Annotated in this window: 57 protein-coding genes and 1 riboswitch (1 of these 58 cut by a window edge); of the genes, 26 read left to right on the forward strand and 31 right to left on the reverse strand. The window is 72.2% G+C overall.

What is annotated here, in order from left to right:
* The coding region (locus BMW78_RS03625; protein WP_177180257.1) for a dihydrofolate reductase family protein at positions 1-243 on the forward strand (243 nt) is incomplete at its 5' end.
* Positions 244-409: 166 nt separating this feature from the next.
* Here BMW78_RS03625 and BMW78_RS03630 read toward each other — a convergent pair.
* From BMW78_RS03630 to glnA, 3 genes are all read right to left on the reverse strand, one after another.
* On the reverse strand, positions 410-1,018 hold the full coding sequence (locus BMW78_RS03630; RefSeq protein ID WP_091756581.1) for a dienelactone hydrolase family protein: 609 nt from the start codon (positions 1,016-1,018) through the stop codon (positions 410-412).
* A gap of 310 nt (positions 1,019-1,328) precedes the next feature.
* Positions 1,329-1,658 carry a hypothetical protein gene (locus BMW78_RS03635; RefSeq protein WP_218144214.1) on the reverse strand — a complete coding sequence of 110 codons (330 nt, stop codon included), beginning with the start codon at positions 1,656-1,658 and terminating at the stop codon, positions 1,329-1,331.
* Between the two features lie 523 nt (positions 1,659-2,181).
* A complete protein-coding gene (gene glnA, locus BMW78_RS03640) occupies positions 2,182-3,606 on the reverse strand; it encodes a type I glutamate--ammonia ligase (protein ID WP_091756585.1) in 1,425 nt (474 codons plus the stop codon).
* A gap of 223 nt (positions 3,607-3,829) precedes the next feature.
* Here glnA and BMW78_RS03645 point away from each other — a divergent pair, with 223 nt between their 5' ends.
* Positions 3,830-4,303, forward strand: a complete 474-nt coding sequence (locus BMW78_RS03645; RefSeq protein WP_091756587.1) for an RDD family protein — start codon at positions 3,830-3,832, stop codon at positions 4,301-4,303.
* Between the two features lie 46 nt (positions 4,304-4,349).
* On the opposite strand, the gene BMW78_RS03650 is transcribed toward BMW78_RS03645, so the two are convergent.
* Together BMW78_RS03650 and BMW78_RS03655 are read right to left on the reverse strand one after the other, a co-directional pair.
* Entirely contained in the window at positions 4,350-4,949 is a 600-nt protein-coding gene (locus tag BMW78_RS03650) for a PadR family transcriptional regulator (protein ID WP_091756589.1), read from the reverse strand.
* Positions 4,950-4,951: 2 nt separating this feature from the next.
* Positions 4,952-5,788, reverse strand: coding sequence for a DUF4097 family beta strand repeat-containing protein (locus BMW78_RS03655; protein ID WP_177180258.1), 837 nt, complete (start codon positions 5,786-5,788; stop codon positions 4,952-4,954).
* 190 nt (positions 5,789-5,978) lie between these two features.
* On the opposite strand from BMW78_RS03655, the gene BMW78_RS03660 reads away from it, so the two are divergent.
* The gene (locus BMW78_RS03660; RefSeq protein WP_091756592.1) at positions 5,979-6,839 is read left to right on the forward strand and encodes an ATP-grasp domain-containing protein; all 861 of its coding nucleotides are present in this window, start codon (positions 5,979-5,981) and stop codon (positions 6,837-6,839) included.
* Positions 6,840-6,845: 6 nt separating this feature from the next.
* Here the strand turns inward: BMW78_RS03660 and BMW78_RS03665 are convergent, their stop codons facing one another.
* Together BMW78_RS03665 and lipA are read right to left on the reverse strand one after the other, a co-directional pair.
* On the reverse strand, positions 6,846-7,580 hold the full coding sequence (locus tag BMW78_RS03665) for a DUF4191 domain-containing protein (RefSeq protein ID WP_091756594.1): 735 nt from the start codon (positions 7,578-7,580) through the stop codon (positions 6,846-6,848).
* Between the two features lie 20 nt (positions 7,581-7,600).
* Complete coding sequence (gene lipA, locus BMW78_RS03670) at positions 7,601-8,611, reverse strand: lipoyl synthase (RefSeq protein ID WP_091756596.1); 1,011 nt, start codon at positions 8,609-8,611, stop codon at positions 7,601-7,603.
* 200 nt (positions 8,612-8,811) lie between these two features.
* Here lipA and BMW78_RS03675 point away from each other — a divergent pair, with 200 nt between their 5' ends.
* Entirely contained in the window at positions 8,812-9,144 is a 333-nt protein-coding gene (locus BMW78_RS03675; RefSeq protein ID WP_091756597.1) for a tetratricopeptide repeat protein, read from the forward strand.
* A 33-nt stretch (positions 9,145-9,177) separates the two neighbouring features.
* Here BMW78_RS03675 and BMW78_RS03680 read toward each other — a convergent pair whose 3' ends face one another.
* On the reverse strand, positions 9,178-9,801 hold the full coding sequence (locus BMW78_RS03680) for a DUF6198 family protein (RefSeq protein ID WP_091756599.1): 624 nt from the start codon (positions 9,799-9,801) through the stop codon (positions 9,178-9,180).
* Positions 9,802-9,838: 37 nt separating this feature from the next.
* Positions 9,839-10,474, reverse strand: a complete 636-nt coding sequence (gene lipB, locus BMW78_RS03685; protein ID WP_091756601.1) for a lipoyl(octanoyl) transferase LipB — start codon at positions 10,472-10,474, stop codon at positions 9,839-9,841.
* A 149-nt stretch (positions 10,475-10,623) separates the two neighbouring features.
* On the opposite strand from lipB, the gene BMW78_RS03690 reads away from it, so the two are divergent.
* Both BMW78_RS03690 and BMW78_RS03695 read left to right on the forward strand, forming a co-directional pair.
* A complete protein-coding gene (locus tag BMW78_RS03690) occupies positions 10,624-12,822 on the forward strand; it encodes an MMPL family transporter (protein ID WP_091756603.1) in 2,199 nt (732 codons plus the stop codon).
* The gene (locus tag BMW78_RS03695) at positions 12,819-13,856 is read left to right on the forward strand and encodes a Gfo/Idh/MocA family protein (protein ID WP_091756605.1); all 1,038 of its coding nucleotides are present in this window, start codon (positions 12,819-12,821) and stop codon (positions 13,854-13,856) included. Before BMW78_RS03690 ends, BMW78_RS03695 begins: the two co-directional genes overlap by 4 nt.
* A gap of 67 nt (positions 13,857-13,923) precedes the next feature.
* Here the strand turns inward: BMW78_RS03695 and BMW78_RS03700 are convergent, their stop codons facing one another.
* Positions 13,924-14,649: a Type 1 glutamine amidotransferase-like domain-containing protein gene (locus tag BMW78_RS03700; RefSeq protein ID WP_091756606.1), complete on the reverse strand. Its 726-nt coding sequence runs from the start codon at positions 14,647-14,649 to the stop codon at positions 13,924-13,926.
* Positions 14,650-14,751: 102 nt separating this feature from the next.
* Between BMW78_RS03700 and BMW78_RS03705 the strand changes: the two genes are divergently transcribed.
* A complete protein-coding gene (locus BMW78_RS03705) occupies positions 14,752-16,350 on the forward strand; it encodes a serine/threonine-protein kinase (RefSeq protein ID WP_091756608.1) in 1,599 nt (532 codons plus the stop codon).
* Between the two features lie 9 nt (positions 16,351-16,359).
* Here BMW78_RS03705 and BMW78_RS03710 read toward each other — a convergent pair whose 3' ends face one another.
* The 3 genes from BMW78_RS03710 to lpdA form a co-directional block, all read right to left on the reverse strand.
* Complete coding sequence (locus tag BMW78_RS03710; RefSeq protein WP_091756610.1) at positions 16,360-17,262, reverse strand: TIGR01777 family oxidoreductase; 903 nt, start codon at positions 17,260-17,262, stop codon at positions 16,360-16,362.
* Positions 17,263-17,274: 12 nt separating this feature from the next.
* Positions 17,275-19,170 carry a 2-oxoglutarate dehydrogenase, E2 component, dihydrolipoamide succinyltransferase gene (gene sucB, locus BMW78_RS03715; RefSeq protein ID WP_091756612.1) on the reverse strand — a complete coding sequence of 632 codons (1,896 nt, stop codon included), beginning with the start codon at positions 19,168-19,170 and terminating at the stop codon, positions 17,275-17,277.
* A 96-nt stretch (positions 19,171-19,266) separates the two neighbouring features.
* A complete protein-coding gene (gene lpdA / locus BMW78_RS03720) occupies positions 19,267-20,646 on the reverse strand; it encodes a dihydrolipoyl dehydrogenase (RefSeq protein ID WP_091756615.1) in 1,380 nt (459 codons plus the stop codon).
* A gap of 319 nt (positions 20,647-20,965) precedes the next feature.
* Between lpdA and BMW78_RS03725 the strand changes: the two genes are divergently transcribed.
* Positions 20,966-21,241, forward strand: a complete 276-nt coding sequence (locus BMW78_RS03725) for a hypothetical protein (protein ID WP_342707698.1) — start codon at positions 20,966-20,968, stop codon at positions 21,239-21,241.
* A 131-nt stretch (positions 21,242-21,372) separates the two neighbouring features.
* On the forward strand, positions 21,373-21,582 hold the full coding sequence (locus tag BMW78_RS03730) for a DUF5302 domain-containing protein (RefSeq protein WP_091757350.1): 210 nt from the start codon (positions 21,373-21,375) through the stop codon (positions 21,580-21,582).
* 89 nt (positions 21,583-21,671) lie between these two features.
* Here BMW78_RS03730 and BMW78_RS03735 read toward each other — a convergent pair whose 3' ends face one another.
* Positions 21,672-23,201: a leucyl aminopeptidase gene (locus BMW78_RS03735; RefSeq protein ID WP_091756619.1), complete on the reverse strand. Its 1,530-nt coding sequence runs from the start codon at positions 23,199-23,201 to the stop codon at positions 21,672-21,674.
* Positions 23,202-23,309: 108 nt separating this feature from the next.
* Here BMW78_RS03735 and gcvT point away from each other — a divergent pair, with 108 nt between their 5' ends.
* Positions 23,310-24,419 (forward strand): glycine cleavage system aminomethyltransferase GcvT, encoded by a 1,110-nt coding sequence (gene gcvT, locus BMW78_RS03740; protein WP_091756621.1) that lies wholly within the window; start codon positions 23,310-23,312, stop codon positions 24,417-24,419.
* Between the two features lie 101 nt (positions 24,420-24,520).
* Positions 24,521-25,375, forward strand: coding sequence for an LLM class flavin-dependent oxidoreductase (locus tag BMW78_RS03745; RefSeq protein WP_091756623.1), 855 nt, complete (start codon positions 24,521-24,523; stop codon positions 25,373-25,375).
* Here BMW78_RS03745 and BMW78_RS03750 read toward each other — a convergent pair.
* From BMW78_RS03750 to BMW78_RS03775, 6 genes are read right to left on the reverse strand one after another with little or no spacing between them, the layout of a single operon-like run.
* Positions 25,372-26,187: an adenosylcobinamide-GDP ribazoletransferase gene (locus tag BMW78_RS03750; protein WP_218144215.1), complete on the reverse strand. Its 816-nt coding sequence runs from the start codon at positions 26,185-26,187 to the stop codon at positions 25,372-25,374. The genes BMW78_RS03745 and BMW78_RS03750 overlap by 4 nt on opposite strands.
* A gap of 49 nt (positions 26,188-26,236) precedes the next feature.
* The gene (locus tag BMW78_RS03755) at positions 26,237-26,788 is read right to left on the reverse strand and encodes a bifunctional adenosylcobinamide kinase/adenosylcobinamide-phosphate guanylyltransferase (protein ID WP_091756625.1); all 552 of its coding nucleotides are present in this window, start codon (positions 26,786-26,788) and stop codon (positions 26,237-26,239) included.
* The gene (locus BMW78_RS03760; RefSeq protein WP_245735643.1) at positions 26,785-27,582 is read right to left on the reverse strand and encodes an ECF transporter S component; all 798 of its coding nucleotides are present in this window, start codon (positions 27,580-27,582) and stop codon (positions 26,785-26,787) included. The genes BMW78_RS03755 and BMW78_RS03760 overlap by 4 nt, the downstream gene beginning before the upstream one ends.
* An 8-nt stretch (positions 27,583-27,590) precedes the next feature.
* The gene (locus BMW78_RS03765) at positions 27,591-29,312 is read right to left on the reverse strand and encodes an ABC transporter ATP-binding protein (protein WP_091756627.1); all 1,722 of its coding nucleotides are present in this window, start codon (positions 29,310-29,312) and stop codon (positions 27,591-27,593) included.
* Positions 29,309-30,424, reverse strand: coding sequence for an energy-coupling factor transporter transmembrane component T (locus tag BMW78_RS03770; protein WP_091756629.1), 1,116 nt, complete (start codon positions 30,422-30,424; stop codon positions 29,309-29,311). The genes BMW78_RS03765 and BMW78_RS03770 overlap by 4 nt, the downstream gene beginning before the upstream one ends.
* A 17-nt stretch (positions 30,425-30,441) precedes the next feature.
* Positions 30,442-31,167, reverse strand: a complete 726-nt coding sequence (locus BMW78_RS03775; RefSeq protein ID WP_091756631.1) for an SCO2322 family protein — start codon at positions 31,165-31,167, stop codon at positions 30,442-30,444.
* A 108-nt stretch (positions 31,168-31,275) separates the two neighbouring features.
* Positions 31,276-31,352: riboswitch (cobalamin riboswitch) on the reverse strand.
* Between the two features lie 171 nt (positions 31,353-31,523).
* Here BMW78_RS03775 and cobT point away from each other — a divergent pair.
* Together cobT and BMW78_RS03785 are read left to right on the forward strand one after the other, a co-directional pair.
* Complete coding sequence (cobT, locus tag BMW78_RS03780; RefSeq protein ID WP_091756633.1) at positions 31,524-32,573, forward strand: nicotinate-nucleotide--dimethylbenzimidazole phosphoribosyltransferase; 1,050 nt, start codon at positions 31,524-31,526, stop codon at positions 32,571-32,573.
* 103 nt (positions 32,574-32,676) lie between these two features.
* Positions 32,677-32,892, forward strand: coding sequence for a hypothetical protein (locus BMW78_RS03785; RefSeq protein ID WP_091756635.1), 216 nt, complete (start codon positions 32,677-32,679; stop codon positions 32,890-32,892).
* 40 nt (positions 32,893-32,932) lie between these two features.
* On the opposite strand, the gene BMW78_RS03790 is transcribed toward BMW78_RS03785, so the two are convergent.
* Entirely contained in the window at positions 32,933-33,514 is a 582-nt protein-coding gene (locus BMW78_RS03790) for a DUF3043 domain-containing protein (RefSeq protein ID WP_091756636.1), read from the reverse strand.
* 92 nt (positions 33,515-33,606) lie between these two features.
* On the opposite strand from BMW78_RS03790, the gene BMW78_RS03795 reads away from it, so the two are divergent.
* The 3 genes from BMW78_RS03795 (at position 33,607) to BMW78_RS03805 (ending at position 37,447) form a co-directional block, all read left to right on the forward strand.
* Entirely contained in the window at positions 33,607-34,971 is a 1,365-nt protein-coding gene (locus BMW78_RS03795) for a dipeptidase (protein ID WP_245735644.1), read from the forward strand.
* Positions 34,972-35,045: 74 nt separating this feature from the next.
* Positions 35,046-36,146 carry a glutathione S-transferase family protein gene (locus BMW78_RS03800; RefSeq protein WP_091756640.1) on the forward strand — a complete coding sequence of 367 codons (1,101 nt, stop codon included), beginning with the start codon at positions 35,046-35,048 and terminating at the stop codon, positions 36,144-36,146.
* A 14-nt stretch (positions 36,147-36,160) separates the two neighbouring features.
* On the forward strand, positions 36,161-37,447 hold the full coding sequence (locus tag BMW78_RS03805) for a saccharopine dehydrogenase family protein (RefSeq protein ID WP_091757356.1): 1,287 nt from the start codon (positions 36,161-36,163) through the stop codon (positions 37,445-37,447).
* Here the strand turns inward: BMW78_RS03805 and nadA are convergent.
* Together nadA and BMW78_RS03815 are read right to left on the reverse strand one after the other, a co-directional pair.
* Positions 37,444-38,661, reverse strand: a complete 1,218-nt coding sequence (nadA, locus tag BMW78_RS03810; protein ID WP_091756641.1) for a quinolinate synthase NadA — start codon at positions 38,659-38,661, stop codon at positions 37,444-37,446. The two genes, BMW78_RS03805 and nadA, sit on opposite strands and share 4 nt — an antisense overlap.
* Before the next feature lie 112 nt (positions 38,662-38,773).
* Positions 38,774-38,995, reverse strand: coding sequence for a hypothetical protein (locus BMW78_RS03815; protein ID WP_091756642.1), 222 nt, complete (start codon positions 38,993-38,995; stop codon positions 38,774-38,776).
* 282 nt (positions 38,996-39,277) lie between these two features.
* Here BMW78_RS03815 and BMW78_RS03820 point away from each other — a divergent pair, with 282 nt between their 5' ends.
* The 3 genes from BMW78_RS03820 to BMW78_RS03830 all read left to right on the forward strand — a co-directional run bounded on the left by BMW78_RS03820 (position 39,278) and on the right by BMW78_RS03830 (position 42,553).
* Positions 39,278-40,840 (forward strand): DEAD/DEAH box helicase, encoded by a 1,563-nt coding sequence (locus tag BMW78_RS03820; RefSeq protein WP_218144243.1) that lies wholly within the window; start codon positions 39,278-39,280, stop codon positions 40,838-40,840.
* A gap of 65 nt (positions 40,841-40,905) precedes the next feature.
* Entirely contained in the window at positions 40,906-42,075 is a 1,170-nt protein-coding gene (locus tag BMW78_RS03825) for a glycerate kinase family protein (protein ID WP_091756646.1), read from the forward strand.
* A 97-nt stretch (positions 42,076-42,172) separates the two neighbouring features.
* A complete protein-coding gene (locus BMW78_RS03830; RefSeq protein WP_091756648.1) occupies positions 42,173-42,553 on the forward strand; it encodes a HesB/IscA family protein in 381 nt (126 codons plus the stop codon).
* Between the two features lie 103 nt (positions 42,554-42,656).
* Here BMW78_RS03830 and BMW78_RS03835 read toward each other — a convergent pair whose 3' ends face one another.
* Entirely contained in the window at positions 42,657-42,872 is a 216-nt protein-coding gene (locus BMW78_RS03835) for a hypothetical protein (protein WP_091756650.1), read from the reverse strand.
* 136 nt (positions 42,873-43,008) lie between these two features.
* Here BMW78_RS03835 and BMW78_RS03840 point away from each other — a divergent pair, with 136 nt between their 5' ends.
* Positions 43,009-43,995 (forward strand): carbohydrate kinase family protein, encoded by a 987-nt coding sequence (locus BMW78_RS03840; RefSeq protein WP_091756652.1) that lies wholly within the window; start codon positions 43,009-43,011, stop codon positions 43,993-43,995.
* Between the two features lie 10 nt (positions 43,996-44,005).
* Entirely contained in the window at positions 44,006-44,701 is a 696-nt protein-coding gene (gene aat, locus BMW78_RS03845; protein ID WP_425439039.1) for a leucyl/phenylalanyl-tRNA--protein transferase, read from the forward strand.
* A 6-nt stretch (positions 44,702-44,707) separates the two neighbouring features.
* Here aat and BMW78_RS03850 read toward each other — a convergent pair whose 3' ends face one another.
* Both BMW78_RS03850 and BMW78_RS03855 read right to left on the reverse strand, forming a co-directional pair.
* Positions 44,708-44,992, reverse strand: a complete 285-nt coding sequence (locus BMW78_RS03850; protein WP_091756655.1) for a sulfurtransferase TusA family protein — start codon at positions 44,990-44,992, stop codon at positions 44,708-44,710.
* Positions 44,989-46,164, reverse strand: a complete 1,176-nt coding sequence (locus tag BMW78_RS03855; RefSeq protein ID WP_245735645.1) for a cysteine desulfurase family protein — start codon at positions 46,162-46,164, stop codon at positions 44,989-44,991. Before BMW78_RS03855 ends, BMW78_RS03850 begins: the two co-directional genes overlap by 4 nt.
* A 114-nt stretch (positions 46,165-46,278) precedes the next feature.
* Between BMW78_RS03855 and ctaC the strand changes: the two genes are divergently transcribed.
* From ctaC to BMW78_RS03875, 4 genes are all read left to right on the forward strand, one after another.
* The gene (ctaC, locus tag BMW78_RS03860; protein ID WP_245735646.1) at positions 46,279-47,148 is read left to right on the forward strand and encodes an aa3-type cytochrome oxidase subunit II; all 870 of its coding nucleotides are present in this window, start codon (positions 46,279-46,281) and stop codon (positions 47,146-47,148) included.
* Complete coding sequence (gene ctaD, locus BMW78_RS03865) at positions 47,145-48,920, forward strand: aa3-type cytochrome oxidase subunit I (RefSeq protein ID WP_091756659.1); 1,776 nt, start codon at positions 47,145-47,147, stop codon at positions 48,918-48,920. The genes ctaC and ctaD overlap by 4 nt, the downstream gene beginning before the upstream one ends.
* A 3-nt stretch (positions 48,921-48,923) precedes the next feature.
* Positions 48,924-49,325, forward strand: a complete 402-nt coding sequence (locus tag BMW78_RS03870) for a cytochrome c oxidase subunit 4 (RefSeq protein ID WP_091756661.1) — start codon at positions 48,924-48,926, stop codon at positions 49,323-49,325.
* A gap of 338 nt (positions 49,326-49,663) precedes the next feature.
* Positions 49,664-50,848: a L,D-transpeptidase gene (locus BMW78_RS03875; RefSeq protein ID WP_091756663.1), complete on the forward strand. Its 1,185-nt coding sequence runs from the start codon at positions 49,664-49,666 to the stop codon at positions 50,846-50,848.
* 30 nt (positions 50,849-50,878) lie between these two features.
* Here BMW78_RS03875 and BMW78_RS03880 read toward each other — a convergent pair whose 3' ends face one another.
* Complete coding sequence (locus BMW78_RS03880) at positions 50,879-51,223, reverse strand: metallopeptidase family protein (protein ID WP_177180259.1); 345 nt, start codon at positions 51,221-51,223, stop codon at positions 50,879-50,881.
* 34 nt (positions 51,224-51,257) lie between these two features.
* Between BMW78_RS03880 and BMW78_RS03885 the strand changes: the two genes are divergently transcribed.
* Positions 51,258-51,554 (forward strand): DUF167 domain-containing protein, encoded by a 297-nt coding sequence (locus BMW78_RS03885; protein ID WP_091756667.1) that lies wholly within the window; start codon positions 51,258-51,260, stop codon positions 51,552-51,554.
* 56 nt (positions 51,555-51,610) lie between these two features.
* On the opposite strand, the gene qcrB is transcribed toward BMW78_RS03885, so the two are convergent.
* From qcrB to ctaE, 4 genes are all read right to left on the reverse strand, one after another.
* Positions 51,611-53,392: a cytochrome bc1 complex cytochrome b subunit gene (qcrB, locus tag BMW78_RS03890; protein WP_091756669.1), complete on the reverse strand. Its 1,782-nt coding sequence runs from the start codon at positions 53,390-53,392 to the stop codon at positions 51,611-51,613.
* Positions 53,389-54,477 carry a cytochrome bc1 complex Rieske iron-sulfur subunit gene (qcrA, locus tag BMW78_RS03895; protein WP_091756671.1) on the reverse strand — a complete coding sequence of 363 codons (1,089 nt, stop codon included), beginning with the start codon at positions 54,475-54,477 and terminating at the stop codon, positions 53,389-53,391. Before qcrA ends, qcrB begins: the two co-directional genes overlap by 4 nt.
* Before the next feature lie 47 nt (positions 54,478-54,524).
* On the reverse strand, positions 54,525-55,310 hold the full coding sequence (qcrC, locus tag BMW78_RS03900; protein WP_091756673.1) for a cytochrome bc1 complex diheme cytochrome c subunit: 786 nt from the start codon (positions 55,308-55,310) through the stop codon (positions 54,525-54,527).
* A gap of 64 nt (positions 55,311-55,374) precedes the next feature.
* Positions 55,375-55,519: the 3' end of an aa3-type cytochrome oxidase subunit III gene (gene ctaE, locus BMW78_RS03905; RefSeq protein WP_091756675.1), read on the reverse strand. The gene runs 530 nt beyond the window's last position; only the last 145 of its 675 coding nucleotides appear in the window; its start codon lies off the right edge, out of view; the stop codon is at positions 55,375-55,377.

Consider the following 55,519-nt stretch of genomic DNA (forward strand, 5'->3'; position numbering starts at 1 on the left):
GTCGTGGCCCAGGTGAGGGCGCAGACGGGGGGCGACGTGGGCGTACACGGCAGCATCACCCTTGCCCAGTCCTTGCTGGCTCAGGGTCTGGTCGACGAGTTGTGTCTCGCCGTGGGTCGTGTCGTCGATCCGGTCGGCCCACGCCTGTTCGCGCAGGTGAATGATCTCCGTGAGCTGACTCTCGTCACCGCCACGCCGACTGCCAGCGGGAGCGTCTGGCTGAGGTACCGCATCAACGGGTGATGAACAGGAATGCACGTAGCGGCCCGTTTGAGCAACGCCTGGCGGCCCAGGTACGGGGCCCTTCACTGTTCGGCCCAGACCGGGACGCTCCGGCTCTCCCTGAGTTGTCGTACGGACGTCGAATGCTCGGCCCGACCGCGCGGATCCGCGAAGGACGCTGCGATGCTCAGGTCGACACACTGACGTGGGCCGCTCGGGGGATGTTCCGGAGGAAGTCGTGCACGTGGGCCCACAGCGCTTCCGTGGCGCGCGGGTCGAACTCGTCTGGCCGGGAGGCGTCGGTGAACAGGTGCCCGGACGCGACGTACTCGTGGAACTCGGCGTCCGCTCCGGATGCGCGCACCGCCGCGAGGAACTGGTCCACCCAGTCCTGGTTGCGGTTCGGGTCCGAGACGGCGTAGTGCAGCTGCACCGGCACCGTCGCCGGCCAGGCGTCGGCGCCGAGGAACCGCAGCGGCAGCGCACCGGAGAACAGCACCGCAGCCGCCACCTGGCGGTGCAGGGCGACGTGCTCGGCCATGCCGGCGCCGTTGGAGAAGCCGGCCACCACGAAGCCGTCCGGCAGGTCGGCCGTGGCGTCGAGAGCGGCCTGCATCAGCGCGGGGAAGCCCACCTCCTCCTGATAGGCGACCGCGGTGGCGTAGTCGTCGAACGACCGCCCGTCGTACTGGTCGATCACGAGCACTTCGTGCCCGCGTGCGCGCAGCCGCGCGGCGGCGTCATGCACGCCTGGTCGTACGCCGAGCACCGAGTGGAACAGCGCTATCGAGGCCATGTCTCTCCTCCTGACGACGGGACCGCTCCTGCGATCGGCCTACCAGTCGCAGCGGAAGGACGACCAGGGGCCTATGGCCCGACCGGCCCAGGGAGTGACAACTACACGTCCGCACATCGGCATGACAGGACGACTTCACGGTCCGGATTGGGCTAGCCCCGTCAAGCGAGGCGGCGTGTCTTCGTCGTGCCCTAACCCTGCCCAACGGAGAGCCAAAGAGGTGCCTTGGCGGTCACTTAGGGTGAGTGCATTTGAGCTCGCGCTGCGTAGGTGAGCCCAATTCCCAAGCTGGCACGGCAGCGTGGGCGGGTCAAGGGTTGTCGGGCGTGCGCGCTTCGGACGCGTGAATGAGTGCGCGCTTCCCCAGTGGTTGTCTCAGGTCGACGTACCCGTTGGCCTTGCGCATCACGGACTCGCAGTCACTGGCCCGCTTGACCACCCTGGTGGTTGCGGTGACGGTGACGGTATCGCTCGTCTCTTCGACCAAGATTCCGGCGCTCTCCGAGCACGGATCTCCGATCGAGTAGTTGATGAAGAGGCGCTGGCCATCGGCTGACATGCCGATGAGTGTCCATTCCGCGCTTCGCGTGCTCGCCGCCATCGCCGCTGCAATCGGCGCGGGCGGGATGGATCCGGTCACGGGGGTCGTGGCCGTCATCGGGTCTGGCGCGCCCGGTGGGATGGATGAGCAGGCGGACATAAGCACGGTCGCGGCGACGCCGCTAGTCACTAGAGCACCCTGTGGCGGCAATCGGAGGCGCGACTTCCTTCGCGGGTGCGGATCCACGTCCGTAGGCGCCGCATGGGAGACATGCCGTGATGGTGGCAGTCATTCCATGGCGGCGTGCAATGTCCCAGCAAGTCCCCAGATCGGGACGTCTGGTCGTGCGGCCGCCCGCGAGCAGCAAAGGTGAGTCACGTAGGACGGTCACCAACCGGAACACCGCGAGAGGTTCGTGGAGGCGGCGGCACGGTTTGGTCAGCATCCCAGGTCGGCCATACCTCGAGACAGGGACCGCACTGCTGTTACACATCCATGACACATGCCAACGCGAAACGGCGGCTGACGCTGCGAGAAGTCCAACGACGTTTTCGCAGGTCAGCCGCCGTTCAAGCGACAGTCAGCAGGTCCGACAGTCAGCAGGTCAGAGACCCGTGCTCGCTCAGATGTCGAAGTACATCTCGAACTCGTGCGGGTGCGGGCGGAAGCGGATCGGGTCGACCTCGTTCTTGCGCTTCCACTCGATCCAGGCCTCGATGAGGTCCTCGGTGAACACGTCACCCTGGAGCAGGAACTCGTGGTCGGCCTCGAGGGCGTCGAGCACCTCGGGAAGCGACCCGGGCACCTGCTGGATCGCGGCGTGCTCCTCGGGCGGCAGCTCGTAGAGGTCCTTGTCCACGGGCTCCGGGGGCTCGATGCGGTTCTTGATTCCGTCGAGGCCGGCCATGAGCTGGGCGGCGAAGCACAGGTACGGGTTGGACGACGGGTCCGGCACGCGGAACTCGATGCGCTTGGCCTTGGGGGAGCTGCCCGTGATCGGGATGCGCACGCAGGCGGAGCGGTTGCGGGCCGAGTAGACCAGGTTGACCGGGGCCTCGTAGCCGGGCACCAGGCGGTGGTAGCTGTTGACCGTCGGGTTGGTGAACGCGAGCAGCGCCGGCGCGTGCTTGAGCAGTCCACCGATGTACCAGCGGGCGAGGTCGGACAGGCCGCCATAGCCGCGCTCGTCGTAGAACAGCGGCTCGCCGTCCTTCCAGAGCGACTGGTGCGTGTGCATGCCCGAGCCGTTGTCACCGAAGATCGGCTTCGGCATGAAGGTCGCCGTCTTGCCGTAGTCCCACGCGGTGTTCTTGATGACGTACTTGAACTTCATGATGTCGTCGCCGGACTGCTGCAGGGTGTTGAACCTGTAGTTGATCTCCTGCTGGCCCGCGGTGCCCACCTCGTGGTGCGAGCGCTCGACCTCGAGGCCGACCTCGGCGAGGTTGAGGCACATCTTGTCGCGGATGTCGGCGAAGTGGTCGACCGGCGGCACCGGGAAGTAGCCGCCCTTGAACCGGGTCTTGTAACCGCGGTTGCCACCCTCCTCCTCGCGACCGCTGTTCCACGCGGCCTCGATGGAGTCGATGTAGTAGTAGCTGGCGTTGGCCTTGGTCTCGAAGCGCACGTCGTCGAAGACGTAGAACTCGGCCTCGGCGCCGAAGTAGGCCGTGTCGGCGATGCCCGTCGACTTCAGGTAGGCCTCGGCCTTGGACGCGATGTTGCGCGGGTCGCGGCTGTAGGCGTCGCCGGTGAAGGGGTCGACGATGGAGAAGTTCATGACGAGCGTCTTCTCCTTGCGGAACGGGTCGACGAACCCGGTGCGCACGTCGGGGACGAGCTTCATGTCCGACTCGTGGATCGCCTGGAAGCCACGGATCGAGGAGCCGTCGAACATCTGGCCGTTGGTGAAGAAGTCCTTGTCGACACTGTGGGCGGGCACGTTGAAGTGCTGCATCACGCCCGGCAGGTCGCAGAACCGGATATCGACGAACTTGACGTCCTCGTCCTTGATGAACGCGAGAACCTCGTCAGCGTTGCTGAACATCTAGCCTCCTGTGAAGGGGCGGCGGGAAGCCACCCGGTGCGTCGCGACCCACCGTAACGGCCGCGGGTTTCCCACCCATGACCCAAATGTTTCGCCGGTGTTACGGGAAGACCGTCCCACATTCTGGAACGTGGCGCCCACGAGGCGGAACGTCGCGCGGGAAGCGCGCTCACGCGGCATACCGGCGACTCGGCCGTGACCAGGCACGAACTAGGCTTTCACCGTGGTGGATCGCAAGGACGTCGGCTCGTGGCTCCAGGGCCCCGGCTCGCGCGCGCCCGAGGCAGCGGAGTACGCCGGGGAGCGCCTCGGCCTGCCGCGAGAGGGGTCCGGCTCGATCGGTCGGGTCGGGCGGCGCCTGCTCGGCGTCCTCGTCGACTGGACGCTGTGCACCTTCATCGCCTTCGGCCTCTTCCACGTGCCGCTGCCGTTCACGGCCACGGCCGGCTCGGGTGCCTGGATCACCCTGGTCATCTTCGGCGTCGAGAACCTGCTGCTGGTGGGCACGCTCGGCTACACCATCGGCCACCGGGTCGTGGGCCTGCGGGTCCGCAGCATCAACGGCCGGCCGCCGAGCCCGGTGCAGACGGTCGTGCGCACCGTGCTCCTCTGCCTGTTCCTGCCGGCGATGTTCTGGGACCGCGACGGCCGCGGCCTGCACGACAAGGCCGCCGGCACCGTGATCGTCCGACTCTGACGGACCACGCCCCGGTATGCCGCGTGGCCGGCACGGCGATGCGCCGTCAGTGACGGCGCACCACCTCCTGGATGCGGCGTGACGCGTCGGCGAGGATGTCGACGACCTCCCGGCCCTGCTCGGAGGTGAGGCCGTACTGCCGCCACGCGCGGCGGGCCTCCTCACGGAGCTCGGCCACCGCCGACTCCACCTCCTGGCGCACCGACGGCGCGGAGTTGTGCCACCCGTCGGAGCCACCGCCGGCGGGCGTCGCCGTGCTCCGGGCCCGACGGGCAGCCTCCTTCAGCTCCGTGCGCAGGTCGCTGCTCTGGCTGCTGACCCGCGAGCGGACCTCCTCGGCCAGGGCGCGCACCGAGTGGTCGAGGTCGGTCTCGAGCGCGGCGAGCTCCTCGGCGCGAGCGGCCACCTCGGCGCGACCTGCGTCGGTGATGCGGTAGACCGCCTTGCGGCCCTCCTCGGAACGCTCGACCAGCCCCTCCTCCTCGAGCTTGGCCAGCCGCGGGTAGACCGTGCCGGCGCTCGGCGTGTAGAGGCCGTTGAACCGCTGCTCGAGGTCCTGGATCACCTCGTAGCCGTGCCGCGGACCCTCGTTGAGCAGGGCCAGCAGGTAGAGGCGCAGCTGGCCGTGGGCGAAGACGGGGCTCATGGTCAGACCGCCTGCTCGTCGGCACCTGTGGAGCGCAGCAGCACGACGTTGCCGGAGACGGCGTTCGCCTTCAGCCGCAGGGCGCCGTCACCCTCCTTCAGCTGCCCACCGGCCGAGTGGGGCCCGCGGCGGAGCTGGCGGCCGTCGACGACCACCTGGCCGCTGGCCGAGCTGACCCGCACGTCGTAGCCGGCCAGCGGCGAGCGGACCGTGACGTCACCGGAGACCGACGACGAGGAGATGCTCGCGGCGCCGTTGAGCATGTCGAGCGCGATGTCGCCGCTGACGGTGTGGATCGTGACGTCGGGCAGGGTGCTCTGCTGCGCCGTGACCGACCCGGAGACCGAGTTGACCGAGAGGGGTCCGTCGAGCCGGCTGCACTCGACGGCGCCGCTCACGGTGTTGACCGAGGTCCGGCCGGAGACGTCGTCGAGGGTGAGCGACCCGGAGACGGTGTTGGTCTTGACCTCGGCGCGGACCCCGGCGACCAGGGCCTCGGCGCTGACCGTGCTGACGCTGGCCGTGGCGTCCTGCGGGATCGAGATGCTGACGACGACCCGGTTGCGGTCGATGCCGTCCACGACGGTCCGGCGGACCCGGTCGAGGATGCCGTTGTCGGTGTCGGGGCCGTGGCTGATCTTCAGGGTCGAGCCGTCCCAGCGCACCAGCACCGGATCGCCCTCCACCTCCGACACCTCGACCCGCGCGGTGGGGGAGTCGTCGTGGGTGACGACGTCGACCCGACCCCCGATGATGCCCACCTTGAGGTTGCGGACCTGCTCGCCGTCCTCGCCGATGTCGAGGACCCGGGGACCCTCAACCCGCCACTTCTCCGTCATGACCCGCTCCTGTTCCTGGTCTCTATCTCTTTGGTCCCGAGCTCGCCTCGGAAGAGTCGCGTTATATCGCGTTGGGAACACGTTATATCGCGAGTGTCGCGTCCGCAAGGGGTTGGCGGGCGAACCCGCCGGGCCCCGCAACGGCCGCCCCACGGGTCGGCGTTCGGGGGGTGGCTGGGAGACTGCCGGCATGTCGGCCCCCGCTCCGAAGATCGTCGTCGTCAACTCGCTCGCGTTCGCCGAGCACGACCCCGAGGCCCCGCTCGTGGTCCAGGCACTGGGTGACTCAGGCGTGCGCGCCGAGCTGCAGCACTGGGACGCCGACGTGTCGTGGGGCGGCTACGACCTCGTGGTGGTGCGTTCGCCCTGGGACTACTTCACCCGGCTCGACGAGTTCCTCACCTGGGTGGAGAAAGTCGCTGCGCAGACGCGGATCGTCAACCCCGCCAGTGTGATCCGGTGGAACTCGCACAAGGGCTACCTCGCCGAGATGGCGACGCAGGGCGTGCCGGTGCTGCCGACGCTCATGCTGGAACGTGGTTCCTCCGGTGCCGCCGAGCGGCTGGCCGCCTGCGGGTGGTCCGACGTGGTCGCCAAGCCCGCGGTCGACGGCGGGGCCCGCGAGACGCTGCGCACCGACCCCTGCTCGGCCGAGGCCGCTGCCCACGTCGAGCGCCTCGTGGCCGCTGGTGACGTCGTCGTGCAGCCCTTCGCCCCGCAGATCGAGGCGGGGGAGACCTCGCTGCTCTTCTTCGGCGGCGAGCTGTCCCACGCCGTGCGCAAGGTTCCGGCCGCCGGCGACTACCGCGTCCAGGCCCACCACGGCGGCACGGAGCACCCGCACGAGCCGACACCGGCCGAGCTGGAGACCGCGCGGCGTGCGATGGCGTGCGCCCCGGACCGGCTGACCTACGCCCGGGTCGACCTCGTCGACGTCGAGGGCGTGCCGACGCTGATGGAGCTCGAGGTCATCGAGCCCGACCTGTTCCTGCGCCTCGACGAGGAGGCGCTCGGGCGGTTCACGGTCGCGGTGCTGGCGGAGCTGCCCTGACCCGCGTCAGCGGCCGCGCATGGCCTTGCGGTCGACGCGGGCGCGCATCGGGTCCATGCCGGCGGGCACCGGCGGCCGCATGCCGCCGAGGGACTTCAGCCGCTTGTTGACGACCGAGGCCTCCTCCTTGGTGAGGACCGGCTTCATGCGGGTGAGCTTGTTCGAGAGCTTGCGCACCGGGACCTGGCCCTCGCCGGAGCCCACCTGCAGGAGGTGCAGCGGCACGCCGGGGGCGACGCGAGCGGTCTTCCTGCGCTCGGACTCGAGCAGCTTGGTCACCCGCCCCTGCGGGCCCTCGCCGACGAGGACGATGCCGGGGCGGCCGACCGCGCGGAAGACGAACGCCGCGCCGGCCATGTCCTCAGGCCGCGTGCCGCGGGCGCCCTCGAGGGCGACCGGCTGCTGCTCGTAGAACCAGCCGCGGCGCAGGGCCCCGAGCGCGGCCCCGGCGGCGCCGGGCTGGCCCTCGATGGCGCTGTAGGCGGCCCGCTCGGCCCGGCGGCTCATCGTGATGGTCGCGGCGAGCACCGCCAGCGGGATGCCGAGGATGAGGGCGTAGACCCAGTGGCCGACGAGGACGCCGATGCCGACGACGACCACGAGGACCGCGACGGCGGCGAGCAGCATCCACCAGCCGATGAGCCGGTCGACCTGGTGAGCCGCCGTGTACACCTGGCGGATCTGTCCGACGCGCCCCTGCTTCTTGGGCTCGGTCGACTGCTGCTTCTCCTTGCGCGCCATGCTGCTCAGGATACGGGGCGTCAGGCCCGCGCCACCAACGAGGCCGCCTCTTGGCGAGCGGGGCCGTCGGCCTTGGTCGCCAGGTGCTGCAGGTGGTCCGGGATCGCGCGGCCCCACTTGGCCATCGCCTGGGCGTAGAGGCGGCCGGCGCGGTAGGACGAACGGACCAGCGGACCGGCCATGACGCCCTTGAAGCCGATCTCCTCGGCCAGGTCGCTCCAGTGCACGAACTCCTCGGGCTTGACCCACCGGTCGATCGGGTGGTGCAGCTTCGAGGGGCGCAGGTACTGCGTGATCGTGAGGATGTCGCAGCCGGCGTCGTGCAGGTCGCGCATCGCCTGCTCGATCTCGTGGTCCTCCTCGCCCATGCCCAGGATGAGGTTCGACTTGGTGACCAGCTCGGCCTCGCGGGCCATCGAGAGCACCTTCAGCGACTTCTCGTACGTGAAGGCGGGCCGGATCTGCTTGAAGATGCGCGGCACGGTCTCGAGGTTGTGGGCGAACACCTCAGGCCGTGCGTCGAACACCTGCCCCACGAGCTCGGGCTTGGCGCCGAAGTCGGGCGGCAGGATCTCCACGCCGGTGGTCGGGTTCTGCCGGTGGATCTCGCGGATCGTCTCGGCGTAGAGCCAGGCGGCGCCGTCGGGCTGGTCGTCGCGGGCGACGCCGGTCACCGTCGCGTAGCGCAGGTCCATCTGGGCGATCGACTCGGCGACGCGGCGGGGCTCGTCGCGGTCGAGCGGCTGCGGCCGGCCGGTGGCGATGTCGCAGAAGTCGCAGCGGCGGGTGCAGACGTCACCACCGATGAGGAAGGTCGCCTCGCGGTCCTCCCAGCACTCGAAGATGTTGGGGCACCCGGCCTCCTGGCACACGGTGTGCAGGCCCTCACGCTTCACCATCGAGTGCAGCGAGGTGTACTCCGGCCCCATCTTGGCGGTGGTGCGGATCCACGACGGCTTCTTCTCGATCGGCGTCTCCGCGTTGCGCGCCTCGACACGCAGCAGACGGCGGCCCTCGGGTGCGACGGTCACGAAGACTCCCTTGCGAGCTCGGGTGGTGCCCCACGACCGGTATGCCGCGGCGGCACGAGAGTGCCCGGAGGTCACCGGGCGTCCACTCAAGGGTACGCCCGCGGCCAGTGCGGTATTCCCTGCGGTCCCGCCTGCGGCATACCGCCGCGGTGCTGGGGAGAGGGGTGGAACACGGCCGTGCCTCGTGGTGTTGTGGGGGCATGACCGACTCGCTCCGCCTGCAGTTCGGGATGGCCGAGCTGAACTTCGAGCAGCGGAACTACCGCCAGGCCGTGGCGATCCTCGAGGGCATCATCGAGGAGGCGCCGGGCAACGCGGAGGTGCGCACGCTGCTCGCGCGCTCGTACTTCCACGCCGCCATGCTGCGCAGCGCCGAGGAGCAGGCCCGCCTGCTGATCGAGCGCTCGCCCGTCGACGCCTACGCGCACATCATCCTCGGGCGCGCCCTGCAGCGGCAGAGCCGGCACGAAGAGGCGCGCGTCTACCTCCGGGTGGCGGCCGCGCTCACCGGCAACGACGACCTGCTGCCCTGACGGCTGCCTGACCGAGCCTCGGCAGGCGTCCCGTCAGCAGGGCTCGGCGGCGGGCTGGGCCACCGCGGGTGGGCTCGCCGACGTGGCCCGGGGTGCTCGGAACAGGGTGCGGCGGGCCAGGTCGACGGCCGGGCCCACCAGCAGCGCGGTCACGATCGTGCCGGGCCCGACGGCCGCGCCGAGCGCCCAGCCGGCCAGCGCGCCACCGACCTGCAGCACCGTGTAGCTCCACCGGAACGCCACCGGGGGGTCGAAGGCGAGCGCGGCCGCCTCGGCCGGCCCGGCGCCGGTCTCGGTGGCGAGGTAGCCGGCCACGCCGAGCGTGAGCAGCACGAAGGCGGCGGCCAGCTCGGCGAACCGCAGCCCGAGGGCGTCGGGCCGCGGCACCAGCGGCAGCAGCCAGCCGACGACCACGCCGACGACGACCGGCTGGACCAGGGTGCCGAGGCCGGGGCGCGTCCCGCGCGTCCAGGCCAGGGCGATGAGGGCGACCGCGATGGCGACGTTGACCACGGCGAAGGGGAGGCCGGTCGCGATGGTGAGACCGGAGACCAGGGAGCTGTAGCCGTCGGAGCCGAGGGCCGCTCCCAGCAGCAGGGCGACACCGGCCCCCAGGACGGCACAGGCGATCACGAGCTGCAGGACGCGACGGGTCACGCGACGTCCAACCCTGCCGTGGCCGGTGTTCTTCCCGTCAGGCGACGGTGAGCACCTCGGCGAGGTGCTTCTCGGCGTAGGGGAGCACGTCCTGCACCGTCACGCTGCGCCCGGCCTCTCGGCTGATGGAGCTGACCCCGGCGTCCTCGATGCCGCAGGCGATGATGTTGTCGGCCCACGAGAGGTCGGCGTCGCAGTTGAGCGCGAAGCCGTGCATCGTCACCTGGCGGCTGACGCGAACGCCGATGGCGCCGAGCTTGCGGTCCGGGCCGCGCTCGTCGGCGAGCACCCAGACGCCCGACCGGCCATCGACCCGGGTGGTCTCGACGTCGAACTCGCGACAGACCCGGATCATGACCTCCTCGAGCCGCCGCACGTGGGCCACGACGTCGATGGGCACACCCTGCAGCCGCACGATCGGGTAGCCGACGAGCTGGCCGGGGCCGTGCCAGGTGATCAGGCCGCCGCGGTCGACGTCGACCACCGGGGTGCCGTCGAAGGGCCGCTGGTGCGGCTCGGTGCGCTTGCCCGCGGTGTAGACCGCCTGGTGCTCGAGGAGCAGCACGGTGTCCTCGGCGCCCTCGACGACCGCCGCGTGGACCTCGCGCTGCCGGTCCCAGGCGGCCATGTAGTCGACGAAGTCGGGGGCGAAGCCGAGGTGCTCAAAGCGCATGCCGTCAGGGTACGCCCAGCCCCGGCCCCCCTCCGGGCCGGCCAATCCGCACCGGCGCGGTCGTCGAATGCCGTTCGACACCGCCCCTCTAGGGTGGTGCCCACGCGGCTGCAGACAACCGGCCGCGGACGATCGAGCTGGGGAGCCTGATGAGAACGCGGTGGTTCGTCCGTATCGGTGCACTGGTGCTGGTGCTGGTCTGGCTGGGCGTCGGTGGGGTCGGCGGCCCGCTCGTCGGCAAGCTCTCCGAGGTGCAGAAGAACGACAACGCGTCGTTCCTCCCGGAAACGGCCGAGTCCACTGAGGTGATGGACCAGGTCGCGCGGTTCAGTGAGAGCCGGTCGATCCCGTTCATCGTCGTCATGGACGCCGGCACGAAGGTGACCCCGGAGCAGCAGCGCGCCGCCGCGGCATACGTCCAGGGTCTTCCGCAGCTGAAGCTGCCCGCGCTCGGTGAGGGGAAGACGCTCGGTGACTACCTCACCGAGACGCCGAAGGTGGCCATCCCGAGCCAGGACGGGCAGGCACTGCTGCTCGTGGTGCCGCTCGACGAGCAGAAGGCCGCCGCGCCGGTCGGGGACACCACCGCCCTCTTCGAGGCCGCCGACCAGCTGCGCGCGGAGGCGAAGACGTCGCTGGCGCCAGCAGGGCTCAAGACCTACGTCACCGGCCCGGGAGGCATCACCGCCGACCTGGTCACCGCCTTCGGCGGGATCGACGGCATCCTCCTGCTCGTCGCGCTCGGCGTCGTCTTCGTCATCCTGCTGGTCGTCTACCGCAGCCCCATCCTGCCCATCGCGGTGCTCATCACGGCCATCTTCGGCCTGGCCCTCGCCGTGCTCGTGGTCTACCCGCTGGCCGACAACGGGGTCATCGGCCTGTCGGGGCAGTCGCAGGGCATCCTGTTCATCCTGGTCGTCGGCGCCGCGACCGACTACTCACTGCTGCTCGTCTCTCGGTACAAGGAGGAGCTGCACGACCAGGAGAGCACCTGGGAGGCCATGAAGCGGGCCTGGCGCGGCTCCGTGGAGCCCATCGTGGCGAGTGCCGCCACCGTGGTGCTCGGCCTGCTGTGCCTGCTGCTCTCCGACCTCGCCTCCACGTCCGGCCTCGGCCCCGTCGGCGCGCTCGGCATCGCCGGCGCCCTGGTGTCGGCGCTCACCTTCCTCCCCGCCGTCCTCCTGCTCTTCGGCCGCCGGATCTTCTGGCCGGCGGTGCCGCGCGTCGACCACGTGCACTCCGCGGCCAAGATCGGCACGCGCGGCCTGTGGGGCCGCGTCGCCGGCCTCGTGGGCACCCACCCCCGCCGCACGTGGGTGATCACCCTGGTCGCGCTCCTCGCTGCCGCAGCCTTCGTGCCGACGTTCAAGGCGCAGGGCATCAGCCAGGCCGACACCTTCCTCAACGAGGTCGAGTCCGTCACCGGGCAGGAGGTGCTCGCCAAGCACTTCCCGGCCGGCGCCGGCAGCCCCGTGCAGGTGGTCGTCCCCGAGGCCAAGGCCCAGCAGGTCGTCGACCTGCTCGCCAAGGAGAAGGGCGTCAACGATCCGTATGCCGGCGCGGCACCGGGCGCGCCGCCCAAGGTCGTGGACGGCAAGGTCCTCGTGCAGGCCACGCTCACCGCGGCGGCCGACAGCCCCCAGGCCGACGACGTCGTGCGCCGGCTCCGGACCGACCTCGACCAGGTCGGCACCGACGTGCTGGTCGGTGGGCAGACCGCGATGAACCTCGACGTCCGCGACGCCAGCGACCGCGACGTGCGCGTCATCATCCCGACGATCCTGCTGGTCGTCTTCCTCGTGCTCACCGTGCTGCTCAGGTCGCTGGTCGCACCACTGCTCCTGGTGGCCGCCAACGTCGTCTCCTTCGCCGCGACGCTGGGCATCTCGGCGCTGGTCTTCAACCACGTCTTCGGGTTCCCCGGCGCCGACCCCTCCACGCCGCTCTACGGCTTCGTGTTCCTGGTCGCCCTGGGCATCGACTACTCGATCTTCCTCATGACCCGGGTGAGGGAGGAGTCGGGGCGCGTCGGCACGCGGCGCGGCATCCTCGTCGGCCTGGCCGTCACAGGCGGCGTCATCACCAGCGCGGGCATCGTGCTGGCCGCGACCTTCTCCGCGCTCGCGATCCTGCCGCTGCTGTTCCTCGCGCAGATCGCGTTCATCGTCGCCTTCGGTGTGCTGCTCGACACCCTGGTCGTGCGGTCGCTGCTGGTGCCGGCGCTGGCCTACGACATCGGCCCGCGCATCTGGTGGCCGAGCCGGCTGGCCCGCGAGGAGCTCGCGGCCGGGGCCCCGGGGCCACCCCCGGCGCCGGAGGCAGCGGCCGCCTCTAGGGTCGACGCATGACGACACGGGTTGGACTGGCGGGCTACGGCATGGCAGGGCGCACGATCCACGCGCCCCTGCTCAAGGAGGCCGGCCTCGAGGTCGTCGCGGTGTCGACGTCCAACCCGGAGCGGCAGGCGGCCGTCGAGCAGGATCACCCGGGCGCCACGGTGGTCTCCGACCTCGACGGCCTGCTCGCGGTGGAGGGACTCGACCTCGTCGTGCTGGCCACGCCGAGCGGCGACCACGCGGCTCACGCGCTGACGGTCATCGAGGCCGGGCTGCCCGTCGTCGTCGACAAGCCGCTGGCGGTCGACTCCGACTCTGCGCTCGAGGTCGTCGACGCCGCCGAGCAGGCGGGGGTGCCGCTCACGGTGTTCCAGAACCGTCGCTACGACGCCGAGCACGCCACGCTCGCCGAGGTGGTGCGGTCGGGGACGATCGGTGAGGTCTACCGCGCCGAGCTGCGCTGGGAGCGCTGGCGTCCCGTGCCGAAGGAACGCTGGCGCGAGCAGGCCGACCCGGCCGAGGGCGGCGGCATCCTGCTCGACCTGCACTCCCACCTCGTCGACGCCGCCGTGCAGCTCTTCGGCGAGGTCGAGACTGTCTACGCCGAGGTGCACGCCCGCACCACCCACGCGGAGGACGACGCCTTCCTCGCGTGCCGGCACACCTCGGGGGTGGTCAGCCACCTCGGGGCGACCTCGGTCTCCGCGGCTCCCGGGCCGCGCGTCCGGGTGCTCGGCAGCCGAGGAGCGTTCCTGCTCAACCAGTTCGAGGCCGAGCCCAACATCTTCTCCGACCTGCGCGACGACGACGGCTGCGCCGGCTGGGTCTACCGCGGCGACGAGCGCCAGCCGGTGGTCCGCCAGCAGTCGCACCAGGCGGACTTCTACCGGGCGGTGGCACAGGCGCTCACGAGCGAGGACCCGGTCGGCAACATGCCGGTCGACCCCCGCGACGCGGTGCACACCGCCGCCGTCATCGACGCCGCCCGGGTCAGCGCCGAGGGTCGCCGGGTGGTCGACGTCATCACGCCGGGGGAGCGGATCTAGCAGCGCCGCCCGCGGGGTTGGTGCGTCGGAGTCGGCATGCCAGAGCGGGCGGGTGACCGTTGGCGCGTCAGATCCGGCGGGGCTCGAGCCGCTCCTCGACGGCGGTGTCGCCGTCGCGGGTGACGACGTAGGCGCCCTTGCCGTCCTGCTCGGTGACCGCCTCCACCAGCTCGGTGCCGTGGTAGACGAGGCCGACCCCGTCATCGGTGCAGTGGGTCGTGGGCAGCGTGCCGTCGGCGACCAGCCGGTGCACCAGCGGGCGACGACGCTCCTCGCTGTCGTAGTGCACGCCGTTGCCGTAGGGCAGCAGCGCCAGCCCGTTGGTGACCGCGCGCAGCTCGGGCCCGAAGGAGTCGGTCGTGCCACCCAGGAACCAGCAGATGGAGCCGGCCGACACCCCGGCCAGCACCACTCCGGCCTCCCACACCCGCCGGAACACCGGCCGCAGGTCGTGCACGTCCCAGACCGCGAGCAGGTTCGCCACCGAGCCGCCGTTGACCCAGACGACGTCCTGGTCGAGCAGATGGCCCTCGATGTCGTCCAGGTTCGGCATCGGGAACAGGTTGAGGTTGGTCAGCGACCAACCGGCGTGGCGCGCCGCCTCCTGCATGTGGTCGTTGAAGTACCGCTGGTCGCCCGAGGCCGTGCCGAGGTGGGTCACGCGCGGGGTCGACCGACCCGTGCCGGAGAGCTCCACCGCGTGGTGCAGGAGGGCGTTGAACTCGAGCTGGATGCGCTCGCCGTAGCGGTAGCCACCGGACGTCGCGAGGATGGTCGGCTGTGATGCGGGCATGCGCCCGAGCGTAGGACCCGAGGTGGGAGCCCCGGACCGGGCCACCGGCGCCCCTGTGGAGAACTCGGCGGCGCAGGCCGCGGTTCTCGGCAGGGTTGGCCCATGGAGGCCACACCCATGACGAACCGGGTGCCCGCGGTGCCCGGCTACGACCTGCACGAACGGCTGGGCGCCGGGGCCAGCAGCGTCGTGTGGCGCGCGACGCGTCGCACCGACGGGGCCGAGGTCGCGGTGAAGCTGGTGACCACCTGGGGCGAGGGCGACTGCGCGGTGCGCGAGGTCGAGGTGCTGCGCAGCCTCCCAGCTGAGGGCCTGGTGCGGGTGCACGAGGCCTTCTCGCTGCCCGACGACCCCAGCCGGGTGGCCGTGGTGCTCGACCTCGTGTCAGGCGGCTCGCTCGGGGCCCTGCTCGCGGCGCGCGGGCACCTGACCGCAGGGGAGGCGGTGACGCTCGTGACGCCGGTCGCCCGGACCCTGGGGACGCTGCACGCCGCCGGTGTGGTGCACGCCGACGTCTCACCGGGCAACGTCCTCCTCGAGCGCAGTGGCAGGCCCCTGCTCGCCGACCTCGGCGTGGCGCGGCTCGTGGGGGAGGCGCCCGGCGAGGTGGTCGGCACGCCGGGCTTCACCGCTCCCGAGGTCGAGGCGGGGGAGCAACCCACCTCGGCCTCCGACGTGTATGCCGTGGGCGCCGTGGCGTGGGCGTGCGTCACCGGGGGGCCGCCGGCGCCCCTCGGGATCCGGCGACCTCTGGCGGAGCTCGTGCCGGCGCTGCCGTCGGCCTGGGCCGAGGTCGTGACGCAGTGCCTGTCGTCGCAGCCGTCCGAGCGCCCCTCCGCCGCGGAGGTGGCCCTGCGGCTGTTCGACGCGGCACCGTGCGAACCACTGCGGCTGGTGGTCGGCGACGACGAGGTCTCGCTGATCACCCACCGGCTGAGGTCCGCTGCCCCGACCGTGCACGAGGTCGCCGGCGAACCCGTGCGGTCACCGGAGCGGTGGGTCGCTCGGCTCCGCTGGCGCAGCCGGCCGGCCGGTCGCCGTGGGCAGCCGTCTCGGGTGCGGCTGGCGCCCCTGGGGGCAGCCGGCGGCCTCCTCCTGGTGGCGGCCCTCGTGCTCGCCGGCCGGGCTGCGGGATGGCGCGAACGGGCGCAGGCGGCCGAGCCGGTGAGCCGCCCCGCCGCGACCCGGTCGGTGCCGCCCACGCCGCCCGCCGCCATGTCGCCCACCGCGACGGTGGCGCCCGCCACGCCGCCCACCGCCGCACAGGACCGGCAGTCGCCACGCAGCCGTCCGGCAGACCTGGTCCAGGCCCTCGCCGATGTGCGGTCCGAGGTGCTCGTCTCGGGGGACGACCGCGGCCTGGCCCGGCTCGACGTGCCGGACTCGGCGGCCTGGCGCGCCGACGCGGCCCTGCTGCGCGAGCTCCGGTCTCGCGGGGAACGCTACGAGGACCTGCGCTTCCGCGTCAGGTCCGCCGACCTGCTCTCGTCGGCCGGTGAGCGGGCGGCCCTGCGGTGCCGGGTCGACACCTCCGCGCACGACGTGGTGGGCAGGGACGGTGCCACGAGAGCCACGAGAGCCGCGAGAGCCGCGAGAGCCACGAGAGCCACGAGCAGGCCGGCGGAGCGGGGGGCGCCGCTGGTCCTGAACCTGCGCTGGTCCGACGGCCGGTGGCGCATCGAAAGCATCGCGACGGCCTGAGCCGGGCGGTCACGCGTGGGCGAGCAGCCAGGAGATGGCCTTCGGCAGGGTGTCCTGCTCGTACTCGAAGCCACACTCGAGCAGCCGGGTGGGCACGACCCGCTGGCTGCCGAGGATGTCGTTGGCGAACTCGCCGAGGTAGAGCCGCAGTCCCATGCCGGGGGCCGGCAGCAGGGAGGGACGGTGCAGCTGCCGGGCGAGCTCGGCGGCGATGTCCTTCTGGCGAGCGGGTGCCGGGCCCACCACGTTGACCGGTCCCGAGACCTCGGGCCGGTCGACCAGGAAGGCCAGCGCCCGCACGGTGTCGTGCAGGGTGATCCACGGCCAGAACTGGCGCCCCGAGCCGAGGGGGCCGGCGAGGCCGAGCTGGGCCAGCCGCAGGAGCGGCCCCATGGCGCCGGCGCCCGGCGCCAGCACGATGCCGGTGCGCGGGTGCACCACCGACAGGCCCGCCGCCCGGGCCGGCTCCGCCGCGGCCTCCCAGGCCCGGACCACCTCGGCCAGGAAGCCGTGGCCGCTCTGCGAGTCCTCGGTGAGCACCTCGTCGCCGCGGTCGCTGCCGTAGATGCCGACCGCCGACTGGCTCACCAGCCGGATCGGGTGGTCGGCCTCGGCGAGGGCCGTGGCCAGGGTGTGGGTGCCGTCGACGCGCGAGGCGAAGATCTCCTGCTTCCGGCTGGGCGTCCAGCGCTCCTCGCCGACGTTGGCGCCCGCCAGGTGCACCACCGCGTCCACGCCCGAGAGGGCCGCCGCCTCCAGCTGCCGGTTGCTCGGGTCCCAGGAGATCTCGGCGGAGGTACGGGCCGGGCGGCGCACGACGTGCACCACCTCGTCGCCGCGGGCGCTCAGGAACGCCGACAGCGCGCTGCCGATCATTCCGGAGGCCCCGGTGATGGCAACGCGCTGCGGCATGGCGGCTCCTGACTAGAGGCCGAGTGAGGCCTCGAAGGCCCCCTCTTCCAGGCGGTGCTTCATGGTGCTGAGGAAGCGGGCCGCGTCGGCACCGTCGACGATGCGGTGGTCGTAGGACAGTGCCAGGTAGGCCATCGAGCGGATCGCGATCGTCTCGCCACCATCGACGTCGGTCACCACGACCGGTCGCTTGACGACCGCGCCGGTGCCGAGGATGCCGACCTGCGGCTGGTTGATGATCGGGGTGTCGAACAGGGCGCCACGGCTGCCGGTGTTGGTCAGCGTGAACGTCCCGCCCGCGAGCTCGTCAGGCGTGATCTTGTTGTTGCGCGTCCGGTCCGCCAGGTCGGCGATGCCGCGGGCGAGACCTGCGATGTTGAGGTCGCCGGCGTTCTTGATCACCGGCACGAGCAGGCCGCGCTCGGTGTCGACGGCGACACCGAGGTTCTCCTGGCCGTGGTAGGTGATCTCGTCGCCCTCGACGCTGGCGTTGACCATCGGGTACGCCTTGAGCGCCTCGACAGCGGCCAGGGCGAAGAACGGCAGGAAGCTGAGCTTGACGCCCTCACGGCGCTCGAACTCACCCTTGGCCCGGGCCCGCAGCCGCGCGATCTTGGTGACGTCGACCTCGACCACGGTGGTGAGCTGCGCCGACACCTGCAGCGACTCGACCATGCGCTGGGCGATCACCTTGCGCAGGCGCGACATCTTCTCGGTGGTGCCGCGCTTCGGCGAGGCGGCCGGCACGGTGGCCGGTGCCCCAGCGGGAGCCGCGGCCGGGGCCGGTGCGGCGGCAGCCGGCTGGGCTGCAGGCTGCGCAGCCTCCTGCGCCGCCTTGGCGGCGTCGAGGACGTCCTGCTTGCGGATGCGTCCGCCGACACCGGTGCCCTTGAGGGAGGAGAGGTCGACGTTGTTCTCGGCTGCGAGCTTGCGGACCAGCGGGGTCACATAGGCCGAGGCGTCCTCGCCACCCTGGGCCGGGGCCGGGGCCTGCGCGGGAGCAGGAGCCTGCGCGGGAGCAGGAGCCTGCGCGGGAGCAGGAGCCTGCGCGGGAGCAGGAGCCTGCGCGGGAGCAGGAGCCTGCGCAGGAGCCGGAGCTGCCTGCGGGGCCTGCGGTGCGGGGGCCTCCGCCTGGCGGGCCGCCTGCTGCTGGGCCGCCTCCTCCTGCGGTGCCGGCTGCTCGGCCTGGGGCTCGGTGCGGGTCTCCTCCTGCGGTGCGGCGGCCGCACCCGCGGCGGACCCGCCGATGACGGCGAGGTCGGCGCCGACCGGCACGGTGTCGTCCTCGGCCACGAGGATCCTGGTCAGGGTGCCCGCGACCGGCGAGGGGATCTCGGTGTCGACCTTGTCGGTGGAGACCTCGAGCAGCGGCTCGTCGACGGCGACCTCGTCGCCCTCGGCCTTGAGCCAGCGGGTCACGGTGCCCTCGGTGACGGACTCGCCGAGCGCCGGCATCTTCACGGTCTCGCCCTGGCCGCCACCCTGCTGGCCGCCCTGGTCGCCGGACGGCTGCTGCGGCTGCTCCTGCTGTGCCTGCGCGTGCTCCGGCTCGGAGGTGGCGGGCTGCTCGGGCTGCTCGGTCGAGGGCGCCTCGGCGGCCGGGGCCTCCTGGGCCTGCGGCTCGGCGGCCGGCTCCTGCTCGCCTCCGCCCTGCTCGCCCGACGGCGCGGAGCCGTCACCGATGACCGCGAGGTCGGCGCCGACGGGAACCGTGTCGTCCTCGGCCACGAGGATCTCCTGGAGGACGCCGGCCACCGGCGAGGGGATCTCGGTGTCGACCTTGTCGGTCGAGACCTCGAGCAGCGGCTCGTCGACTGCCACGGTGTCGCCGACGTTCTTCAGCCAGCGCGTCACGGTGCCTTCGGTGACCGACTCACCCAGGGCCGGCATGGTCACGCGTTCAGACATGGGCTCAAATCTCCTTGTAGTTCTTCGCTGGCTGCGGTTCTTCGACAGTCTTCGGGGTCAGTGATGTCAGGTCGGAGGTCGTCAGGTGGGGGGACGTCACGCGTGCACGTGGAGCGGCTTGCCGGCCAGGGCCATGTGCGCCTCTCCCAGCGCCTCGTTCTGGGTCGGGTGGGCGTGCACCAGGCTCGCGACGTCGGAGGGAAGGGCCTCCCAGTTGTAGATCAGCTGGGCCTCGCCGACCTGCTCGCCCATCCGCGCGCCGATCATGTGGACGCCGACGACCGGGCCGTCCTTCTCGCGGACGAGCTTGACGAAGCCCTGCGTCTGCAGGATCTGCGACTTGCCGTTGCCGCCGAGGCCGTACTCGAACACCTCGACGTCGCCGTACTTCTCGCGGGCCTGGGTCTCGGTGAGCCCGACCGACGCGATCTCCGGGTCGCAGTAGGTGACGCGCGGGATGCCGAGGTCGTCGACCGGCGCGGGCGCGAGCCCGGCGATCTCCTCGGCGACGAAGATGCCCTGGGCGAAGCCGCGGTGGGCGAGCTGGAGGCCGGGCACGATGTCGCCGACCGCGAACACCCCGGGCACGCCGGTGCGGCAGCGATCGTCGGTGACGACGTAGCCGCGGTCGAGCCGGACGCCGGCCTCCTCGTACCCGAGCCCGTCGGTGACCGGTCCGCGGCCGACGGCGACGAGCAGGAGGTCGGTCTCGATCGTCTCGCCGCCCTCGAGCGACACGGTGACCGTGTCGCCGTTCTGGGTGGCGCCCTCGAAGCGCACGCCCGTCCGGAAGGCGATCTTGCGCTTGCGGAAGCTGCGCTCGAGCTGCTTGGACACCGACTCGTCCTCGGCCGCCACGAGGCGGGGGAGCGCCTCGACGATGGTGACTTCGGAGCCGAAGCTCTTGAAGACGGAGGCGAACTCGACGCCGATGACGCCGCCGCCGAGGACGACGACGCGTGGCGGGACGAAGTCGAGCTCGAGCGCCTGCTCGCTCGTCATGATGCGGCCGGAGACCTCCAGGCCGGGGAGCGACTTGGCGTAGGAGCCGGTGGCCAGCACGACGTTGCGCCCGGTGAGCCGGCGGCCGCCGACCTCGACGGTGTCGGGCGCCACGAGGCGGCCCTCGCCCTCGACGTACTCGATGGACTTGCCCTTCACGAGGCTCTGCAGGCCCTTGTGCAGCCGGCTGACGACGCCGTCCTTGTAACGGTGCACACCGCTCATGTCGACGGACTCGAAGGTCGACTTCACGCCGAACTTCTCGCCCTCACGGGCGCTGTCGGCGACCTCGGCGGCGTGCAGCAGCGCCTTGGTGGGAATGCAGCCCTGGTGGAGGCAGGTGCCGCCGAGCTTCGACTTCTCGACGAGGGCGACGCTGAGGCCGAGCTCTGCTCCGCGGAGCGCGCATGCGTAGCCGCCGCTGCCGCCTCCGAGGATCACGATGTCGAAGGTCTTCTCGGCGTCAGCCGACATACGTCTCGCTCCTAGCGTCTTTCGCGTGAACGGGCCGCCGGCCGCCCACCCGGCAGGTCGTGCCGCGGCGCAAACCGACTTGGGTGCATCTTGTCACTCTTTGCTCTCGCAGGCGCAAGCAGGTCCCACCTCGGACGCGCCGCCCGTCGCGTGCTCGGCTGCGCCAGGTCGCGTGCTCGTACGAGGCGGGACACGACAGGTGGCGACACCGCGCGAAACACAGTCTCGCCACAGGGCCCCCACCTAAGGTGGTGACATGGCGTGGTGGAGACGCGGCCGCGGGAGGCGGCTGGGCAGGGGGCCCTCGGACGGACCGAACATGTCCGTCGACCGCGACGCGGTGCGCAGTCACCTGGCGCAGTTCGTCGCGAGCCGCAGGGGGGTGGAGGCCTACGTCGAGCCGCCCACCAACGTCACGGCCACCACCGTCATCCTCATCGCGCACGACGGCGAGTGGACCCGGCGTGCGGCCGGGAGCCGGCAGGCCGCCTTCGACCTCGCGCGCAGCCTCGGCGTGCCGGTCTACGACGTGAACCAGACCGGCTACCCCAACCGGATGCGCGAGTGGAACTCGCGCCAGCGCCGCAAGGCCTGAGCTGCCAGCACCCCACGGGGTGAGCCGCCGGCGCCGCGAGGCACGACGCGGCATACAGTCAAAAGGTGTGGCCGCAAGGCTGCTCGCGGTGCAAGGCTGGCCGCACCACCACCGAACGAACGGGAGTGACCATGGCGAACACGTCGAAGGGGTCCGACAAGGGCTCCGGCCGCGCGGGCGCGGACGAGGACCTCAAGAAGAAGTTCCGTGAGGCGCTCGAGCGCAAGCACGCGCACGGCGGGCGTGACGTCTCCGACGGCCACGACCGCTCGAAGGTCGGCCACGAGCAGGGCGCGGCGACGAACGCCACGCAGCAGATGTTCCGCCGCAAGAGCGGCTAGAGGCAGGCGCGCCGCGGGGCCCCGTTCGACTCGAACGGGGCCCCGCGTGCGTCTCGGCGGCGTCGACCCGGGATGGTCGTCGCGAGCGGTCAGCCGGCGTAGCCCTCGGCCAGCGACAGCAGCGTCGCCACGCCGAAACCGGTGCCGCCCTTGGGGGTGTGCCCCCACGCGCCGCCCTCGTTGAACGACGGTCCCGCGATGTCGATGTGCGCCCACGGCAGGCCCTCGCCGACGAACTGCTTGAGGAACAGGCCCGCGGTCAGCATGCCGCCCCAGCGCTCGCCCTTGTGGGCGAGGTCGGCGACGGTCGAGTCGAGCTGCGGGCGCAGGTCGTCGGGCAGCGGCATGGGCCAGGCGGCCTCGCCGGCGCGCTGCGCGGCGTCACGCACGGTGTCGCGGAAGGCGTCGTCGTTGGCCATGATGCCGGCGACACGCGCGCCGAGGGCGACCATCTGCGCGCCCGTGAGGGTGGCGATGTCGACGATGGCGTCCGGCGTGGACTCGCCCGCGAGGCAGATGCCGTCGCCGAGCACCATGCGGCCCTCGGCGTCGGTGTCGATGATCTCGACGGTGGTGCCGTCGCGCATGGTGACCACGTCGCCCGGACGCTGGGCGGTGCCACTCGGCATGTTCTCGGCGAGGCAGAGGTAGCCGGTCACGGCCACGGGGAGGCCGAGCTCGGCGGCGGCGAAGACGGTCGCGGCCACCGCTGCGGCGCCGGCCATGTCGGACTTCATGGTCAGCATGCTGGCCGGCGGCTTGATGCACAGGCCACCGGAGTCGAAGGTGATGCCCTTGCCGACCAGGGCCAGCGAGGCCTTGGCTCGGGCGGGCTTCCACGACAGCTCGACGATGCGCGGCGGGTTGGCCGAGCCCTGGCCGACGCCGACGATGCCGCCGAAACCGCCCTTGAGGAGCGCCTTCTCGTCGAGCACCTTCACGGCCACCTTGGCCGACGCGGCGCCGGCGCGCTCCTTCACCGAGTCGGCGAAGGACTGCGGGAAGAGCAGGTTGGGCGGGGTGTTCACCAGTTCGCGGGCGTACGCCGTGGCGTCGGCCAGCACGGCGGCGCGCTTCGCGGCGGCCTTCACCGCCTTGTCCTTCGCGGTGCCCGTGACGACGGTGACGGTGCCGGGGGCGGCGGCCTTGTCCTTGCCGGCGTCCTTGCCACCCTTGGCGGTCCTGCCGGCGGACCCCCCGCGCACTCCGGCATACCGGTAGCAGCCCAGCGCGGCCCCCTCGGCGACCGCGGCCACCTCGTCGGCGCCGGTGCCCGGCAGGGCGACGGCGACCGTGCCCACGCCGGACAGTGCCCGCGTGGCGGCGCCGGCCGCCCGGCGCAGCGCCTCGGTGGACGGGCCGTCGGTGACCTCGCCGAGGCCGGTCAGCACGACCAGCGGCGCCTTCACGCCGGGCACGGCGGCGAGCTTGAGCACCTCGTCGGCCTTGCCCTTCGCCGACAGCGTGGCCAGCGCGGAGGTCAGGTGGTTCGCGGTCTCGGGGGGCAGGCCGTGGCCGTCGGCGAGCGCGGCGGACCCGCCGGAGGAGACGGTGGCGAGGACGAGCGCGTCGGCCCTGACGTCGTGGGCCGAGCGGTCGGAGAGGTTCACAGTGGTCACGGGGTGCGTGGTCCTTCGCGGTCGGGAGAGGGTCTCGGGTGGGGGCGACTGGCCCTCGCAGGATAGCCACGCCGGGCCGGGGCGGCCGGTGACGGTACGGTTCGGCCCATGAGCAACGGTGCCCTGAAGACGTCCCCCCTGCACGAGAAGCACGTGGCGCTCGGCGCCAAGATGGCCGACTTCGGCGGCTGGGAGATGCCCATCGAGTACCCCGGTGGCGGCGTGGTCGCCGAGCACACGGCGGTGCGCACCGCCGTCGGCGTCTTCGACGTCTCGCACCTGGGCAAGGCGAGCGTCCGCGGCCCGGGCGCCAAGGACTTCGTCAACGCCTGCCTGGCCAACGACCTGAACCGCATCGAGCCGGGGAAGGCGCAGTACACGTTGTGCTGCAACGACTCCGGCGGCGTGGTCGACGACCTCATCGCCTACCTGCGCAGCGACGACGACGTCTTCCTCATCCCCAACGCGGCCAACACCGGTGAGGTCGTCGAGCTGCTGAAGGCGGCTGCGCCCGAGGGCATCGAGGTCGAGAACCTCCACGAGGGCTACGGCGTCCTCGCCGTTCAGGGCCCGCAGAGCGACGAGGTCCTCGAGGCGCTCGGGCTGCCGTCCGGCCACGACTACATGTCGTTCGTCGAGACGCAGTGGCAGGGCCACCCCTTGATCGTCTGCCGCACCGGCTACACCGGCGAGCGCGGCTACGAGCTCGTGCCGGCCTGGGACGTCGCCGCCGACCTGTGGGACGCGCTGATCGAGGCGGCCCGCGCGCAGGGCGGCCTGCCCTGTGGCCTCGGGGCCCGCGACACCCTGCGCACCGAGATGGGCTATGCGCTGCACGGTCACGAGCTCAGCACCGAGATCACGCCCGTGCAGGCCCGCGTCGGCTGGGCGGTCGGCTGGAAGAAGGACACCTTCTGGGGCAGGGACGCCCTCGTCGCCGAGAAGGCGGCCGGGCCCTCACGCGTCGCCTGGGGCCTGGTCGTCACCGGCCGCGGCATCCCGCGCTCGCACTGCGCGGTGCGCTCGGCGTCGGGCGAGGCGCTGGGCGAGGTCACCTCGGGCACCTTCTCCCCGACGCTGAAGCAGGGCATCGCGCTCGCCCTGCTGGCGCCCACGGTGGCCGAGGGCGACGAGGTGGTCATCGACGTCCGTGGCCGCGACGTGGCGGCCGTGGTGAAGCGCCCGCCCTTCGTCGAGGTGGGCGTGCGCGAGTCCTGAGCCCTGCTGCCCGACGACCGGGTATGCCGCGTCGCCGGCCCGCGGGCCGGCGCACCGTCGTCCCCCTGTCGGCTGTCGGTGGTGCCTCCTAGCGTGGGGACATGCGCTTCGGTTTCGTGGTCCCGTACGCCGACACCCGCGAGTTCACCGAGCTGGCGGCGCTGGGGGAGCAGCGCGGCTGGGACGGCATCTTCACCTGGGAGGCGGTCTTCGGCGTCGACGCCTGGGTGACCCTGGGCGCGGCGGCGATGGTCACCGAGCGGATCCGCCTGGGCACCCTGCTCACGCCCGTGCCGCGCTGGAAGCCGTGGGACCTCGCCTCCCGCGTCGGCACCGTCGACCGCCTGTCGCGGGGTCGGGCCGTCGTGGGCGCGGGGCTCGGCGCCCTGCACGAGGGGTGGACCGCCTTCGAGGCCGACGAGGGGCGGAGGGTGCGGGCGGAGAAGCTCGACGAGGCGCTGGCCGTCTACGACGGGCTGATGCGTGGGCAGCCGTTCGCCTTCGACGGCAAGCACTGGTCGGCCAGGCCGACCGACTTCCTGCTGCCCCCACCACCGGTGCAGCAGCCGAGGCCGCCCGTGTGGGTGGTCGGTGCCTTCGTGCCGGGCCGTGAGCGCCAGCCCTCGCTGGAGCGGGCGGCGCGCTGGGACGGGCTCCTGCCCTTCGTCGTCGACCGGTCGCAGCCCGAGCCGGGGTCGAACTACGACCTCGACTCGTTCGCCGAGGTGGTGCGCCGCGTCCGGGAGCAACGCGAACGGCTGGACCTGCCGTGGGAGGGCTACGACGTGGTGGTCGAGGGTGACTCCAGCGGCGAGTTCGCCCAGCTCGAGGGAACACCGTCGGACTGGGAGCAGGCCGGGGGCACCTGGTGGGTCGAGAGCTGGTGGGGTGTGCCGCAGGGGCCAGAGGGGCTGGCCGAGGTGCGTCGCCGGGTCGAGCAGGGGCCGCCCGGCTAGAGCGAGACGAGCAGGGCAGCGGTGACGAGGCCCGTCGTCAGTGCCACCTCGATCCCGGCACCGAGCACGTCACCGGTGACCCCGCCCAACCGGTGGCGGCAGCGACGGACGAGCAGGTGTGCCGCCACCAGGCCCGCGACGAGCACGGCCAGCACGCCGACCACCGCCACAGGAAGGTCCGGCCGCGAGCCGCCCTGTGCTGCAACGCCGTTCGCGGCCGCCTGCGCCACCACGGCCAAGGCCACGGAGCAGACGCCGACCGCGGCGGCCGTCAGGCCGAGCGCCGCTCGCCCCACGCTCCCGGCGACGAGCGCGCCGAGGCCCGTGTCCTGCGCCGCGGGCACCCCACGGCGACAGGCCCAGGCCACCGAGTGTCGCGAGGCCAGCCACGCCGCCACGGCCAGGGCCGTGCCCCAGGTGGAGGGGAGCAGTGCGGCGAGTGAGGTGGCCTGGAGCAGCAGGGCCAGCACGACGGCCGCGACGCCCGAGGGCCCGGTGTCCGAGGCCTTCATGGCCCGCAGCGACGACGCGGCGTCGTAGCCGGCGGAGAGCCCGTCGGCCGTGTCGGCGAGGCCGTCGAGGTGCATGGCGCGGCTGAGCAGGGCGCCCGCGGTGAGGACCACCACCGCCAGCACCAGGGGAGGGGCTCCGGCCGTGACCACCGCGTGCGCCACCACCAGCAGCACGAGCAGCGGCGCGCTCGTGACCGGAGCCAGCAGCACCGCCCGCGCCGCAGAGCGCCGGTCGACGTGGGGGAGCCGACCGACCGGCACGGCGGTGAGCAGCCCGAAGGCGAGCCGCAGCGCGTTCACGCCGCGTCCATTCGTGCGTTCACCGGGCTCCCGTGGGGCGCGGTGGGGCTCACTCGCCGACGACGGGCGCGTTGCTCAGGTCGAGCACCCGGCCGGCGACCACGAGGGCGACGTTGTCGCTGATGGCCGAGAGGGTGGCGTTCAGGCGCCCGAGCTCGTCACGGAAGAGGCCGCCGGCCGGGGTGGCGGGCACCACGCCGAGGCCGACCTCGTTGGTGACCGCGACGACGTCCGTCGGCGCCGTGCGCCACGCGTCCTGCAGGTCACGTACCGCCCACGCGACGGCGATCGAGCACTCCCGCGGATTCTGCCAGCCGTCGATGCCGTCGATGAACCGGGTCAGCCACAGCCCCAGGCAGTCGATGAGCAGCGGTGTGGTGGCCTCCCGGATGGCACCGGCGAGGTCGAGCGTCTCGAGAGTCTTCCAGCTCTGTGGACGCCGGGCCTGGTGCTGCTCCACCCGGGCCGCCCACTCGGCGTCCGAGCCCTCGGCCGGGTAGCCGGGCGCCACGTAGGTGACCCCGTCGTGGTCGCGCATCAGCTGCTCGGCATACCGGCTCTTGCCGCTGCGGACACCGCCGAGGACCAGCGTCGTGGTCATGAGGGGGTGGCGAACCGGACGGGGGCGTCGAAACGGGCCTGCCGCAAGGAGCGCCGCAGGGCGCGGAGCATCGGGCCGGCGGCGACGAGGACCAGGGCGGCGGTGAGCAGGCCACGCGGCAGGTCCCAGGCGAGCGAGGTCAGCACGTAGAACACGGCGTAGCTGTGCAGGTTCGCGGCAGCACCGGCGTCGGGCACGAACCCGGCACCCACGGGCGCGGTGCCCCCCATGAACGGCCAGAACCAGAGGTTCATGACGGCACCGTAGACCATGCCCGACACCAGCCCGTACACGGCCAGGACCAGCCGCTCGGTCCAGCCGGAGCTCCTCGGCAGCAGGCCGGCACCCATGGCGACCCAGCCGCAGCAGAGCATCTGGAAGGGCGTCCACGGCCCGATGCCGGCGGTGAGGAAGGCGGATGCGAGCAGGGCCAGGGCGCCGAGGAGGAAACCCTTGCTGGCCCCCAGGGCCCGGCCGGCGACGACGAGGAGGAAGAACATCGGCTCGAGTCCGGCGGTTCCGGCCGAGAGCACCCGCAGGGCGCCACCGGCGGCGGCGAGCACGCCGAGCACCGCGACGCCCTTGGCGTCCAGGTGGCCCGAGGACATCTCGGAGAGCAGCACCAGCCCGAGCAGGGCCATCAGCAGCACGAACAGCAGGGAGGCGTCGCCCGAGTGGCCGAGCTGGGAGAGCTCCGAGCCGGGTGTCACGAGGAACGGCCAGGTGAACGCGACCACGCCCACCACCATGACCAGGCCCATGGCGCCGGCCCGCACCCCGCGGGAGGCGCTCACGACACCGCTCACGACGCGGCCCCGGTGGCGGCGACCACCTGGTCGACCGTGAGGAAGTGCAGCGGGTGCAGGATCTTCGAGACCTGAGGTGCGAAGGCCGGCGAGCCGGGCAGGACCGACGCCGCGCTGCCGTCGGCCACCACCTCACCCTCGGCGAGCACGACCACCCGGGTGGCGACCTCGGCGGCGAGCTCGACGTCGTGGGTGGCCAGCACGACGGCGTGGCCGGTGGCGGCGAGCTGCTGGAGGAGCGCGACGAGGCGGCGCTTGGCGGCGTAGTCCAGGCCGCGGGTCGGCTCGTCGAGCAGCACCACGTCGGGCTCGGAGGCGAGGATCACCGCCAGGGCCAGCGAGACCCGCTGGCCCTCCGACAGGTCGCGGGGGTGCTGCTCGGCGTCGACGTCGGGCACGATCCGGCGTAGAACGCCGGCGGTCGTGCCCCTGGGGAGCCCGAAGTCACGGTCGGCGGCCGTGCACTCCCCGGCGACCGACTCCGCATACAGGATGAGCGAGGGGTCCTGGGGCACCATGCCCGCCCGCCGCACCACCTCGGCGGGACGCGCCCCCGAGGGGTCCAGGGGGCCGAGCCGCACGGTGCCCGCCGACGGGCGGAGCTGGCCGACGAGGGCGGACAGCAGCGTGGACTTCCCGGCGCCGTTGCGACCCATGACCGCCACCACCTCGCCGGGGGCGACCGCGACGCTCACCGAGCGGAGGGCGACGACGGAGCCGCGGCGCACCGACAGGCCGTCGACGCGCGCGACCGCGGCGCCGTCCAGGCCTTCCGGCAGCTCCCCGTCGAGGGCGGCAGGGCGCGCCGGCGTGGGGGAGGGTGCAGGGAGGAGGGCGAGGCTCTCGCGCACCTCGCTGGCGCGCCGCCGCGCGTCGCGGATCGAGAGGGGGAGCGGCGACCAGCGCAGCGCCCGGCCCAGGCCGATGATCGGCGGGTAGATGGGTGAGGTGACCATCGCGTCGGCCGGGTCGAGCAGCCCCGAGACCCGTCCGTCGCCGATGAGCACGACGTGGTCGGCGTGGTGGATGACCCGCTCCAGGCGGTGCTCGGCGACGACCACCGTGATGCCGAGGTCGTGCACGAGGCGGTGCAGCGTGGCGAGCACGTCCTCGGCGGCCACGGGGTCCAGGGCGGAGGTCGGCTCGTCGAGCACGAGGATGCGCGGTCCGGCGGCGAGGACGGCCCCGATCGCCACCCGCTGCTGCTGACCGCCGGACAGGTCGCGCAGCGGCCGGCCGCGGACGTCGGCGAGGCCGAGCAGGTCGAGGGTCTCCTCCACCCGCCGCCGCATCGAGGTGGCGTCGACTCCCAGAGCCTCCATGCCGTAGGCGATCTCCTCCTCGACGGTGTCGGTCACGAAGGAGGACAGCGGGTCCTGCACCACGAACCCCACGAGGTCGGCGAGGTCGCGGGGCCGGTGCGTGCGGGTGTCGCGCCCGGCGACCGTCACGGTGCCGTGGAGCGTGCCGCCGGAGAAGTGCGGCACGAGGCCGTTGATGCAGCGAAGGAGGGTCGACTTGCCGGAGCCGGTGGGCCCGACGACCAGGACGAGCTCCCCCTCGGGCACCCGGAACGTCGCCCCGCTGAAGACGGTGGTGTCGGTGGTCTCCGTGGTCCCGGCGCCCCCCGCGGACCCGCCAGGGGCCCCGTGGCCGGAGGCGTCACGGTCATCGGAGGTGTCCGCGTAGCTCACGCCGACGGCGTCGAAGGAGATCATGCGGCGGCCTCACGGGAGCGGGCGAGCAGAGGTGGAACAGGTGCGGCGACGGCCGGCAGGGCGGCGACGGCGATCGCGGCCACCATACCGAGCGGTACGGGCGGGAGGCCGGCCGGAACCTGGTGCGGCACCAGGCCCGGCCACGACAGCACTGCCCCGGCCGTGAGCACGACCGCGGGGACCAGGCCGCTGAGCGAGACGAGCCACTCCGGGCCGGCCCAGGGGTCGCGGCGGTAGCGGGTGCGGGGGTCGCGACGGGCCCCGACGACGAGGGCCGCACCGGCGCAGAGCACGCCGACGACGAGCATCGGCAGGCCCAGCACCGCCGGGCTGGTCGCGTCGAGCAGGCCGTACAGGCCCACGACGACGCCCAGCAGGCCCACCAAGGTCAGCCCGGCGGCGAAGCGGGTCGACGCCGCCGACCGTCGGACCACCCGGCCGTAGCCGCGGGCCTCCATGGAGGCAGCGAGGTCGAGCGAGCGCTCGAGGCCCCCCACCAGGACGGGCACCGCCAGCCGGCCGATCTCCCGCAGGCCGCGGCCGGTGTGGCCACGCAGCCGGCGGGCCGCCCGCACCCGGGCCGCGTCGTCGACCATCTGCGGCGCGAAGGTCAGGGCCACGACGACCGCGGTGCCGACCTCGTAGAGGGTGGCTGGCACGTAGCGCAGCAGCCGCCGCGGGCTGGCGAGGGCGTTCACGGCGCCGAGACAGGCCAGGATCGCCGCCAGCCGCAGCCCCTCGTAGAGCGCCGCCAACAGGCCCTCGAGGGTCACGGCCCCGCCGATGCGCACGCCGCTCGTCCACGCGGGCAGCGGCACCTCGGGCAGCCGGAAGAGCACGACGCGGCCGGTGACCCCGCCGCCGAGCAGCCCGACCATCACGACTCTCAGGCCGATGGCGAACAGGCCGACCAGGAGGAAGGGGACGAGCGGGTTCGTCGCCCCCACCTCACGCCGCTCGAGCACGACCCAGGCAGCCACGGCCACGACCAGCGCGAGCAGGAGCGGGTTCGTCGTCTGCGAGGCGGCCACGGCCAGGCCCACACCCCAGGCCCACCAGGCTGCCGGGTGCAGCAGCCTGGGGAGGGGGGTGGAGCCGAGCCGGGGGGTCACGGTGTGCGTCGCGGCTGTCAGTGGGCGCGGCGACGGCGGGCGGCGGTCACCACGAGAAGCGCGGCGGCGGCGAGCACCACCAGGACGGCCACGTAGGCCAGCGGGCTGGTGCCCTCGTCCTTGGTTTCGGCAGCCGTCTGACCGGCCTGCGCCGACGGGGTCGCGGCCGCGAGCTGCACCGGGGTGTCGGTGGCCTTCGCCTCGGGGCTGACCGCCTTGACCTCGCCGCCGCACCCGGTGGCGGGCTGGTCGTTGATGCCGCACACCAGGCCCTTCTCGCTGCGCACGGACGCGACCGCGGCGAGCACCTCGGCGCCGGTGGCCTTGCTCTCGACGACAGCGCACTTGCCGACCGGCGACGGCGGCTGCTTGCCGTCCTCGGTGTCGGCGGCGCGGCCGTAGTCGATGACCACGCCGACGCGCTTCTTGCCGCTCTGGGCGGCCGTGCCGCCACACAGCTGGTCGAAGGTGACGGTGGCGCGCGGCATACGCATGTCGCTCTCGCCGGCCACGGCGAAGCGCCAGCCCTCCACACCGCCGTCGGCGGGCGTGACCTGCTCGGGGCCCTTGGTGGCGAAGGCCCACTTGGAGTCTTGAAGCTGGAAGTAGCCCCAGTAGCGGTAGGCGGCGGCGCTGGCGGTGCCGGCCTGGGCGACCGTGGCGACCAGCGCGAGCAGCAGCGCGGCGACCAGGGACGGGACGGCCACGACGGGCCGGGGGTGACGCAGGGTGGTGCGAGACATGCATTCCTCCTCGCGACCGGCGAGGAGACGCGACCGCACGGCGGCGGCGTCCCTGACTCCGGTCCGCATTCCACGACGGACTTGATGATGGAGTCGAGGCCCGAGGGAGGTGTTCCGGCTCGCCGCCCTGGGGGACCAGGGCGGCCTACGGTTGCGGGACAGCGCCGGACTTGGACCGGCTTCCCCTCAGCCACAGGCTGGTTCGACGAGCGAACCGTCCCACCCCCGGGTGGACGGTGTCAAAGTGATCTCGCTCGCAGCACCCGGTATGCCGGGTGGGCACCTTTCGCGCCTAGGGTGGCCGCGCCCGGGGCGGTCGTGCCGCCCGTGCCGCTGCTGCCTTCTCCAGGAGTGCCATGTCCCTGCTGTCCGAGACCGTCGTGGCCGTCCGGCCGGCCTGCCAGCGGGCCGTCGAGGAGGCCGACGCCCGCCAGGCCCGCCTCACCAAGCCGCCGGGTGCGATGGGCCAGCTCGAGGACCTCGGCGCCCAGCTCGCCGGCATCGCCCGGACCTGCCCGCCGCCGGTGCCCAGCCGGCCGGCTGTCGCCGTGTTCGCCGGCGACCACGGCGTGCACGCGCAGGGAGTGACCCCGTGGCCGCAGGAGGTCACCGCCCAGATGGTGGCCAACTTCGCCGCCGGCGGGGCGGTGGTCAACGCGCTCGCGCGCCAGGTGGGGGCCAGCGTCACGGTGGTCGATGTCGGGGTCGCCGCAGACCTTCCCGACGCGCCCAACCTGTGGCACCGCAAGGTCGCCCGCGGAACCCGTGACCTGGCCGAAGGGCCGGCCATGACCCGCGAGCAGGCCCAGCAGGCCCTCGAGACCGGCATCGCCGTCGCCGGCGAGCTGGTCGACGGTGGGGCCGACCTGCTGGTCACCGGCGACATGGGCATCGCCAACACCACGGCGTCGGCCGCGCTCATCGCCGCGCTCACCCGCAGCGAGCCCGCGGAGGTCACCGGCCGCGGCACGGGCATCGACGACGCGACGCTGCAGCGCAAGACCGCCGTGGTGGAGCGCGCCCTCAACCGGCTCGACCGATCCGAGCCGCTGACGGTGCTGGCCGAGGTGGGCGGCTTCGAGCACGCCGCCCTCGCCGGCTTCCTCCTCGGCTCGGCGGCCCGGCGGGTGCCGGTCGTGCTCGACGGCGTCATCGCGGTGTCCGCGGCGCTGGTCGCCAGCGCGCTGTGCCCGGACGCCGCCGACTACTGGGTCGCAGGCCACGTCTCGGTGGAGCCGGGTGCCCGGGCGGCCCTGGACCACCTCGGCATGGAGCCGCTGCTCGACCTGCACCTGCGGCTGGGGGAGGGCTCGGGTGCGGTGCTCGCCGTGCCGCTCGTGCAGTCCGCGGCGCGGCTGCTCTCGGAGGTGGCGACCTTCGACTCCGCCGGCGTCTCCGGCGCCTGAGAACCACCGACCCGAACGCCTGGGCACTGGCGACGCGAAGGCCTGGGCACCGGCGTCCGGGGTTCATGGGCCCACCGCTGGGGAAGCGGCCTACAGTGGCGGTATGAGCGACGCCTGGACCTGGACCTACCTGGACGCCGAGGCCAACGAGATGACCGGCGAGGGACTGCCGACCACGGCGTTCCCGTCGCAGTCCGACGCCGAGAACTGGTTCGGCGAGAGCTGGCACGAGCTCGCCGCCAAGGGCGTCGACGCGGTCAGCCTCTACCGCGACGGACAGCTCGTCTACGGCCCGATGGCCCTCCAGCCGGCCGAGTAGCGGATCCAGCAGGCCGAGTAGCGGACCTGGCGAGCGCGTCTCAGGACGGCTGCTGGCCCCGCTCGACCTGGGGCTTGGGCATCCGCGAGCGGCGCATCTGGAAGGCGCGCATCACGGCATACATGGCGCCGCCGCGGGGGAGGCGGTCCTCGCCGAACTTGGCCACGAGCCGCTTCTTGAGCCGGCGCCACATGAGCACGGCGTCGAGGACGGCGACCAGGAGGATGCCGTAGACGGCGATGAAGACGATCATGAGCGCCCACGACTGCCGCACGAAGGACAGCGCCAGCACGACGATCATCACGGGCAGCATGAACTCGCCGATGTTCCAGCGCGCGTCGACGTAGTCGCGGATGAAGCGGCGCTCGGGGCCCTTGTCGCGGGCCGGCAGGTTCGCCTCGTCGCCGGTGACCATGGCCTGGCGCATGCGGGCGGACGCCTCCCGGCGCTTGAGCTGCTCGTCGCGCTTGGCGGCCTTGCGGTCGGCCACCACGAGGGGTCGCTTGCGCGCCGCCTCCTGCTCGCGACGCTTCGGCGTGGGCCGGTTCTTGGCACCCTCGCGCTCGGTACGGGCGATGGTCTCGGCCTGCTGCTCGTTCAGCGTCCTGTTGCGTCCAAACACGGGCCAACTGTATGCCGTGCGGCCGGCTTCTCCCGCATCGCCGCCCGCCACACCCACCAAGCGGCAGCCGGCACCCACTAGGCTTCCGCGCCGTGACCGACGACGCCCTCACCGCAGACCAGATCTCCGCCGTCAAGGCCGCTGTGGCCGACCTGATGCCCGGGATCCGGGCCGACCTCGAGGCGCTGACCCGCATCCCGAGCGTCTCGCTCGACGCGTTCGACCAGGCGCACGTCGACGCCAGCGCCGAGGCCACCGCCGAGCTGCTGCGCGCCGAGGGCCTCGACGTCGAGATCGTGCGTGAGGGCGGCCGGCCCGCGGTCATCGGGCACATCGACGGTCCCGAGGGCGCTCCGACGGTGATGCTGTACGCGCACCACGACGTGCAGCCCCCCGGCGCCGAGGAGCTCTGGGACAGCAAGCCGTTCGAGCCCACCGAGCGCGACGGCCGGCTCTACGGCCGCGGCGCCGCGGACGACAAGGCCGGCATCATGGCGCACCTCGCAGCGCTGCGCGCGCACCGCGGCAACCTGCCCGTCGGTGTCACCCTCTTCGTCGAGGGCGAGGAGGAGATCGGCTCCGAGTCGCTGCCGACGATCCTCGAGCGCCACGGCGAGAAGCTGCGCGCCGACGCCATCGTGCTCGCCGACTCCACCAACTGGGCGATCGGCGAGCCGGCCCTCACCACGACCCTGCGCGGCCTCATCCGTGTGGTCGTGACGGTGACCACGCTCGACCACGGCGTGCACTCCGGCATGTTCGGCGGCGCGGTGCCCGACGCGATGATGCCGCTCGTGCGGCTGCTCGCGAGCCTGCACGACGACAACGGCGACGTCGCCATCGAGGGGCTGACCTCCGGGGTCGCCTCCGACCTCGACTACGACGAGGCGCGGCTGCGTGAGGAGTCGGGCCTGCTCGACGGCGTCGAGGTCATCGGCACCGGCTCGCTGCTGACCCGCATCTGGAACAAGCCGACCGCCACCGTCATCGGCCTCGACGCGCCGTCGGTCGCCACGAGCTCCAACACCCTGGTGCCGAGCGCGAGCGCCAAGGTCTCCATCCGCCTCGCGCCCGACGAGGACCCCATGGAGGCGTATGCCGCGGTGCAGCGCCACCTCGAGAAGCACACCCCGTGGGGTGCCAAGGTGGAGGTGCGCCTCGACGACCAGGGGCGCGGCTTCGCGGCCGAGGCGAGCGGGCCGGTGTACGACCAGGCCCGGGCGGCCTTCACCGACGCGTGGGGCGTCGAGCCGGTGGACATCGGCGTGGGCGGCTCGATCCCGTTCATCGCGGCGTTCGCCGAGCGGTTCCCCGACGCGGCGATCCTCGTCACCGGTGTCGAGGACCCCGACGCGCGGGCGCACGGCGCCAACGAGTCGCTGCACCTGGGCGAGTTCCAGCGCGTCTGCGAGGCCGAGGCCCTGCTCCTGGCACGCCTCGGCGCGATGCCCCGCTGACAGGCCCTCCTGGCGACGGGTCGGGTGTTCGGGTAGGGCGGGCGGCTGCACTGCTGTCGCGTTAGGTTCGGGGCATGGCCGAGACCGCGACCAGCAGCAGCCGCAGGGGCTACGTCGAGTCGAGCTTCAAGCGCGACACCCGCTACATCTCCGACCGCGTCACTGCTGACGGCAGCGGCGAGAACGCCTGGCCCGTCGAGGCCGGCCGTTACCGGCTGGTGGTGGCGCGGGCCTGCCCGTGGGCCAACCGCGCCATCATCGTGCGCCGCCTGCTCGGCCTCGAGGACGCCATCTCGATGGGCGTCTGCGGGCCGACCCACGACGAGGACAGCTGGACCTTCGACCTCGACCCCGGTGGCGTCGACCCGGTGCTGCGCATCCCGCGGCTGAAGGACGCCTTCGAGGCCCGCCAGCCGGGCTACCCCCGCGGGATCACGGTGCCCGCGCTGGTGGAGGTCTCCTCGGGCAAGGTCGTCACCAACGACTTCGCCCAGATGACGCTGGACTTCTCGACCCAGTGGCGCGAGCACCACCGCGACGGCGCCCCGGACCTCTACCCGGCGCACCTGCGCCCGGAGATCGACGAGGTCAACCGGCGCGTCTACTCGGAGGTCAACAACGGCGTCTACCGCTGCGGCTTCGCGGGGACCCAGTCGGCCTACGAGGAGGCCTACGACCGCCTGTTCGACACCCTCGGGTGGCTGAGGGACCGGCTCCGTGACCAGCGCTACCTCGTCGGCGACACCATCACCGAGGCCGACGTGCGGCTGTTCACCACGCTCGTGCGCTTCGACTCCGTCTACCACGGGCACTTCAAGTGCAACCGGCACAAGCTGAGCGAGATGCCGGTGCTGTGGGCCTACGCCCGCGACCTCTACCAGACCCCCGGGTTCGGCGACACGGTCGACTTCGCGCACATCAAGGCGCACTACTACGTGGTGCACCACGACATCAACCCCACCGGCATCATCCCGAAGGGGCCCGACCTGTCCGGCTGGCTGCTGCCGCACGGCCGGGAGGCCCTCGGTGGTCGTCCCTTCGGTGGCGGCACCCCGCCCGGTCCTGTGCGCGAGGAGGAGCGGGTGCCGCCGGCGCACCAGCCCACCGACCGGTGGCCGAGCGAAGTCCTGGGCGGACCCGTGCAGGAACACCTGCTGCACCAGGACGAGGAGTGAGCGCGGGCGTGCCCATGCAGGGCACCGACCGCCAGGGTGAGCGCGAGCACGACCTCGTCGTCTTCGGTGCCACCGGCTTCGTCGGGCGGCTGCTGGCGGCCGAGCTGGCCGAGCAGGCACCGGCCCACCTGCGCATCGCCCTGGCTGGCCGCGACGAGGCCCGGCTCCAGGACGTGCGCGCGTCACTGCCGGGCGCGGCCCGGCAGTGGCCGGTCGTGGTCGCCGACAGCCGCGACCAGGCCGCCCTCGACCGGCTGGCCCGTTCGACCCGGGTCGTCGTCACCACCGTCGGGCCCTACGCCCGCCACGGGTTCGGCCTGGCCGGCGCCTGCGCCGAGGCGGGCACCCACTACGCCGACCTGACCGGCGAGGTCCTCTACGTCCGACGGCTCGTCGACGAGCTGCAGCAGACGGCCGAGCGCACCGGGGCGCGCCTGGTCACGGCGTGCGGGTTCGACTCGGTGCCCTCCGACCTCGGTGTGCTGGTGCTGCACCAGCGCGCGCGGGCCGACGGCGCCGGCGACCTCTGCGACACGACCCTGCTGGTGCGCCGGCTCCGGGGAGGCATCAGCGGCGGAACCGTCGACTCGATGCGTCTGATGGTGGCCGAGGCCGCCTCCGACGGCGCCGCCCGCAAGGTCGTCCTCGACCCCTACGCGCTCAGCCCCGACCGGGCGGCCGAGCCGCACCTGGGTCGCCAGCGCGACGTCGGCGGTGTCATGCGCGACGCCCAGACCGGGCAGTGGACCGCGCCGTTCGTCATGGCCTCGTTCAACACCCGCATCGTGCGGCGCAGCAACGCCCTCACCGGTCACGCCTACGGCCGGAGGTTCCGCTACCGCGAGCTCATGGCCTGCGGCCGGGGGAGGGCGGGCCAGCTGCGCGCCGCCGCGGTCTCGGCCGGCGTCGGTGCGCTCGTCGTCGGCATGGCCAACCCGCTCACCCGGCCGCTGCTCGGCCTGGTCCTGCCGTCACCGGGCGAGGGGCCCAGCGAGGAGGTGCGTCGCCGCGGCTGCTTCCGCATGGAGCTCCGCACCACCACCGCGAGCGGGCGGCGCTACCTCGCCGTCGTGGCCGCGCAGGCCGACCCGGGGTATGCCGCCACGGCCGTCATGCTCGCGGAGTCGGCCCTGTGCCTGGTCGAGGACGAGCCGCGCCTGCCGGCGCGCGCCGGTGTGCTGACCCCCGCCACGGCGTTCGGCGACGTCCTCGTCGGACGCCTCCGCAAGCGCGACTTCACCCTGACCGTGGAAGAGGAGCCGGCTGAACGGCATACGCCGGCCGCGCGGCACTCCGCCTAGTCGCGGTGGGTCTCGCCCGGCAGGGCGAGCATCTGGTCGAGTGCCACGCGGGCGTAGTGCGCGACGTCCTCGTCGACCTTGATCGGGTTGACGACCCGGCCGTCGACGAGCGACTCCAGCGCCCAGACGAGGTGCGGCAGGTCGATGCGGTTCATCGTCGAGCAGTAGCAGACGTTCTTCTCGAGGAAGGCGATCTGCTGGCGCGGGAACTCGGCCGCGAGCCGCTTGACGAGGTTGAGCTCCGTGCCCACGACCCACTTCGTGCCGTCGGGCGCGGCGGCGACGGTCTTGATGATCTTCTCGGTCGACCCGACCTCGTCGGCGGCCTCCACGACCTCGTGGCGGCACTCGGGGTGGACGATGACCTTGACCCCGGGGATCTCACGCCGGGCCTGCTCGACCGCCTCGAGGGTGAACCGGCCGTGCACGGAGCAGTGGCCGCGCCACAGGATCATGCGGGCGTCCTGCAGCTGCTGGCGGGTCAGGCCACCCATCGGGCGGTGCGGGTCGAAGACGACGCAGTCCTCGAGCGAGCCGCCGAGGTCGCGAGCCCAGGTGTTGCGGCCGAGGTGCTGGTCGGGGAGGAACAGCACCTTGCCGGTGCCACCCTCCACCCGTCCGTCGCCCGCCTGCGAGAAGGCCCACGACAGAGCGCTCTTCGCGTTGGACGAGGTGCAGATCGTGCCGCCGTGACGGCCGGTGAAGGCCTTGATGGCAGCCGCGGAGTTCATGTAGGTGACCGGGATGGTGTCGTCGGCGACGCCCGCCTCGACGAGGTCGTCCCAGGCGTCCTCGACCTGGTGGATCTGCGCCATGTCGGCCATCGAGCAGCCGGCCGCCAGGTCGGGCAGGATCACCGTCTGCTCGTCGCTGGTGAGGATGTCGGCCGACTCGGCCATGAAGTGCACGCCGCAGAAGACGATCCACGGCGCGTCGGGACGCGCAGCCGCCTCCTTGGCGAGCTTGAACGAGTCGCCGGTGACGTCGGCGAAGGCGATGACCTCATCGCGCTGGTAGTGGTGCCCGAGCACGAACACCTTCTCGCCGAGGGCTGCCCGCGCTGCCTTGGCGCGCTCGACCAGCCCGGGCTCCGACGGCGCCGGGAGGTCTCCGGGACACTCGACACCCCGCTCGGTGGCGAGGTCGCGACCCTGGCCCAGGACGAGAAGGGGGAGGGGGGCGCCGGTGCGGGCGGCATCTGCGGTGGTGCTCACGATGAAATCGTGTCACACCCACGGGCGTGGGTCTGCCGCCCGGGGGATTCGCCCGCGACCTCCCGCGCGGCTCGTGCCCGCGCGGCGAGGTGGAACCCCCAGGGGAGGGCGGCTAAAGCGGGTGCAGCCGGGGGCTGGAGGCGGCGACGCTGATGGTCTGGGACCCGAACTTCACGTTGACCCGGTCGCCCTCGATGCGCACGACGCGGCCGAGGCCGTGCTTGTCGTGGGTGACCCGGTCGTCGACTGCCCACTCGGGTGTGGGGGCGACGACCTCGGAGCGGAAGGGGCTGGCTGCGGGGCGACGGCGTTCGCTGTTCTGACGGGACGGCATCCGTCCAGTGTGCGCCATTCGCCCGGCTTGGCGCAGCCCGGCCCGGTGAAAGCAGTCTCTGCTACGGCGCGGTAGGGTGGTTCCTGCGCGGTCCGCCCCGTTCTGCCTCGGACCGCCTTCTCATGTCGATGCTCATGCGCCGCGACCGCTGATGGTTCGCGCCGGGCAGAACGACCACCACCATCTGTTGGTGAGCACCCCACGAAGACGAGCTCCGGCTCTGTCAGGAGTACTCCTGTGTCTGTTGACACCACCCCTCTGACCACCCCTGTGACCACCCCTGTGACCACCCCTGCCTCCACCGGCACCTCCACCTTCGACGCCCTCGGCGTGCCCGCTGCGCTGACGAAGGTGCTCGCCGCCTCCGGCATCACCGTGCCGACACCCATCCAGGCCGCCACCCTGCCGGACTCGATGGCGGGCCGTGACGTGCTGGGCCGCGGTCGCACCGGCTCCGGCAAGACCTACGCCTTCCTCCTGCCGATGTTGACCCGGCTGGCAGCGAGCGGCACGCAGCGCCGGCCGCAGCGCCCCCGCGCCCTCGTGCTGGCCCCGACCCGCGAGCTGGCCCTGCAGATCGACACCGCCCTGGCCCCGCTGGCCCGGCCCCTCGGGCTGACCAGCCAGACGGTCTTCGGCGGAGTCGGCCAGAACCCGCAGGTCACCGCGCTGCGCCGCGGCGTCGACGTCGTCGTGGCCTGCCCCGGACGCCTCGAGGACCTCATCGGGCAGGGACACGTCAACCTCGACAGCATCGAGGTCACCGTGCTCGATGAGGCCGACCACATGGCCGACCTCGGCTTCCTGCCCGGCGTGCGCCGCATCATGGAGCGGACGCCGAGCACCGGCCAGCGAATGCTGTTCTCCGCCACCCTCGACGCGGGCGTCAACGTGCTGGTGAAGCGTTTCCTCAGCAACCCGGTGACGCACGAGGCCGACTCGGCCCAGTCGCCGGTGGACACCATGGCCCACCACGTCTTCCACGTGCACAAGGACGACCGCCTGCCGGTGCTCCTCGACCTCACGGCCGCCCCGGGCCGCACCGTCGTCTTCACCCGCACCAAGCACGGCGCCAAGAAGCTGGCCAAGCAGCTGAACGCCTCGGGCGTGCCCGCCGTCGAGCTGCACGGCAACCTGAGCCAGGGCGCCCGGACGCGCAACCTCGACGCCTTCCACGGCGGGGCCGCGACCACGCTCGTCGCCACCGACATCGCCGCCCGCGGCATCCACGTCGACGACGTGGGCCTGGTGGTCCACGCGGACCCGCCCGTGGAGCACAAGGCGTACCTGCACCGCTCGGGCCGCACGGCCCGCGCCGGTGCCGCCGGCACCGTCGTGACGCTGATGACCGCCGACCAGGTGGCCGACGTGCGCGACCTGACCCGCAAGGCCGGGATCCGGCCGACCACGACGCGCCTGGACGCCTCCCACCCGCTGCTGCGAGAGGTCGCCCCCGGCCAGCGCACCTTCCCCGGCGGGCTCATCCTCGACGCCCAGGCCGGCCAGCCCGAGCGGGCCAAGCAGCCCCGGCAGGCGCGCGGGCCGAAGCAGGGCCAGCAGCCCAAGCAGGGCCAGCAGGGCGGATCGCGCCGGGCCGGCACGTCGGCTTCCGCCGGTCAGGACGTCGCCCGCAGCCGCGGTCGCTCCGGCCGTGGCCGCAACGGCGCTGCCACCGGCGGCGGCTCGTCCACGGCCTACAGCACCTCGACCCCGGGGTCCGGGCAGAAGTCCGGCGGCGGCCAGCGGCCCGGTGGCGCCCGCACCAGCAACGGGGCCGGCAACGGCACCGGTGGAGCGGCGGCCTTCTCGGCCCGCTCGCGTGCCGGGTCGCGCGGCGGCCGCTGACAACCCCGGCAGACGCGGCGCTGACCCGGACGAGCACGACCCCCGGCGCGAGTACAGTCCGACCCGTGCACGTGCTCATCGCGCCGGACTCCTTCACCGGCACCCTCACGGCGATGCAGGCCGCGGAGGCCATGGCCGAGGGCTGGCGGAGGTCGGCGCCGCAGGACCTGCTGACGCTCATGCCGCTCTCGGACGGTGGGCCCGGCTTCATCGACGTCCTCTCCAACGCCCTGCCCGAGGCGCGGACCGTGCTGACCACGGCCGCCGACCCGCTCGGACGCGAGGTGCCGGCCGCGCTGCTGCTGGTGGAGGCCGACGACGGCGTGCCCACGGCATACGTCGAGTCGGCGCAGGCCGCCGGCCTGCACCTGCTGGAGGCCGACGAGCGCAACCCGGCCGTCACCAGCACGTGGGGCGTCGGGCAGCTGCTCGACGCCGCGCTGCGCGAGGGCGCCGAACGCATCGTCGTGGGGCTGGGCGGCAGCGGCACCAACGACGGTGGGGCCGGCATGCTGGCCAGCCTCGGCGCGGGCAGCTCCAGCGCCCTCGCCCGCGGCGGGTTGGCCCTCGCCGACCTCCCTGACGGGGCGCTGCACGGCCTCGAGATGCTGCGCCAGCGGTTCTCCGGCATCGAGCTGCTCGCGGCCACCGACGTCGACTCGCCACTCCTGGGCCTCCAGGGCGCCTCCGCCGTCTACGCGCCGCAGAAGGGCGCCACGCCGCAGCTGGCCCAGGCGCTCGAGGCGGCCCTAGGCCGGTTCACCGAGGTGGTGCGCCGCACCCTGCCCGAGGGCCGCGACCTGCTGAGCGGGCAGCCCCGCCGGCTCGACAAGGAGCCCGGTGCCGGCGCCGCGGGCGGGCTCGGCTACGGGTTGCTGCTGCTCGGCGCCCGCCGCATCAGCGGCGTCGAGGAGGTGATCCGCGCGGTGGGACTCGCCGAGGTCGTGGCGGCCGCCGACCTCGTCGTCACCGGAGAGGGCACCTTCGACTGGCAGAGCCTGCAGGGGAAGGTCGTGGCCGGCGTGGCGCAGGCGGCGCTCGAGGCCGCGACGCCGGCGGTCGTCGTGGCCGGCCAGGTCATGGTGGGCCGCCGCGAGTCCATGACGCTGGGGCTGTCGGGCACGTATGCCGTGGCCGAGACGCCCGAGGAGGTGGAGGCGGCGGTGGCCGACCCGGTGGGGACGCTGGCCGACCGCGCCGCTCGGGTGGCGGCCACGTGGTCGCCTCGTCGGTGAGAAGACGTACGCTAGGGACGGCGGGGAACATTTCCCGCACCACGCGGGTTTGCACGCACGCAGATCCACGAATCGACGACATGAAGGACGCAACCCGATGAGTGTTCAGGACCAGACCCAGGTCGCCGCGGACGCCACGACCGAGGCTCCTGCCCACGGCGTCATCCTGACCGACGTCGCCGCCGCCAAGGTCAAGTCGCTCCTCGAGCAGGAGGGCCGTGACGACCTTCGCCTGCGCGTGGGCGTGCAGCCCGGTGGATGCTCCGGCCTGATCTACCAGCTCTACTTCGACGAGCGCACCCTCGACGGTGACCTCGTGCGCGACTTCGGTGGCGTCGAGGTCGTGGTCGACCGGATGAGCTCGCCGTACCTCGAGGGCGCGACGATCGACTTCGCCGACACCATCGAGAAGCAGGGCTTCACGATCGACAACCCGAACGCCGGCAGCTCCTGCGCCTGCGGCGACAGCTTCAGCTGACGACCGACGGGCCCGCAGGGCCGACGACGAAGGCCTCCCACCGCAGCAGCGGGGGAGGCCTTCGTCATGGGAGGCCGTGCTCGGCAGAGCAGGCACGCGTGCCTCAGCCGCCGTAGGCCTCCATGCCCTCGAGGAGGGAGGACGCGTCGTCGGGCACCTCGATGTCGTGGTGGACACCGGTCATCGGGTGCGGGGGCGACACGTCGAGCGGCACCTCGCCGGCGTCGATCCGCAGCTCGCTGAGGCTGCCGTTGTCGAGGCCCTCGCGGGGCGTGGGGAAGGCGTCGGGACGGTCGGCGGCGCTCTCGGGGGAGGTCATGGATCGACCGTAGGCAGGACCGCGGTCCCGACACGCCGGTACCACGAGGTAACACTCCCCGGTAACGACGGTTGCGGCGCCGAGTCAGCCTGCGGGCGACCGCGGCATCCGGCGGCTTTGGCGGTAGGTTGCCGGTGTGCGCGTCGCCATCACCGGATCCATTGCCACCGACCACCTGATGACCTTCAGGGGCCGCTTCGCGGACTCCCTGGTGGTCGAGCAGCTCGACAAGGTCTCGCTGTCCTTCCTGGCCGACGACCTGCAGGTCCGGCGCGGGGGAGTCGCCGCCAACATCGCGTTCGGCATGGCCAACCTGGGGCAGCGGCCGGTGCTCGTCGGCGCCGTCGGTGAGGACTTCGCCGACTACCGCAGCTGGCTCGAGCGCCACGGCGTCGACTGCGAGTCGGTGCACGTGTCCGAGTCGCAGCACACAGCACGGTTCGTCTGCACCACCGACGACGACATGGCCCAGATCGCGACCTTCTACGCGGGCGCCATGTCGGAGGCCCGGCAGATCGAGCTGCAGCCGGTGGCCAACCGGGTCGGCGGCCTCGACCTCGTCGTCATCGGCGCCAACGACCCCGAGGCGATGCTGCGCCACACCCAGGAGTGCCGCACCCGCGGGATCCCGTTCGCGGCGGACCCCTCCCAGCAGCTCGCCTTCGCCGACGGCGAGACCATCCGCCAGCTCATCGACGGTGCCGACTACCTGCTCACCAACGAGTACGAGGCGGCGCTGACCTCGCAGAAGACCGGTTGGTCGCCCGAGGACATCGCCGAGCGGGTGACGACCCGGGTCATCACGCGGGGCAAGGACGGCGTGGTCATCGCCACCCGGGGCGAGGAGCCGGTCGAGGTCAAGGCCGCCCGTGAGGTCCGTCGCCTCGACCCGACCGGGGTCGGTGACGCCTTCCGGGCGGGGTTCCTGACCGGCCTCGCGGCGGAGCTGAGCCACCAGCACGCCGCCGAGCTCGGGTCGATGCTCGCGACCTACGTGCTCGAGACGGTCGGCACGCAGGAGTACACCCTCGGCAAGGCGCGCTTCCTGCGGCGGCTGGCCGACGCCTACGGCCAGGACTCGGCCGACGCGATCGAGCCCCACATCACCTGCCTCGCACCGTAGGCGGCTGACGGTGCCCTGGCCGCCACAGGAACCCGCCCCGAGCCCCTGGGACTTCGACCTCAGCGAGGTCGACCCGGGGGAGGACCTCGTGGGAGTCGGGGGCGACCTCGCGCCCGGGACGCTGCTCGCGGCATACCGCAGCGGTGTCTTCCCCATGGGCCTCGGCGAGGACGGTACCCGTCCCATGGGCTGGTGGTCGCCGGACCCGCGCGGCGTGCTGCTGCCGGGACGCATCTCGGTGAGCCGGTCGCTGCGCAAGTCGTGCCGCCGCTTCGAGTTCCGCGTCGACCACGCCTTCGACGAGGTCGTGGAGCGCTGCGCCGACCCCCACCGGGAGGGGCGCTGGATCACCAACGAGGTCCGCCTGGCCTACGGCACCCTGCACCGGATGGGCTGGGCGCACAGCGTCGAGACGTGGCAGAACGACGAGCTCGTCGGGGGCCTCTACGGCGTGGCGGTCGGCGGCCTGTTCGCGGGGGAGTCGATGTTCCACTCGGTCACCGACGCCTCGAAGGCGGCGCTGGTGGCGCTGACCGGCTTCTTCTTCGCCGACGGGCACCCCGACCGGTTCATCGACGTCCAGTGGGCCACAGACCACCTGCGCACCCTGGGCATCGAGGAGATGCCCCGCGAGGAGTACCTGCGCCGCCTCGACCGGGCCCTCACGGTGCCCCAGGTGCGCATCGGCGCCAACGAGGGCGACTAGCCGACACTAGCCTCCGAGGCGCACCCGGTATGCCGTGTGGGCACCGTCGGTGCCCTGGTCCAGCTCCGTGGTGGCCACCAGCTCGTGGCCCCGCATGCGGCACCAGGCGGGCACGTCGGCCCGGGCCGCCGGGTCGGTCGCCCAGACCTCGACGAGCGCCCCCGCGGGCAGGTCCTTGGCCGCCTGGGCGAGCCGGATCACCGGCAGGGGGCAGCGCAGGCCGCGGGCGTCGACGACGGGCGGCTCGGGCTGGTCGGGCGGCTCGGTCGGCTCTGGTGACTCGGGGCTCACAGGTGCTCGGCCCCCAGCTGGGCCCGCACCGTCGAGACGACCTCGGGGAGGGCGGCGCAGAACCGCTCGACGTGCTGCGCGCGCCCGGGCGAGACCGCGGCGAGGGGCAGGGTGATGCGCACGTTGCCGTGGGTGAGCACGCCCATCGCGGCCAGCACGTGGCTGGGCTCCAGGGTGCTCGCGGTGCACGCCGACCCCGACGCGATGGCGAACCCGCGCCGGTCGAACTCGTGCACGAGCGCCTCACCGTCGACGTAGAGCGCGCTGAAGGTCACCACGTGCGGGAGCCGGAGTTGGGGGTCGCCCACCACCTCCACGTCGGGCACGCCCGCCGCGGCGGAGCGGATGGCGTCGACCAGGGCGCGCGCCTGGGATGCCTCCGCCTCGAAGGTGGCCTGCGTCTGCTGCCACGCCTCCGCCGCGGCCAGCGCGAGCGGCACCCAGGGCACGTGCCCGCTGCGGCCGTAACCGGGCTCGCCCGCCGGGCCCGGCAGCGACCACCGGGTGCGCTCGGGCACGGCCAGCACGCCGAGGCCGCCGGGGCCGCCCCACGACTGGGCGTCACCGGCCAGGACGTCGTAGTCGGTGGGGGAGGCCGTGCGGCCGAGAGACGCCTGCGCGTCGACCACCAGGGGCACCCCCGCGGCCCGGCACGCCTCGTGGACGGCACCCAGTGGCTGGAGCGTGCCGACCTCGCCGTTGGCGTGCTGCACGGCGGCGACCACGGTGCCCGGCTCGCTCAGGGCCGCGCCGAACGCGTCGAGGTCGACCCGCCCGGCGTGGTCCACCGGCACCTCCGCCAGCAGGTCGTCGTCGCCGGCCGCGGCGGCTCGGTACCGCCCGGGCGCCAGCACGGCGGAGTGCTCGACGGCCGAGGCGACCAGGCGCCCGCCCCGGCGACGACCGCTGTGCAGGGCTCCGTCCACGGCGAGGCTGACGGCGGCGGGCCCCGAGGGGGCGAACGACACCTCGGAGGGGCGGGCGGCCAGCCCTGCGGCGATCACCTCGGTGGCCTGGTCGAGCAGGCGACGGGCGGCGCGACCCTCGGCGTACAGGCGCCGGGGATCGGCCCAGCCTGCGTCCAGCGCAGCGAGCAGCGTCTCCCTCGCGACGGGGTGCAGAGGGGTGCTCGCGGCGTCGAGAACGGCCCGTTCGCCCATGGTGTTCGCCACGCCTCGACGTTAGTCCCACCCTGACCCGACACCCGGCCGGGGCTGGAGTAGGGTTTGCCCGTGCTTGGTCTCTCCCCAGAAGAAGGTGCACCGTTGCGTCCGCACGACGACTCTGTGCCGCGTCCGCGAGGGCGGCGCGCCCGGTTCACGGCGGCCATCGCCGGTCTCTCCGCACTCGCCCTGAGCGGCTGCGCCGGTCAGGCGAGCGACGGCTTCCTGCCGCGTGGTGCCACCCAGGGAGCCGAGCGGGTGACCAACCTCTGGGTCGGCTCCTGGATCGCCGCCCTGGCGGTCGGTGTCCTCGTGTGGGGCCTGATCATCTGGTGCGCCGTGGCCTACCGGCGCCGGCGCGACGACGACGGCTCCCTGCCGGTCCAGCTGCGCTACAACGTGCCGGTCGAGATCCTCTACACGGTCGTCCCGGTGCTGATGGTCGCGGTGTTCTTCTACTACACGCAGCGTGACGAGTCGGCCCTGCTCGACACCTCCAAGAAGCCCGACGTCGTGGTCAACGTCATCGGCAAGCAGTGGAGCTGGGACTTCAACTACGTGAACGAGCAGGTCTACGAGGCCGGCACGCACGCCCAGCTCACGGGCAAGCCGGGTGTCGAGGAGACCCTGCCGACCATGTACCTGCCGGTGAACAAGCGGACCGAGTTCGTGCTCACCTCCCGCGACGTCATCCACTCCTTCTGGGTGCCGGCCTTCCTGCAGAAGCTCGACATGATCCCCGGCAAGGTCAACCGGTTCCAGGTCGTCCCGACCGAGACCGGCACCTTCCAGGGCAAGTGCGCCGAGCTCTGCGGCTCCTACCACTCGCAGATGCTGTTCAACGTCAAGGTCGTTGACCAGGCGCAGTACGAGCAGCACATCTCCGAGCTGAAGGCCCGTGGCAACACCGGCCAGCTCGACAACGGACTCAACCGTTCCGGAATCATGCCGCAGGACGCGGACAAGCTGAAGGAAGCAGGAATCAAGCAATGAGTGCGGCCAGCGAGTCGACCTACCTGCGGACGACCGAGACCGTCAGCCGCCGCCGCGTCGCCCCCGGGGCGACCGTGGTGAAGTGGCTGACGACGACGGACCACAAGGTCATCGGCAACCTCTACTTCATCACCTCCTTCATCTGGTTCATGCTCGGTGGGATCATGGCGCTGATCATCCGCGCCGAGCTCTTCAGCCCCGGGCTGCAGGTGGTGGACAACCCCGAGCAGTTCAACCAGCTGTTCACCATGCACGGCACGATCATGCTGCTGCTGTTCGCGACGCCGCTCTTCGCCGGCTTCGCGAACGCCCTCATGCCGATCCAGATCGGCGCCCCCGACGTCGCGTTCCCGCGCCTGAACATGTTCGCCTACTGGCTGTACCTGTTCGGCGGCATCATCGCCGGCGCCGGCTTCCTGACCCCGTCGGGTGCCGCCTCGTTCGGCTGGTTCGCCTACGCGCCGCTGTCCGACGCCACCTACAGCCCCGGCCTCGGCGGCGACCTGTGGGTCTTCGGCCTCGCGCTCGGTGGTTTCGGCACGATCCTCGGCGCGGTCAACTTCATCACCACGATCATCTGCATGCGCGCGCCCGGCATGACCATGTTCCGGATGCCGATCTTCACCTGGAACATCCTGGTGACCTCGATCCTCGTGCTGATGGCCTTCCCGGTGCTGGCCGCCGCGCTGCTGGCGCTGGGCGCTGACCGCAAGTTCGGGGCGCACGTGTTCGACCCGAGCAACGGCGGGCCGATGCTGTGGCAGCACCTGTTCTGGTTCTTCGGCCACCCGGAGGTCTACATCATCGCGCTGCCGTTCTTCGGCATCGTGACCGAGATCCTCCCGGTGTTCTCGCGCAAGCCGATCTTCGGCTACAAGACCCTCGTCTTCGCGACCATCTCCATCGCGGCCCTCTCCGTGACGGTCTGGGCGCACCACATGTACGCGACAGGACAAGTGCTCCTGCCCTTCTTCGCGGTGATGACGATGCTCATCGCCGTGCCGACCGGCGTGAAGTTCTTCAACTGGATCGGCACCATGTGGGGCGGCAAGGTGACCTTCGAGACGCCGATGCTCTGGACGCTCGGCTTCCTCGTCACCTTCCTCTTCGGCGGCCTGACGGGCATCATCCTGTCCAGCCCGGCCCTGGACTTCCACCTCTCCGACACCTACTTCGTCGTGGCGCACTTCCACTACGTGGTGTTCGGCACCGTGGTGTTCGCGATGTTCGCCGGCTTCTACTTCTGGTGGCCGAAGTTCACCGGGCGCATGCTCGACGAGAAGCTGGGCAAGATCCACTTCTGGATGCTGTTCATCGGCTTCCACACCACCTTCCTCATCCAGCACGTCCTGGGTGTCGACGGTATGCCGCGTCGCTACGCCGACTACCTGCCGGAGGACGGCTTCACCTGGGAGAACCGCGTGTCCAGCGCCGGTGCCTTCCTCCTCGCCGCCTCGACCCTGCCGTTCCTCTACAACGTGTGGAAGACCTGGCGGACCGCTCCGCTGGTCGAGACCAACGACCCGTGGGGCTACGGCGCCTCGCTCGAGTGGGCCACCAGCTGCCCGCCGCCGCGGCACAACTTCGACACGATCCCGCGGATCCGCTCGGAGCGTCCCGCCTTCGACCTGCACCACCCCGAGGGTGCGCCGATCAGCGGTCCGCAGCCGGACGCCGACACCCTGGCCAAGGTCCTCGGGCCGGCTGACCTGGGCGAGAAGGGCACCGCAGACGACAGGGGCGGCATCGTCGACCCGGGCAAGGAGCGCTGACCAGTGAAGGTCGAGTACAAGCTGTTCATGATCGTCGGGGCGTTCTTCGTCCCCGTCGGGGTCATCTACGGCATCGTCACGGACTGGGCCGAGCCGGTCGGTCCGGTGGCCCTCCTGCTCGCGGCCGGCCTCGGCGGGATGATCGCGTTCTACCTCTGGGCCACGGCGCGCAAGCTGCCGGCTCGCCCCGAGGACGACCCGGCCGCCCACATCTCGGAGGCCGAGGGTGAGTACGGCTTCTTCAGCCCGCACAGCTGGTGGCCGCTGCCGCTCGCTGCCGCTGCCTCGCTCTGCTTCCTGGGCCTGGCGGTCGGATGGTGGCTGTTCATCATCGGCGCGGTGTTCGGCGCCGTGGCGCTGATCGGCTGGACCTTCGAGTACTTCACGGGCGACAGCGCGGTCTGAGGAGCGTGCTGCCGCCACCAACGGCACGGACGCCCCGTCGGTCACCGGACCGGCGGGGCGTCGTCGTCCCCCGAGCCGCGGTGGACACGCGTTTAGGGCGCTGACCCGTGCGCGGTTACACTCGAGTGGCGCCGAACCCGGGGAGCGGTCACGGCGCAGGCCGGGGACAGTTCAGGTTGCGAGCCGGTCACGATGACCGACCAGCTTCAACCGCCCGCGCTCTACCGGCGTCTGGTGGGGTGACCGGGGCGCGACGAGCCACGGTCCCGGCTCGACCGACGTCAGGAGCAAGAGTGTTCACGAGGGGCAGGAGCCGCGCCGCGGCAGCGGTTGCGTTGATGGGTGCCGTGCTGGCGGCTGCCGGCTGCAACCCGGGAGCGGGCGCCACGGCCGCAGGCACCTCCTCGTCGACCGCCGACCACCAGGCGGCCGAGAGCGCCACTCCTTCGCCGTCCAGCACCCCGGCCGAGGTCGCCATCGCGCCCGCGAACGCCGCCTCGGGGGTGCTGCCGTCGCAGAAGGTCACCGTGAGCGCGAAGAGCGGCACGCTCACCTCCGTGACCGTCAAGGACGCCGAGGGCGCCACGGTCACCGGCACGAAGAACGGCGACACCGGGTGGGCCTCCAAGCAGCTGCTCAGGCCCGACACGGCATACACGGTCTCGGTGGAGGCGAAGGGCCCGGACGGGTCGCCGACCACGGTGACCTCCGCGTTCCGCACCCTCAAGCCGAAGGTCACCGCGACCTACGGCATCCTCAACGCCGGCATGACGGTGGGCGTCGGTATGCCGGTGAGCATCCAGTTCGACTCCGCCGTCGCGACCAAGCAGATGCGCGCCGAGGTCGAGAAGCGTGTGTCGGTGAAGACCGTGCCCCAGACCAAGGGCGCGTGGGGCTGGCTGGACAACCGCCAGCTGATGTGGAGGCCGGCCGAGTACTGGCGGCCCGGCACCAAGGTCAGCGTCAACGCACCGCTCACCGGTGTGCAGACCGGCCCCGACAAGTGGGTGGCCAACGACGACCAGGCCTCCTTCACCATCGGCTCGTCGATGATCAGCACCGTCGACATGAAGGCGCACACGATGACCGTGCGGCGCGGCGGCCAGGTGATCAAGGTGATCCCCGTGAGCACCGGCAAGCCCGGCCCGCTCACCGAGACGCGGTACGGCACCAAGGTGATCATCCGCAAGGAAGGGGAGGTCACCATGGACTCCTCGACGGTCGGCATCCCCAAGGGCGACCCGAACTACTACAAGATCAAGACCAAGTGGAACCTGCGGGTGACCTGGACGGGGGAGTACCTCCACTCGGCGCCCTGGTCGGTCGGCTCCCAGGGCTCGGCCAACGTCTCGCACGGCTGCGTCAACATGGCGCCGGCGAACGCCAAGTGGATGTTCGACAACTCCAAGGTGGGTGACGTCGTGAACTTCACCGGGTCGACGCGCCGCTTCAAGCCGGACGAGGGCATCGGCGTCTGGATGTACGACTTCGCCGGCTGGAAGGCTCAGAGCGCCCTGTCCTGAGGGCTCTCGGAGCGCCCCGGCACCGAGCCTCTAGGCCCAGCCGAGCTCGTGGAGCCGGTGGTCGTCGATGCCGAAGTGGTGGGCGATCTCGTGGACGACGGTGATGGCGATCTCGTCGAGCAGCTCGTCCCGGTCGGCGCACATCCGCAGCAGGGGGCCCCGGTAGATCGTGATGCGGTCGGGGAGCGCGCCCATGGCCCAGGCGTCCCCGCGCTCGGTGAGGGGCACGCCCTCGTAGATGCCGAGCAGGTCGGGGTCACCGGGCGCAGGCTCGTCCTCGACGAAGAACACCACGTTGTCCAACAGCGACATGAGCTCCGCCGGCACGGCGTCGAGGGCGTCGCCGACGGCGTCCTCGAACTCCTGCCGGCTCATCTCGTGCACGGGCCCAGCCTGCCATGATGGCCGCGTGCGCATCACCGTCAGGGTCAGGCCCGGGTCGTCCCGCACGGCGGTGGGCGGCCGCTACGGCGACGCGGGTGACGCCTCTGCGGCCCTCGTGGTGGCCGTGACGCAGCGGGCGGTCGACGGCGCCGCCACGGCCGCCGTCCTGGCGGCGGTGGCGCGGGCGTTCGGCGCCAGGACGCGCGACGTGCACCTGGTGACGGGGGAGCGCAGCCGCACCAAGGTGCTCGAGCTCGACCCGGTCCCGCCGGGAGCACCCCAGCGGCTTGCCGACCTGCTCGAGGCGGCCGCGCGCGGATGACAGAAGTGCCGCACCCCGACGGGGTGCGGCACTTCTGTTGCGGAGGACCTGGCGGGTCAGTGACCCGGGCGCTGCTCCGTGGTGTCCGGGTTCTCGCCGGCCGGGGCCGAGCCGACCTCGACGAGCGGCGCGCCACCGGGCTCCTGGTGCTCGATCGCCTCGACGTGATGGCCGTCGTGGTGGGCGGCCTCCAGCTCGGCGGGGGTCACCGGCTCGACCCGGTCGTTGAAGTAGAACCGCGACAGCTTGGCGCGCAGGCGCTGGCTGCGGGCGTTGGGAGCGGCCACACCGTTCTCGTCGACACCGGACTCGAGCTCGAGCGGGCGGTGCTGCTCGTGCTGCACCAGGTGCCAACGGGTGTACGGGTCGAGCGGCTCGTGCTGCTCGTAGAAACGGCCCTCGGCGGTGCGGACGATGCGTCCGGTCTCGCGGCCGTGGAGCACCAGGTCGCGGTCACGACGCTGCAGGCTCAGGCAGATCCGCTTGGTGACCCAGAAGACCACCGGCGGGGCCACGAAGAAGAGCAGGCGCAGCATGTTGGTGATGTCGTTGATCGACAGGTGGAGCTTGATCGCCATGATGTCGTTGCCGGCCGCGAACATCAGCACGCAGTAGGACGCGATGCCCGCCATGCCGATGCCGGTGCGCGTCGGGTTGTTGCGCGGACGGTCCAGCAGGTGGTGCTCGCGCTTGTCACCGGTCACCCACTCCTCGAGGAACGGGTAGAGCGTGATCAGGCCGTACATGATGGGGATCAGCAGGATGGCGCCGATCATGACGTTGAAGCTGAACGTGAACCCGAAGGCCGTGAACTCCAGGAAGCCCGGGAGCAGACGGAGGGCACCGTCGGCGAAGCCCATGTACCAGTCAGGCTGGGAACCGGCGGTCACCGGCGACGGGTCGTAGGGGCCGTACGCCCAGATCGGGTTGATCGTCACCAGGGCGGACATCAGGGCGACCACACCGAAGACGATGAAGAAGAACCCACCGGCCTTCGCGGCATACACCGGCATCACCGGGAAGCCGACGACGTTGTCGTTGGTACGGCCGGGCCCGGGGTACTGGGTGTGCTTCTGCACGGCGACCAGCACGATGTGCGCGGTGAAGAGGCCGACGAGGATCGCCGGGAGCAGCAGCACGTGCACGGCATACAGGCGGGGGATGATCGACTCGCCGGGGAAGGGCCCGTTGAAGACGAAGTAGGACAGGTAGCTGCCCACCACCGGGACCGAGCGCATGAAGCCCTCAGCGGCCCGCAGGCCGGTGCCCGACAGCAGGTCGTCCGGAAGCGAGTAACCGGCGAAGCCCTCGACCAGCGCGAGCATCGACAGCTGGGCGCCGAGCACCCAGTTGAGCTCACGCGGCTTGCGGAACGCGCCCGTGAAGAACACGCGCATCATGTGCACGTTGATCGCCACGATGAACAGCAGCGCCGCCCAGTGGTGGATCTGCCGGATGATCAGGCCGCCACGGATGTCGAACGAGATGTCCAGGGTGGAGCGGTAGGCCTCGGACATGGTGACGCCCTTGAGCGGCAGGTAGGAGCCGTCGTAGACGACCTGCCCGGCGCTGGGGACGAACCAGAAGGTGAGGAAGGCGCCGGTGACGAGGCAGATGATCATCGAGTACATCGCCACCTCCCCGAGCATGAACGACCAGTGGTCGGGGAAGACCTTCTTCATGAGGTAACCGACGCCCTTGGCTGCGCCGGTGCGGTCGTCGACCCAGCCGGCGACGCCGCCGACCTTCCTCAGGCCTCCGCCGACGGGGGCCTCGTGCTCAGGGTCGTTGGCGCGCAGGCGCTCTGCGCCCGATGCGTTGTGTGCGGCGGTGCTCATCCACGCTCCCAGAAGCTCGGGCCAACAGCCTCGCGGAACGGGGCGTCGGCCACCAGGTAACCCTCGGCGTCAACAGTGATCTTCAGCTGCGGCAGCGGTCGCTTCGCCGGGCCGAAGATGACCTTGCAGTCCTGCGTCACGTCGAAGGTGGACTGGTGACACGGGCACAGCAGGTGGTGGGTCTGCTGCTCGTACAGGCCGACGGGGCAGCCGACGTGCGTGCAGATCTTGGAGTAGGCGACGATGCCCTCGTGGCCCCAGTCGCGCTCCTTGGCGACCTTGATGGCCTCGGGCTCGAGCCGCATGAGGAGAACGGCGGCCTTGGCCTTGTCCTCGAGCACGTGCGTGGAGTCCTTGATGGACTCGGGGAGCACGTGGAACACCGAGCCGATGGTGACGTCGGTGGCCCTGATGGGGGTGTGCTCGGGGTCGCGCACGAGGCGGTCGCCCTTCTTCCACATGGTCTTGGACAGCCCGTCCTTGGGCAGCGGGCCGAGGCTGCCGACCACCTGGAGCACGACGGGTAGGGCGAAGAGGCCGAGCGCGCCGCCGAGGCTGTACTTGATCAGCGGGCGACGGGCGAGCTGCGCCTCGGTGCCGCCGGTCATCATGGTCTTGACGAAACCGCTGCGCGCCTCGTCGGAGGACCGCAGCGGGTGGCGCTCCTCGACGACCTCCTCGTCGGGCATGAGGGTCTTGGCCCAGTGGACCGCCCCGACGCCGATGCCGAGCAGGCCGAAGGCGAGCGAGACGCCGAGGACCACGTTGGACAGGTTCGCGTCACCGATGCCCGGGATGTACGCCGAGGCGTCCATCGGGATGGCGAAGTACGCGACGATGAAGACGAGCGTGCCGAGGATCGACAGCCCGAACAGCGCGGCGACCTGCTTCTCGGCCCGCTTGGCCGCGGCCTCGTCGAGGTCGGCGGCGCGGTGGATGTGCGGCGGGAAACCGGGGTCCTCGAAGCGCTCGGGCAGGCCGCCCGTGCCCTGGACGTGCCCCTGGTCGAGCCGGACCGCGGAGCTGCCGTAGCCCTCGGTGCCCGGCTGCACCTGGCCGCCGTGCTCAGTGCCGTGTTCGTTCATTGCTGTGGTCGATCCTGTCGGTTCGCAGTGGTCGAGTGCTGTGGGTGTCAGGCTGACTTCTGGCCGAGCCAGACAGCGAAGCCGATCATGATGCCGAGGCCGAACACCCAGATGAACAGGCCTTCGGAGACCGGGCCGAGGCGGCCGAGCGCCATGCCGCCCACGTTCTGCTGCTTGTCCACCGAGTGGAGGAAGGCGACGATGTCGCGCTTGCTCTCCGGGGTGATGTTGTTGTCGTTGAACACGGGCATCGACTGCGGGCCCGTGAGCATCGCCTCGTAGATGTGCTTGCCCGACACGTTGTGCAGCGAGGGGGCGTACTTGCCTCGGGTGAGGGCACCGCCGGCGCCGGAGGCGTTGTGGCACATGGCGCAGTTGACGCGGAAGAGCTCGCCGCCCTTGGCGGGGTCACCCTTCGAGCCGTCGGTGAACTCCTGGTCCGGGACGGCCGGGCCGGGGGCCAGCGAGGCGACGTAGGCGCCCATCGCGGCGATCTCCTCCTCGCTGAAGACGACCTTCTCCTTGCGCGGGGCCTGCACGTCCGGGCGGGTCATCGGCATGCGGCCGGTGCCGACCTGGAAGTCGACGGAGGCCGCGCCCACACCGGCCAGGCTGGGCCCGTCCTTGGAGCCCTCCGCCTGCAGACCGTGGCAGGTCGAGCAGTTGGCCTGGAAGAGCTTCTTGCCCTGCTGGACCTGGTCGGCGCTCACGGTGGAGGCCTGGGCCGGCTTCGGCGCCAGGGCGGCATACGCCGCACCGGTCACCAGCAGGCCCACCAGGATGAGGAGGGCGATGGCGGCCGGGTGCCGTCGGCGGGCGGCCAGTGCGTTCACAGTGCGCTCCTGTGCGTGTGCGGTCGTCGAGTAGTTCGGTGGAGGGAGGGGAGGCGGATGGCTGTCACTTCAGCAGGTAGATCGTGGCGAACAGCGCAATCCACACGACGTCGACGAAGTGCCAGTAGTACGACGTCACGACGGCGCCGGCAGCCTGGTTGTGGCTGTAGGTCCGGGTGGTGAAGGTCCGGCCGATGATGAGCAGGAAG

Origin of the sequence: Pedococcus cremeus (genome assembly GCF_900111375.1) — a bacterium.
Taxonomy (GTDB): domain Bacteria; phylum Actinomycetota; class Actinomycetes; order Actinomycetales; family Dermatophilaceae; genus Pedococcus_A; species Pedococcus_A cremeus.

Coding starts and splice junctions, on each gene's coding strand:
- BMW78_RS03630 (WP_091756581.1), bottom strand. CDS start 1,018: ATGGCCTCGATAGCGCTGTTCCACTCGGTGCTCGGCGTACGACCAGGC.
- glnA (WP_091756585.1), bottom strand. CDS start 3,606: ATGTTCAGCAACGCTGACGAGGTTCTCGCGTTCATCAAGGACGAGGAC.
- BMW78_RS03650 (WP_091756589.1), bottom strand. CDS start 4,949: ATGAGCCCCGTCTTCGCCCACGGCCAGCTGCGCCTCTACCTGCTGGCC.
- BMW78_RS03655 (WP_177180258.1), bottom strand. CDS start 5,788: ATGACGGAGAAGTGGCGGGTTGAGGGTCCCCGGGTCCTCGACATCGGC.
- BMW78_RS03660 (WP_091756592.1), top strand. CDS start 5,979: ATGTCGGCCCCCGCTCCGAAGATCGTCGTCGTCAACTCGCTCGCGTTC.
- BMW78_RS03665 (WP_091756594.1), bottom strand. CDS start 7,580: ATGGCGCGCAAGGAGAAGCAGCAGTCGACCGAGCCCAAGAAGCAGGGG.
- BMW78_RS03675 (WP_091756597.1), top strand. CDS start 8,812: ATGACCGACTCGCTCCGCCTGCAGTTCGGGATGGCCGAGCTGAACTTC.
- lipB (WP_091756601.1), bottom strand. CDS start 10,474: ATGCGCTTTGAGCACCTCGGCTTCGCCCCCGACTTCGTCGACTACATG.
- BMW78_RS03690 (WP_091756603.1), top strand. CDS start 10,624: ATGAGAACGCGGTGGTTCGTCCGTATCGGTGCACTGGTGCTGGTGCTG.
- BMW78_RS03695 (WP_091756605.1), top strand. CDS start 12,819: ATGACGACACGGGTTGGACTGGCGGGCTACGGCATGGCAGGGCGCACG.
- BMW78_RS03700 (WP_091756606.1), bottom strand. CDS start 14,649: ATGCCCGCATCACAGCCGACCATCCTCGCGACGTCCGGTGGCTACCGC.
- BMW78_RS03705 (WP_091756608.1), top strand. CDS start 14,752: ATGGAGGCCACACCCATGACGAACCGGGTGCCCGCGGTGCCCGGCTAC.
- BMW78_RS03710 (WP_091756610.1), bottom strand. CDS start 17,262: ATGCCGCAGCGCGTTGCCATCACCGGGGCCTCCGGAATGATCGGCAGC.
- sucB (WP_091756612.1), bottom strand. CDS start 19,170: ATGTCTGAACGCGTGACCATGCCGGCCCTGGGTGAGTCGGTCACCGAA.
- lpdA (WP_091756615.1), bottom strand. CDS start 20,646: ATGTCGGCTGACGCCGAGAAGACCTTCGACATCGTGATCCTCGGAGGC.
- BMW78_RS03725 (WP_342707698.1), top strand. CDS start 20,966: ATGTCCGTCGACCGCGACGCGGTGCGCAGTCACCTGGCGCAGTTCGTC.
- BMW78_RS03730 (WP_091757350.1), top strand. CDS start 21,373: ATGGCGAACACGTCGAAGGGGTCCGACAAGGGCTCCGGCCGCGCGGGC.
- gcvT (WP_091756621.1), top strand. CDS start 23,310: ATGAGCAACGGTGCCCTGAAGACGTCCCCCCTGCACGAGAAGCACGTG.
- BMW78_RS03745 (WP_091756623.1), top strand. CDS start 24,521: ATGCGCTTCGGTTTCGTGGTCCCGTACGCCGACACCCGCGAGTTCACC.
- BMW78_RS03755 (WP_091756625.1), bottom strand. CDS start 26,788: ATGACCACGACGCTGGTCCTCGGCGGTGTCCGCAGCGGCAAGAGCCGG.
- BMW78_RS03765 (WP_091756627.1), bottom strand. CDS start 29,312: ATGATCTCCTTCGACGCCGTCGGCGTGAGCTACGCGGACACCTCCGAT.
- BMW78_RS03775 (WP_091756631.1), bottom strand. CDS start 31,167: ATGTCTCGCACCACCCTGCGTCACCCCCGGCCCGTCGTGGCCGTCCCG.
- cobT (WP_091756633.1), top strand. CDS start 31,524: ATGTCCCTGCTGTCCGAGACCGTCGTGGCCGTCCGGCCGGCCTGCCAG.
- BMW78_RS03785 (WP_091756635.1), top strand. CDS start 32,677: ATGAGCGACGCCTGGACCTGGACCTACCTGGACGCCGAGGCCAACGAG.
- BMW78_RS03800 (WP_091756640.1), top strand. CDS start 35,046: ATGGCCGAGACCGCGACCAGCAGCAGCCGCAGGGGCTACGTCGAGTCG.
- BMW78_RS03805 (WP_091757356.1), top strand. CDS start 36,161: ATGCAGGGCACCGACCGCCAGGGTGAGCGCGAGCACGACCTCGTCGTC.
- BMW78_RS03815 (WP_091756642.1), bottom strand. CDS start 38,995: ATGCCGTCCCGTCAGAACAGCGAACGCCGTCGCCCCGCAGCCAGCCCC.
- BMW78_RS03830 (WP_091756648.1), top strand. CDS start 42,173: ATGAGTGTTCAGGACCAGACCCAGGTCGCCGCGGACGCCACGACCGAG.
- BMW78_RS03835 (WP_091756650.1), bottom strand. CDS start 42,872: ATGACCTCCCCCGAGAGCGCCGCCGACCGTCCCGACGCCTTCCCCACG.
- ctaD (WP_091756659.1), top strand. CDS start 47,145: ATGAGTGCGGCCAGCGAGTCGACCTACCTGCGGACGACCGAGACCGTC.
- BMW78_RS03875 (WP_091756663.1), top strand. CDS start 49,664: ATGGGTGCCGTGCTGGCGGCTGCCGGCTGCAACCCGGGAGCGGGCGCC.
- BMW78_RS03880 (WP_177180259.1), bottom strand. CDS start 51,223: ATGAGCCGGCAGGAGTTCGAGGACGCCGTCGGCGACGCCCTCGACGCC.
- qcrB (WP_091756669.1), bottom strand. CDS start 53,392: ATGAGCACCGCCGCACACAACGCATCGGGCGCAGAGCGCCTGCGCGCC.
- qcrA (WP_091756671.1), bottom strand. CDS start 54,477: ATGAACGAACACGGCACTGAGCACGGCGGCCAGGTGCAGCCGGGCACC.